This window comes from Janthinobacterium fluminis (assembly GCF_028595325.1).
Classification (GTDB): Bacteria; Pseudomonadota; Gammaproteobacteria; order Burkholderiales; family Burkholderiaceae_D; genus Janthinobacterium; species Janthinobacterium fluminis.
Genome location: NZ_JAQQXR010000009.1, coordinates 57,672 through 114,857, shown reverse-complemented (window position 1 = coordinate 114,857; position 57,186 = coordinate 57,672). Strand labels below are relative to the sequence as shown.

General features: G+C 67.5%; 50 protein-coding genes (2 of these 50 running past the window's edge). 35 read left to right on the top strand and 15 right to left on the bottom strand.

What is annotated here, in order from left to right:
- The 4 genes in view from OIK44_RS20445 to def are tightly spaced (at most 12 nt apart) and all read left to right on the top strand, a layout consistent with a single transcriptional unit that may run on beyond the window.
- On the top strand, window positions 1–269 hold the 3' end of the coding sequence (locus OIK44_RS20445) for a cell division protein ZipA C-terminal FtsZ-binding domain-containing protein (RefSeq protein ID WP_273673463.1). 838 nt of this gene lie to the left of the window's left edge; only the last 269 of its 1,107 coding nucleotides appear in the window; the start codon falls outside the window, past its left edge; it ends in the stop codon at window positions 267–269.
- 12 nt (window positions 270–281) lie between these two features.
- Window positions 282–2,651, top strand: coding sequence for an NAD-dependent DNA ligase LigA (ligA, locus tag OIK44_RS20440; RefSeq protein WP_273673461.1), 2,370 nt, complete (start codon window positions 282–284; stop codon window positions 2,649–2,651).
- The gene (gene galU, locus OIK44_RS20435; protein ID WP_273673459.1) at window positions 2,638–3,531 is read left to right on the top strand and encodes a UTP--glucose-1-phosphate uridylyltransferase GalU; all 894 of its coding nucleotides are present in this window, start codon (window positions 2,638–2,640) and stop codon (window positions 3,529–3,531) included. The genes ligA and galU overlap by 14 nt, the downstream gene beginning before the upstream one ends.
- Entirely contained in the window at window positions 3,528–4,064 is a 537-nt protein-coding gene (gene def, locus OIK44_RS20430; RefSeq protein ID WP_273673457.1) for a peptide deformylase, read from the top strand. Before galU ends, def begins: the two co-directional genes overlap by 4 nt.
- 27 nt (window positions 4,065–4,091) lie before the next feature.
- Here def and OIK44_RS20425 read toward each other — a convergent pair whose 3' ends face one another.
- The 4 genes from OIK44_RS20425 to map all read right to left on the bottom strand — a co-directional run bounded on the left by OIK44_RS20425 (window position 4,092) and on the right by map (window position 9,193).
- The gene (locus tag OIK44_RS20425) at window positions 4,092–4,859 is read right to left on the bottom strand and encodes a flagellar brake protein (protein ID WP_273673455.1); all 768 of its coding nucleotides are present in this window, start codon (window positions 4,857–4,859) and stop codon (window positions 4,092–4,094) included.
- A gap of 155 nt (window positions 4,860–5,014) precedes the next feature.
- Window positions 5,015–5,764, bottom strand: coding sequence for a pseudouridine synthase (locus tag OIK44_RS20420; protein WP_273673454.1), 750 nt, complete (start codon window positions 5,762–5,764; stop codon window positions 5,015–5,017).
- A gap of 26 nt (window positions 5,765–5,790) precedes the next feature.
- The gene (locus OIK44_RS20415) at window positions 5,791–8,358 is read right to left on the bottom strand and encodes a [protein-PII] uridylyltransferase (RefSeq protein ID WP_273673453.1); all 2,568 of its coding nucleotides are present in this window, start codon (window positions 8,356–8,358) and stop codon (window positions 5,791–5,793) included.
- 22 nt (window positions 8,359–8,380) lie between these two features.
- Window positions 8,381–9,193 carry a type I methionyl aminopeptidase gene (gene map / locus OIK44_RS20410; RefSeq protein WP_273673450.1) on the bottom strand — a complete coding sequence of 271 codons (813 nt, stop codon included), beginning with the start codon at window positions 9,191–9,193 and terminating at the stop codon, window positions 8,381–8,383.
- Window positions 9,194–9,576: 383 nt separating this feature from the next.
- Here map and gntA point away from each other — a divergent pair, with 383 nt between their 5' ends.
- The 20 genes from gntA (at window position 9,577) to OIK44_RS20310 (ending at window position 29,303) form a co-directional block, all read left to right on the top strand.
- Window positions 9,577–10,425 carry a guanitoxin biosynthesis heme-dependent pre-guanitoxin N-hydroxylase GntA gene (gene gntA, locus OIK44_RS20405; protein ID WP_273673448.1) on the top strand — a complete coding sequence of 283 codons (849 nt, stop codon included), beginning with the start codon at window positions 9,577–9,579 and terminating at the stop codon, window positions 10,423–10,425.
- A complete protein-coding gene (locus OIK44_RS20400; protein ID WP_273673447.1) occupies window positions 10,422–11,015 on the top strand; it encodes an urea carboxylase-associated family protein in 594 nt (197 codons plus the stop codon). Before gntA ends, OIK44_RS20400 begins: the two co-directional genes overlap by 4 nt.
- A gap of 8 nt (window positions 11,016–11,023) precedes the next feature.
- Entirely contained in the window at window positions 11,024–12,349 is a 1,326-nt protein-coding gene (locus tag OIK44_RS20395) for a phenylacetate--CoA ligase family protein (RefSeq protein ID WP_273673445.1), read from the top strand.
- A 212-nt stretch (window positions 12,350–12,561) separates the two neighbouring features.
- Window positions 12,562–13,314 carry a 30S ribosomal protein S2 gene (gene rpsB / locus OIK44_RS20390; RefSeq protein WP_273673443.1) on the top strand — a complete coding sequence of 251 codons (753 nt, stop codon included), beginning with the start codon at window positions 12,562–12,564 and terminating at the stop codon, window positions 13,312–13,314.
- 149 nt (window positions 13,315–13,463) lie between these two features.
- Window positions 13,464–14,375 carry a translation elongation factor Ts gene (tsf, locus tag OIK44_RS20385; protein ID WP_273673441.1) on the top strand — a complete coding sequence of 304 codons (912 nt, stop codon included), beginning with the start codon at window positions 13,464–13,466 and terminating at the stop codon, window positions 14,373–14,375.
- A 181-nt stretch (window positions 14,376–14,556) separates the two neighbouring features.
- Entirely contained in the window at window positions 14,557–15,273 is a 717-nt protein-coding gene (gene pyrH, locus OIK44_RS20380) for a UMP kinase (RefSeq protein WP_273673439.1), read from the top strand.
- Between the two features lie 36 nt (window positions 15,274–15,309).
- On the top strand, window positions 15,310–15,870 hold the full coding sequence (frr, locus tag OIK44_RS20375) for a ribosome recycling factor (RefSeq protein WP_273673437.1): 561 nt from the start codon (window positions 15,310–15,312) through the stop codon (window positions 15,868–15,870).
- 87 nt (window positions 15,871–15,957) lie between these two features.
- Window positions 15,958–16,713, top strand: coding sequence for a polyprenyl diphosphate synthase (uppS, locus tag OIK44_RS20370; RefSeq protein ID WP_273673435.1), 756 nt, complete (start codon window positions 15,958–15,960; stop codon window positions 16,711–16,713).
- On the top strand, window positions 16,713–17,546 hold the full coding sequence (locus OIK44_RS20365) for a phosphatidate cytidylyltransferase (protein WP_273673434.1): 834 nt from the start codon (window positions 16,713–16,715) through the stop codon (window positions 17,544–17,546). The genes uppS and OIK44_RS20365 overlap by 1 nt, the downstream gene beginning before the upstream one ends.
- Before the next feature lie 11 nt (window positions 17,547–17,557).
- Window positions 17,558–18,742, top strand: coding sequence for a 1-deoxy-D-xylulose-5-phosphate reductoisomerase (gene ispC, locus OIK44_RS20360; protein ID WP_273673432.1), 1,185 nt, complete (start codon window positions 17,558–17,560; stop codon window positions 18,740–18,742).
- Complete coding sequence (gene rseP, locus OIK44_RS20355; protein WP_273673430.1) at window positions 18,739–20,088, top strand: RIP metalloprotease RseP; 1,350 nt, start codon at window positions 18,739–18,741, stop codon at window positions 20,086–20,088. Before ispC ends, rseP begins: the two co-directional genes overlap by 4 nt.
- A gap of 70 nt (window positions 20,089–20,158) precedes the next feature.
- On the top strand, window positions 20,159–22,495 hold the full coding sequence (gene bamA / locus OIK44_RS20350; RefSeq protein WP_273673428.1) for an outer membrane protein assembly factor BamA: 2,337 nt from the start codon (window positions 20,159–20,161) through the stop codon (window positions 22,493–22,495).
- Between the two features lie 44 nt (window positions 22,496–22,539).
- Window positions 22,540–23,058, top strand: a complete 519-nt coding sequence (locus OIK44_RS20345) for an OmpH/Skp family outer membrane protein (protein WP_273673426.1) — start codon at window positions 22,540–22,542, stop codon at window positions 23,056–23,058.
- Window positions 23,059–23,134: 76 nt separating this feature from the next.
- Window positions 23,135–24,190 carry a UDP-3-O-(3-hydroxymyristoyl)glucosamine N-acyltransferase gene (lpxD, locus tag OIK44_RS20340; protein WP_273673578.1) on the top strand — a complete coding sequence of 352 codons (1,056 nt, stop codon included), beginning with the start codon at window positions 23,135–23,137 and terminating at the stop codon, window positions 24,188–24,190.
- Window positions 24,187–24,678 (top strand): 3-hydroxyacyl-ACP dehydratase FabZ, encoded by a 492-nt coding sequence (fabZ, locus tag OIK44_RS20335; RefSeq protein WP_273673424.1) that lies wholly within the window; start codon window positions 24,187–24,189, stop codon window positions 24,676–24,678. Before lpxD ends, fabZ begins: the two co-directional genes overlap by 4 nt.
- A gap of 1 nt (window position 24,679) precedes the next feature.
- Window positions 24,680–25,468, top strand: coding sequence for an acyl-ACP--UDP-N-acetylglucosamine O-acyltransferase (gene lpxA, locus OIK44_RS20330; protein WP_273673423.1), 789 nt, complete (start codon window positions 24,680–24,682; stop codon window positions 25,466–25,468).
- On the top strand, window positions 25,452–26,621 hold the full coding sequence (gene lpxB, locus OIK44_RS20325) for a lipid-A-disaccharide synthase (RefSeq protein WP_273673421.1): 1,170 nt from the start codon (window positions 25,452–25,454) through the stop codon (window positions 26,619–26,621). The genes lpxA and lpxB overlap by 17 nt, the downstream gene beginning before the upstream one ends.
- A 29-nt stretch (window positions 26,622–26,650) precedes the next feature.
- Window positions 26,651–27,271: a ribonuclease HII gene (gene rnhB / locus OIK44_RS20320; protein WP_273673419.1), complete on the top strand. Its 621-nt coding sequence runs from the start codon at window positions 26,651–26,653 to the stop codon at window positions 27,269–27,271.
- A complete protein-coding gene (locus OIK44_RS20315) occupies window positions 27,268–28,053 on the top strand; it encodes a TrmH family RNA methyltransferase (RefSeq protein WP_273673417.1) in 786 nt (261 codons plus the stop codon). The genes rnhB and OIK44_RS20315 overlap by 4 nt, the downstream gene beginning before the upstream one ends.
- A 50-nt stretch (window positions 28,054–28,103) precedes the next feature.
- The gene (locus OIK44_RS20310; RefSeq protein ID WP_273673415.1) at window positions 28,104–29,303 is read left to right on the top strand and encodes an EAL domain-containing response regulator; all 1,200 of its coding nucleotides are present in this window, start codon (window positions 28,104–28,106) and stop codon (window positions 29,301–29,303) included.
- A 163-nt stretch (window positions 29,304–29,466) separates the two neighbouring features.
- On the opposite strand, the gene OIK44_RS20305 is transcribed toward OIK44_RS20310, so the two are convergent.
- The 8 genes from OIK44_RS20305 to OIK44_RS20270 all read right to left on the bottom strand — a co-directional run bounded on the left by OIK44_RS20305 (window position 29,467) and on the right by OIK44_RS20270 (window position 38,704).
- Window positions 29,467–30,927 (bottom strand): FHA domain-containing protein, encoded by a 1,461-nt coding sequence (locus OIK44_RS20305; RefSeq protein WP_273673413.1) that lies wholly within the window; start codon window positions 30,925–30,927, stop codon window positions 29,467–29,469.
- Window positions 30,928–31,122: 195 nt separating this feature from the next.
- Window positions 31,123–32,103 (bottom strand): PP2C family protein-serine/threonine phosphatase, encoded by a 981-nt coding sequence (locus OIK44_RS20300; protein WP_273673410.1) that lies wholly within the window; start codon window positions 32,101–32,103, stop codon window positions 31,123–31,125.
- Window positions 32,104–32,187: 84 nt separating this feature from the next.
- A complete protein-coding gene (locus OIK44_RS20295; RefSeq protein ID WP_273673408.1) occupies window positions 32,188–32,643 on the bottom strand; it encodes an SH3 domain-containing protein in 456 nt (151 codons plus the stop codon).
- Between the two features lie 20 nt (window positions 32,644–32,663).
- Complete coding sequence (locus OIK44_RS20290; protein ID WP_273673406.1) at window positions 32,664–34,184, bottom strand: hypothetical protein; 1,521 nt, start codon at window positions 34,182–34,184, stop codon at window positions 32,664–32,666.
- The gene (locus tag OIK44_RS20285) at window positions 34,154–36,508 is read right to left on the bottom strand and encodes an FtsW/RodA/SpoVE family cell cycle protein (RefSeq protein WP_273673404.1); all 2,355 of its coding nucleotides are present in this window, start codon (window positions 36,506–36,508) and stop codon (window positions 34,154–34,156) included. Before OIK44_RS20285 ends, OIK44_RS20290 begins: the two co-directional genes overlap by 31 nt.
- Window positions 36,505–37,473: a protein kinase domain-containing protein gene (locus OIK44_RS20280; protein ID WP_273673402.1), complete on the bottom strand. Its 969-nt coding sequence runs from the start codon at window positions 37,471–37,473 to the stop codon at window positions 36,505–36,507. The genes OIK44_RS20285 and OIK44_RS20280 overlap by 4 nt, the downstream gene beginning before the upstream one ends.
- Window positions 37,474–37,580: 107 nt before the next feature.
- Window positions 37,581–38,048, bottom strand: coding sequence for a glycine zipper domain-containing protein (locus OIK44_RS20275; RefSeq protein WP_273673399.1), 468 nt, complete (start codon window positions 38,046–38,048; stop codon window positions 37,581–37,583).
- 113 nt (window positions 38,049–38,161) lie between these two features.
- Window positions 38,162–38,704, bottom strand: coding sequence for a GNAT family N-acetyltransferase (locus OIK44_RS20270; protein WP_273673397.1), 543 nt, complete (start codon window positions 38,702–38,704; stop codon window positions 38,162–38,164).
- Window positions 38,705–38,868: 164 nt separating this feature from the next.
- Between OIK44_RS20270 and OIK44_RS20265 the strand changes: the two genes are divergently transcribed.
- Window positions 38,869–40,314, top strand: a complete 1,446-nt coding sequence (locus tag OIK44_RS20265; protein WP_273673395.1) for a M20/M25/M40 family metallo-hydrolase — start codon at window positions 38,869–38,871, stop codon at window positions 40,312–40,314.
- Window positions 40,315–40,346: 32 nt separating this feature from the next.
- On the opposite strand, the gene OIK44_RS20260 is transcribed toward OIK44_RS20265, so the two are convergent.
- The gene (locus OIK44_RS20260; RefSeq protein WP_273673393.1) at window positions 40,347–41,204 is read right to left on the bottom strand and encodes an MBL fold metallo-hydrolase; all 858 of its coding nucleotides are present in this window, start codon (window positions 41,202–41,204) and stop codon (window positions 40,347–40,349) included.
- 263 nt (window positions 41,205–41,467) lie between these two features.
- On the opposite strand from OIK44_RS20260, the gene OIK44_RS20255 reads away from it, so the two are divergent.
- A complete protein-coding gene (locus OIK44_RS20255) occupies window positions 41,468–41,716 on the top strand; it encodes a hypothetical protein (protein ID WP_273673391.1) in 249 nt (82 codons plus the stop codon).
- A gap of 26 nt (window positions 41,717–41,742) precedes the next feature.
- Here the strand turns inward: OIK44_RS20255 and OIK44_RS20250 are convergent, their stop codons facing one another.
- Window positions 41,743–43,794 carry a C1 family peptidase gene (locus OIK44_RS20250; RefSeq protein WP_273673389.1) on the bottom strand — a complete coding sequence of 684 codons (2,052 nt, stop codon included), beginning with the start codon at window positions 43,792–43,794 and terminating at the stop codon, window positions 41,743–41,745.
- A 218-nt stretch (window positions 43,795–44,012) separates the two neighbouring features.
- Here OIK44_RS20250 and OIK44_RS20245 point away from each other — a divergent pair, with 218 nt between their 5' ends.
- Window positions 44,013–45,965, top strand: coding sequence for a TOL_0244 family TonB-dependent receptor (locus tag OIK44_RS20245; protein ID WP_273673387.1), 1,953 nt, complete (start codon window positions 44,013–44,015; stop codon window positions 45,963–45,965).
- A gap of 108 nt (window positions 45,966–46,073) precedes the next feature.
- On the top strand, window positions 46,074–46,658 hold the full coding sequence (locus tag OIK44_RS20240; protein ID WP_273673386.1) for a hypothetical protein: 585 nt from the start codon (window positions 46,074–46,076) through the stop codon (window positions 46,656–46,658).
- 12 nt (window positions 46,659–46,670) lie between these two features.
- Here OIK44_RS20240 and OIK44_RS20235 read toward each other — a convergent pair whose 3' ends face one another.
- Window positions 46,671–47,567 carry a DUF72 domain-containing protein gene (locus tag OIK44_RS20235; protein WP_273673577.1) on the bottom strand — a complete coding sequence of 299 codons (897 nt, stop codon included), beginning with the start codon at window positions 47,565–47,567 and terminating at the stop codon, window positions 46,671–46,673.
- Between the two features lie 251 nt (window positions 47,568–47,818).
- On the opposite strand from OIK44_RS20235, the gene prpB reads away from it, so the two are divergent.
- The 7 genes from prpB to OIK44_RS20200 form a co-directional block, all read left to right on the top strand.
- Entirely contained in the window at window positions 47,819–48,706 is an 888-nt protein-coding gene (prpB, locus tag OIK44_RS20230; protein ID WP_273673385.1) for a methylisocitrate lyase, read from the top strand.
- Between the two features lie 26 nt (window positions 48,707–48,732).
- Complete coding sequence (prpC, locus tag OIK44_RS20225; RefSeq protein ID WP_273673384.1) at window positions 48,733–49,887, top strand: bifunctional 2-methylcitrate synthase/citrate synthase; 1,155 nt, start codon at window positions 48,733–48,735, stop codon at window positions 49,885–49,887.
- A 37-nt stretch (window positions 49,888–49,924) separates the two neighbouring features.
- Window positions 49,925–52,525, top strand: a complete 2,601-nt coding sequence (gene acnD, locus OIK44_RS20220; protein WP_273673382.1) for a Fe/S-dependent 2-methylisocitrate dehydratase AcnD — start codon at window positions 49,925–49,927, stop codon at window positions 52,523–52,525.
- Between the two features lie 69 nt (window positions 52,526–52,594).
- Window positions 52,595–53,785, top strand: coding sequence for a 2-methylaconitate cis-trans isomerase PrpF (prpF, locus tag OIK44_RS20215; protein ID WP_273673381.1), 1,191 nt, complete (start codon window positions 52,595–52,597; stop codon window positions 53,783–53,785).
- Between the two features lie 133 nt (window positions 53,786–53,918).
- Window positions 53,919–55,808 carry a propionate--CoA ligase gene (locus tag OIK44_RS20210; RefSeq protein ID WP_273673379.1) on the top strand — a complete coding sequence of 630 codons (1,890 nt, stop codon included), beginning with the start codon at window positions 53,919–53,921 and terminating at the stop codon, window positions 55,806–55,808.
- Window positions 55,809–55,964: 156 nt separating this feature from the next.
- Entirely contained in the window at window positions 55,965–56,273 is a 309-nt protein-coding gene (locus OIK44_RS20205) for a DUF485 domain-containing protein (protein WP_273673377.1), read from the top strand.
- Window positions 56,270–57,186 carry the 5' portion of a cation acetate symporter gene (locus OIK44_RS20200; protein WP_273673376.1) on the top strand. 748 nt of this gene lie beyond the right edge of the window, so 917 of the gene's 1,665 nt are visible here — the first part of the coding sequence; it begins with the start codon at window positions 56,270–56,272; its stop codon lies off the right edge, out of view. The genes OIK44_RS20205 and OIK44_RS20200 overlap by 4 nt, the downstream gene beginning before the upstream one ends.

The window sequence follows — 57,186 nt, the reverse complement described above, 5'->3', positions numbered from 1 at the left end:
TCACGCTGGCCGAGGAAACCACGGCGCGTCTGACGCTGCTGCTCGACGTGCCCTGCGTGGCTTCGGCGCGCGACGGCTTCGGCGCGATGGTGGCCTGCGCCAAGTCGCTGGTGGCGCGTTTGGACGCCACCATCGTCGACGACAGCAACCAGGCCCTGTCCGACGCCGCGCTGGCGGAAATCGCCGGCCAGGTGCGCGAGTTTTACCAGGAAATGGAAGGCGCCGACATTCCGGCCGGCTCCCCCCGCGCATTGCGTTTATTTAGCTGATTTGTGTAACACATGGACCATTTGACTGAGCCGGCGCGCATCGCCGAGCTGACCCGGGAATTGAACCGGCACCTGCACGCCTACCACGTGCTGGACGCGCCCCTGATTCCCGACGCCGAGTACGACAAGCTGTTCCTCGAACTGCAGGCGCTGGAGGCGGCCCACCCGGAACTGGTGGCGCCCGATTCGCCCACCTTCCGCGTCGGCGCGGCGCCGCTGCCGCAGTTCGAGCAAGTCAGCCACACGGTGCCGATGCTGTCGCTGAACAACGGCTTTTCCGACGAGGACATCGACAATTTCGACCGCCGCGTGCGCGAGGGCCTGGACGCGCCCTATGTCGACTACGCCGTCGAGGTCAAGTTCGACGGCCTGGCCGTCAATCTGCGCTACGAGCACGGCCTGTTCGTCCAGGCCGCCACGCGCGGCGACGGCGCCACCGGCGAGGACGTCACGGCCAACATCCGCACCATCGCCGGCATTCCGCTGCGCCTGCACGGCGAGGCGCTGCCGGTGCTGCTCGACGTGCGCGGCGAGGTGATGATGTTCAAGGCCGATTTCGCGCGCCTGAACGCGCGCCAGCGCGAGGCCGGCCACAAGGAGTTCGCCAATCCGCGCAACGCCGCCGCCGGCAGCCTGCGCCAGCTCGACTCGCGCATCACGGCGCAGCGCACGCTGCGCTTCTACGCCTACGGCATCGGCGCCCTGGAAGGCGCGCCCATGCCGGCCTCGCACTCGGCCCTGCTCGACTGGTATCAGCAACTGGGCGTGCCCGTGTCGAAGGAGCGCGCCGTGGTGCGCGACGCCGCCGGCCTGTTCGACTATTTCCGCCGCATCGGCGCCAGCCGGCCCGCGCTGCCCTACGAAATCGACGGCGTCGTGTATAAGGTCAACCGCCTCGAAGACCAGCAGCAGCTGGGCTTCGTGTCGCGCGCGCCGCGCTTCGCGCTGGCGCACAAATTCCCCGCCGAAGAGGCGCTGACGGTGGTGCTCGACATCGAGATCCAGGTCGGCCGCACCGGCGCGCTGACGCCGGTGGCGCGGTTGGCGCCCGTCTCGGTCGGCGGCGTCACCGTCACCAACGCCACGCTGCACAACGAGGACGAGGTGCGGCGCAAGGACATCCGCATCGGCGACACGGTCGTCGTGCGCCGCGCCGGCGACGTCATCCCCGAGGTGCTCTCGGCCGTGCTGGAGAAGCGCCCCTCGCCGGAGCCGGCGCAGTTCGTCATGCTCGGCAACTGCCCCGTGTGCGGCTCGCACGTGGCGCGCGAGGAGGGCGAGGTCATCGCCCGCTGCTCCGGCGGCCTGTTCTGCTCGGCCCAGCGCAAGGAGGCGATCCGCCACTTCGCCGGCCGGCGCACCATGGACATCGAGGGATTGGGCGAGCGCTACGTCGACACGCTGGTGGAACTCGACTATGTGCACGGCATCGCCGACCTGTACAAGCTGACGCTGGACGACCTGCTGGCGATGAAGCTGCGCGCCGACGAGCGCGACGGCAGCACGCCGGAGACTGTCCAGCAGGGGAAAATCCCGACGAAATGGGCGGAAAACCTGCTCGCCGGCATCGCCGCCAGCAAGGCGCCGCCGCTGGAGCGCCTGCTGTTCGCGCTGGGCATACGCCACGTCGGCGAATCGACGGCGAAGACGCTGGCCGAATGGCTGGGCCGGCTGGAACTGGTGCGGCGCGCGCCGGCGGCGCTGCTGCGCGTGCTGCCCGACATCGGCGGCACGGTGGCCGAGTCGATCGCCGACTTCTTCGCCGAGCCGAAGAACCAGCAGGCGCTCGACGCCTTGCTGGCGGCCGGCGTCGCGCCGCGCGACGAGCACGCGCCCAGCGCCAAGCTGCGCGGGCAGCTGGAGCAGGTCAAGCTGCTGGCCGCGCTGGGCATCCCGAAACTGACCGAGCCGCGCAGCAAGCAGCTGGTCGACCGCGGCGTCACCCTGCAGGCGCTGGCCGGGCAGGGCGCGGCCTACCACGCCGGCTTGCCGGCGGCGGTGGCCGAGGCGCTGGCCGAGTGGCTGGCGCAGCCGGCCCACCGCGAGCGCCTGGCGCAGTTGCACGCGCTGCGCGAGGAATTGCTGGCGCAGTTGCCGGAGGCGGCCGCGCCGGCCGAGGGCGGCCTGGGCGGCAAGACCTTCGTGCTGACGGGCACGCTGCCGACGCTGAGCCGCGACCAGGCGGCCGCGCTGATCGAGGCGGCCGGCGGCAAGGTGGCCGGCTCGGTGTCGAAGAAAACCGGCTATGTGGTGGCCGGCGCGGACGCCGGCAGCAAGTTGCTGAAGGCGCAGGAGCTGGGCGTGGCCGTGCTCGACGAGGTGCAGCTGCTGGAGCTGCTGGCATCCATGACAAGTGAAGAAGAACAACATGAAGAGAATTAAGAAGGCGGTCTTCCCCGTGGCGGGCCTGGGCAGCCGGTTTTTGCCCGCAACCAAGGCGCAGCCGAAGGAAATGCTGCCCATCGTCGACAAGCCGCTGATCCAGTATGCCGTCGAAGAGGCCGTCGCGGCCGGCATCACGGAAATGATCTTCATCACCGGCCGCAACAAGCGCGCCATCGAAGACCATTTCGACAAGGCTTATGAGCTGGAGTCGGAGCTGGAGGCGGCCGGCAAGAAGCAGTTGCTGGAAATCGTGCAGAACGTGATCCCGAAACATATCAGCTGCATCTACATCCGCCAGTCGGCGCCGCTGGGGCTAGGCCACGCCGTGCTGTGCGCCCGCCCGGTGGTCGGCAACGAGCCCTTCGCCGTGCTGCTGGCCGACGACTTCATGGACACCGACGAGGGCGTGCTGCCGGTGCTGTCGCAGATGACCGAGGTGTTCCAGCGCGAGCAGTGCAGCGTGCTGGCCGTGCAGAACGTGGCGCGCGCCGACACCAGGCAGTACGGCATCGTCAGCGCCAGCAGCTACCGGCCCGACCTGGAGCTGGTCTCGGGCATCGTCGAAAAACCGCTGCCGGAGCTGGCGCCGTCGACGCTGGCCGTGGTCGGCCGCTACGTGCTGTCGAACACCATCTTCGACTACCTGGAGAACCTGGGCACCGGCACCGGCGGGGAAATCCAGCTGACCGACGGCATCGCCGCGCTGATGCAGGCCGAACGCGTGCTGGCCTACCGCTACGCCGGCCAGCGCTACGACTGCGGCTCCAAGCTCGGTTATCTGAAGGCGATGACGGCGATAGGCCTGAAACACCCGGAAACGGCCGCCGCCTACCGCAGTTTCCTGCACCAGACGCACACAGATTTGGGAGGCATATGACAGTACGCGAGATTTTGAAGATGGGCGATCCGCGCTTGCTGCGGGTGGCCGAGCCGGTGCGCGAATTCGGCGGCGCCGAACTGGACGCGCTGATCGTCGACATGTTCGACACCATGCACGCGGCCAACGGCGCCGGGCTGGCCGCGCCGCAGATCGGCGTCAACCTGCAACTGGTGATCTACGGCTTCAAGCAGAACGCCCGCTACCCGGACGCGCCGCAGGTGCCGGAAACGGTGCTGATCAACCCGGTGCTGACGCCGCTGTCGCAGCGCCAGGAAAGCGCCTTCGAGGGCTGCCTGTCGGTGCCCGGCCTGCGCGGCAGCGTGCCGCGCTGGACCGACTTGCACTACGAAGGCGTGGACCAGTTCGGCAACGCCATCAGCCGCGACGTCGACGGTTTTCACGCCCGCGTCGTGCAGCACGAGGTGGACCACCTGAACGGCATCCTGTACCCGATGCGCATCACCGATTTCACGCAATTTGGCTACACCGAGGTGATGTTCCCCGAGCTGGACCCGGACGACGACGATTGAGGCGCGCCCGGCCTGCCCGGGCAGCCGTCAGGCGCCGCGCTTGCGGCCGCTGCTCATGCCGGCCAGCAGCTGCTTGAGTTCTTCCTGCAGGGCCGGCGACAGGTTCAGGAAACGGCAGCCGATCTGCACCTGCTCGCCCAGCAGGAAGGAGCGGAAGGAGCGCGACAGGCGGATTTCCAGGTCGGCGATCATGACCTTCTCCGGCCCCAGCTCAAGGCGCACGCGCGACAGCTTGCGTCCCACGTACAGGCCGACGGTGTCGCGCGGATGGGCGCGCATGCCGACGCCGCCTATCGAGAAATCATACAGCTGCAGTTCGTAGGGGCGCCCCTCCAGCACGAAGGCGGCGACGTGGTAGACCCCCAGCGGCGCCTCCAGGCGGGCCGACTCGCGCCGCTCCAGCACCAGGCATTCGGCGGGGAAGTCGGCCGGCAGCAGGGTCGGCTGGCCGTCCTGGGCGACCCAGCCGGAACTGAGCGTGAACTGCAGCTTGGCGCTGTGCACCCAGGCGACGAAGGTGGCCGAGCCGGGCGGCAAAAAGCTGCCATCGTTCAGCTCCACCACGAAATGCGGCAATTCCTCGTCGACCGAGAGGATGCGCGCCATCACCGGCGCAACGCCGTCGGCCGGGTAGATGGTGACGGCGTCGCCGCCCTCGGCCAGCCGCGCCAGCGCTTCGCCGATGTCCCACGGATCGCTCATGTGGTGCGGTTTGGCGCCCGGCGGGATGGGATCGGTGGCTTCCGCCAGGCTGGGCGGACCTTTGCGCAGGGGATTCGGAATAGGATCGTTCACGACAGCTTATCTCTTTAATAATTACAGACTTCGGTGCGGGCGGTGTTCCTGGACTTGCTAAGCAGCAAGATTGGAATTCCACGACACTATGCTTCAGAATTGCCAGATTGTACAGCGGCAAAAACAAGCATGGCCGCGTTGCCGCCCGCCAGGGTTCAAAATTGCTCGTCCGGCCCCAGATAGCGCCACTGGCCGGTCGGCAGATCGCCCAGCTTGACGCGGCCGATGCGCACCCGCTTCAGCCCGAGCACACTCAGCCCGACGGCCTCGCACATGCGGCGGATCTGGCGTTTCTTGCCTTCGCGCAGGGTGAAACTGAGCTGGTCGTCGTTTTGCCAGCGCACTTTCGCCGGCAGCAGCGGCTTGCCGTCCAGCCAGAGGCCGTGGTTCAGGCGCTTCAGGTCGGCGTCCGGCAGCCGCCCGCCCTTCGTGTAGGCGACCCGCACCAGGTATTCCTTGTCGATGTCGGTGTCGTGGCCGATCAACTGCTTGGCCACGCGCCCGTCCTGGGTCAGCACCAGCAGGCCGACAGAGTCGATGTCGAGGCGGCCGGCGGCCACCAGGCTGCGCAACTGGGTCGGGTGGAACTGCTCGCTGGCCTTGCACTCGGCCCAGCGGTTTTCCGCGTTGATCAGGGCGATGGCCGGCGTGTAGCCGTCCTCGGCCTGGCCGCTGACGTAGCCGACCGGCTTGTTGATCAGCACCGTCACGCGCTTCGACTGCTCGGCGGCGGCCTGGCGCTCGACGGTGACGCGCTGGCTCGGGTAGACCTTGCTGCCCAGCTCGGAGACGACCTTGCCGTCGACGCGCACCCAGCCGCGGGCGATCCATTCATCGGCTTCGCGGCGCGAGCACAGGCCCAGCTCGGACATGCGTTTGGAGAGGCGTAATAATTCTTCAGTCATGGTTCTATTTCAAATGGTGGGACGGCTCACACCTTGAGCGCGTCGAGTAAATCGGTTTCCAGCAAAATCTGGTTGCGGGCGTTGTTGAGCGTGGCGCCGTCGACGAGGAAGACGTCTTCGACCCGTTCGCCCAGGGTCATGATCTTCGCCGTGTGCAGGTTGACGCGGTACTTGGTCAGCACGGTGGCGATGGCGTACAGCAGGCCGGTGCGGTCGTTGGCGGCGATCGACAGCAGGTAGTACTGGCCGCGCTCGTCCGGGCGCAGGTCCACCGTCGGCTGGAAGGGGAAAGTGCGCGACAGCCGCGACAGCCGGCCTTTGCCGGGCGGCGGCAGCGGCGCCTGCGACAGCAGCAGCTCGCCCAGCTCGTGCTCGATCAGGCTGATGATGTCGCGGTAGCTCTTGGCGAAGTTCTGTTCGGTGACGAGGAAGGTGTCGAGGGCGTAGCCGTGCCGCGTCGTGTGGATCTTGGCGTCGAGGATGCTGAAGTTCTTGCGGTCGAAATAACTGCAGATGCGGGCGAACAGGTCGGGCTGGTCGGGCGTGTAGACGGCCACCTGTAAACCCTCGCCGATCGGCGCCAGACGGCATTTGACCACCGGCTTGTCGCTGTTCAGGCGGTCGCACAGCGAGCGCGTCTGCCAGGCGATGTCGGAGGCGTCGTGGCGCAGGAAGTAGGCGACGTCGAGCTGCTGCCAGAGCGCCTCGTGGGCGTCCGGCGGCAGGCCGTACAGGCGCAGCGTGGCCAGCGCCTCCTGCTGGCGGTTCTTCAGCTCGCGGTCGGCCGAGTGCGGCTCGCCGCCCAGCACGCGCAGCGTGATGCGGTACAGGTCTTCCAGCAGCTTGCCCTTCCAGGCGTTCCACACCTTCGGGCTGGTGCCGCGGATGTCGGCCACCGTCAGCAGGTACAGGGCCGTCAGGTGGCGCTCGTCGCGCACCACCTTGGCGAAGGCCTGGATCACGTCCGGGTCCGACAAGTCCTGCTTTTGCGCGACCTGCGACATCGTCAAGTGGTTCTCGACGAGGAAGACGACCAGCGCGCTGTCCTCGGCGGCCATGCCGTGCTCGTGGCAGAACTGGGCGGCGTCGACGGTGCCCAGCTTCGAGTGGTCGCCGCCGCGGCCCTTGGCGATGTCGTGGAACAGCGCGCCCACGTAGAGCAGCCAGGGCTGGGCGAAATTGGCCATCAGCTGGCTGCAGAACGGGTATTCGTGGGCGTGCTCGGGCATCGTGAAGCGGCGCATATTGCGCACCACCATCAGGATGTGCTGGTCGACCGTGTACACATGGAACAGGTCGTGCTGCATCTGGCCGACGATGCGGCGGAAATTCGGCAGATAGCGCCCCAGTATGCTCAAATCGTTCATGCGCCGCAGCGCGTGGATGACGCCCACCGGCGCCTGCAGGATGCGCAGGAACAGCGCGCGGTTGGCCGGGTCCTGGCGGAACGCGGCGTCGATCTTGAAGCGCTCGTGCCACAGCGCGCGGGTGGCGCGCGCCGTCATGCCCTTCAGCTCCGGGTGCGCCGTCATCAGCAGGAAAATCTCCAGCATCGCCGAGGGGTTCTGCGCGAAGGTGTTGTCGGCGCTGATGTCGATCAGGCCGTTGACCTCGTTGAAGCGGGGATTGATGGCCACCGCCTCGCTGGCCTGGGCGAACAGGCGGTTCTCTATGTTCTGCAGCAAAATCGTGTTCAACTGGGTCACCGTCTTGGCGGCCCAGTAGTAGCGCTGCATCAGGTACTCGCTGGCGCGGCGCATGTGCACGCCGCTGCCGGTGGCCTGCAGGCCGACCGACTCGGCGATCGCCGTCTGCACGTCGAACACCAGGCGGTCCTCGCGCCGCCCCGCGTGCAGGTGCAGGCGCACGCGGATGTCCTTAAAGGCGCGCTCCTTCTCCATCAACTGGCGCGCCTCGGTCTGGGTAATCAGGCCGCCGGTGGCCAGCGTGCGCCAGGAGCTGGCCAGGCCGGCCGCCTTGGCCACCCACAGGATCACCTGCAGGTCGCGCAGGCCGCCCGGGCTCTCCTTGCAGTTCGGCTCCAGGCTGAAGGCCGTGTCCTCGTACTTCGCGTGGCGCTGGCGCATCTCGGCCGTCTTGGCGTGGAAAAACGCCTGCGGGTCGAGCGCCTCGCGGTAGCGCCGCTGCAGCTCGGCGAACAGGGCGGCGTCGCCGCAGACCAGGCGGGCCTCCAGCAAGCTCGTTTGTACGGTGATGTCGGCGCGCGACTCGCTCATGCACTCGTCGACGGTGCGGATGCTGTGGCCGATCTCCAGGCCCAGATCCCAGAGCAGTTGCACCAGCCCCTCCAGCTTTTCGCGGGTGGCCGCGTCGGGGGCGTGCGAGAGCAGGATCAGCAGGTCGACGTCGGAATAGGGGAACAGCTCGCCGCGGCCGTAGCCGCCGACGCCGACCAGCGCCGTGTCCGCCGGCAGCGCGGCCGCCTGCCAGGCGCCGGCCAGCACCGCGTCGACGCTGTGGCGCAGGCTGCGCAACAGCTTCTCCGGCTTGCCGTCGGCCTCGAAGGCGGCGATGACCACCTGGCGGTCGGCCTTCAACTGGCGCTTCAACTGCTCGCGCAGTTGCTGTTTCATCGCGGCGGCGGGCATTGCGGTCTTAGGCGGCGTTGGCGATGCAGGCGGGCGGCGGCGGCGTCAGGGCCGACACCGTCAGCACTTCGTAGCCCGTTTCGGTGACCAGCACCGTATGCTCCCACTGCGCCGACAGGCTGCGGTCCTTGGTTTTGATGGTCCAGCCGTCGCCCATTTCGCGGATGTCGCGGCGGCCGGCGTTGATCATCGGCTCGACCGTGAAGATCATGCCGGCCTCCAGGCGCTCCAGCGTGCCGGGGCGGCCGTAATGCAAGACCTGCGGCTCCTCGTGGAAGACCTTGCCGATGCCGTGGCCGCAAAACTCCCGCACCACCGAATAGCCGGCCTTCTCGGCGTGCTGCTGGATGACGTGGCCGATATCGCCGAGGTGGGCGCCCGGCTTGATCTTGGCGATGCCCAGCCACATGCACTCGAAGGTGATGTCGGACAGGCGCTTGGCCAGGATGGACGGCGCGCCGATGAAAAACATGCGGCTGTTGTCGCCGTGGTAACCATCCTTGATGACGGTGATGTCGAGGTTGACGACGTCGCCGTTCTTCAGGACCTTGTCGCCCGGGATGCCGTGGCAGATGACGTCGTTGACGGAGGTGCAGATCGCCTTCGGATACGGGGTGTAGCCGGGCGGGCAGTAGTTCAGCGGCGCCGGGATGGTGCCCTGGACGTTGACCATGTACTCGTGGCACAGGCGGTCCAGTTCGCCGGTGGTGACGCCAGCCTTGACGAAGGGGGTGATGTAGTCGAGCACCTCGGCGCCGAGCTTGCCGGCAACGCGCATGCCGGCGATGTCTTCTGGGGTATTGATACGGATGGTGGACATAGTGGGTCGCAATCAGCAAAAGCGGAATGAATCGGTGGGCAGGGCGGCGCGCGGGGTGCGGCGGCCGACTGCAATATGCCGAAATTATAAACGACTGGTGGCTGAATTGCCCCATCCGCCGCCCTTGGCCGGGGGCGGGCGCCGGCCGGGCCGCCGGCGGCCGCTGCGGCGGCGCAGCAACAGATGTAAAAAATATATCTGAATTGCGATTTTGCAATCTAAATTGCTGTTAATATTACAGCGCCTTAACATTGCTCAGACCGGCAGGCTGGTGCTGCCGGTTTGTCGCGTGCGCGTCGCCCTACAGGCAGGGATGGTATGTCTGCAACCAGTAGTGCCTGCGTCTCCGTTGGAGCGGGGGCATTTGATCGGCGAGAATACTGATGTCCAGCGAAATGCTTTGCCGCCGCGCCGGCGCGGCGCCTGAGGCGCAGCCCGCGGCGGCCAATCCGCGGCCTTGGAACCCGTTGGCGACGGCGGCGCGCGCGCCCGGTTTGTCCAGCTATGCCGCCTGCCGGGAGGCGGTGCTGCGGCCCTTGGCCGATGCCGGTGTCGATCCTGCCGTCGTCGTCGCGCACCGGCAGTTGCGCGAGTTGGTGACCGGCGCGGGCTTCCCCTGCGTCGGCGCGCGCTCGGCCTTCAATCGGCGCGATTACCGCTTCGGCCTGTATCCCGCGCTTGCCAGCGACGCCGCGGTGGCCGCCCTGTGCCACGACTTGTACGAGTTTTGCCACGAGTTCGCCGTGCTGGACGACCGTTTCGTCACCTATGTCGCGCTGTTTCGCGGCGGTGCGGGCAATTCCGAGTTGCAGTTCGAGCAAGCGCTGTGGCGCCAGTTGCAGGCCATGCACGCGCTCGACGCCGGGCACTTCGATTGGGATGCGCGCGTCGCCTGCGACCCCCGCGCCGACCAATTCTCCTTCAGCATGGGCGGGCACGGCATGTTCATCGTCGGCCTGCACCCGGCGGCGTCGCGGCGGGCGCGGGTGTTTCCCTACCCGGCCCTGGCCTTCAACCTGCACGAGCAGTTCGAGCTCCTGCGCCAGCGGGGCAAATTTGAAATGCTGAAACAGATCATACGCGCCCGCGACATGGCCCTGCAGGGTTCGCACAACCCGATGCTCAGCACCTTCGGCAGCGGCTCGGAGGCGCGGCAGTACTCCGGTCGGGCCGTTCCCGATAACTGGCAATGCCCCTTCCACCCTCAACCGAAAAGCGACACAACACCATGAGTCATCCAGAGTACCAGCGCATTCCACCGCAGAGCGGCACTTCCTTCACCATCCGGCGCGGCCAGGTGCTGCGCGTGGTCGACCCGATGGGCGAGCAAGTCTCGGACCTGTTTGCGTTCGCCGAGGGCGAGCATGGCTGCGCGCTGTCGTCGGGGCGCTCGCTCGACTACGCCGGCCACATCTACCTGACGACCGGCGACATCTTGTACTCGAACAACAGCAAGCCGATGTTTACCATCGTCGCCGACAGCGTCGGCCTGCACGATTTCCTGCTGACGCCGTGTAGCCAGGAAATGTTCGAGATTTTATACAAGCACGAGGGGCACCATCCCAGTTGCTTCGAGAACTTGCTCAAGGGCTTGCAGCGCTACGGCATTGAGGCGCCGCAGATCGGCACCACCTTCAACATTTTCATGAACGTCAAAATGGACCCGGCCGGCGTGGTGACGGTCGGCGTGCCGACCTCGAAGGCGGGCGACTACATCGAACTGCGCGCCGAAATGGACATGGTCTGCGGCCTGACGGCGTGCTCGGCGGAGGGGTCGAACAATGGCTGCTTCAAGCCTATCGATTTTGCCGTGCTCGGCTGAGGCGCGCCATGTCCACGGCCTTTAAGCGCTTGCGCGGCTTGCTCAGGCAAAACGAGGGCGTCGACCGCCTGCTGCGCCACAATCCGCTGTATTACCGGCCGCTGCGCGCGCTGCTGCGCAGCCTCGACACCCTGGACCGCGACGGCAGGCGCGCGCTGTCGGAGCGGCTGACCGCGCGCACGCTGTCCTGGGCGGCGCGGCTGCCGGACGGGCTGCCGGCCGGCGTGCCGCTGGAGCAGCGCCCGCTGCTCGACAAGGCCACGCTGCGCGACCACCCCGAGCGCTTCCGCACGCCCGGGCTGCTGCGCGTGAAGGCGGCCACCAGCGGCACCACCGGCATCCCGCTGCGGCTGCTGCGCTCGCTGCGCTGCGTCGCCAGCGAGCAGGCCTTTGCCGACGACCTGATGGCGCGCTGGGGCACCAGCTTCGGCGGCGCCCGGCTGGCGCGGCTGCGCGCCGACCACGTCAAGCCGCCCAGCGAGGCGGCGCCGCCCTACGGCGTGTACCGGGGCGCGGGGCGCCGTCTGCTGCTGTCGTCGAACCACCTGAGCCCGGCCACGGCCGGCTGGTTTGTCGACGAGCTCAAGTCTTTCCGGCCCGAGCTGCTGTTCACCCATCCCAGCTCGGCCGAGGCGCTGGCCCGCTTCATGCGGGAGCAGGGCGTGACGCTGAACATTCCGCTGCTGTTCTCCTCGTCCGAAATGCTGCAGCCGAACGCGCGCGCGCTGCTGGCGTCGACCTTCAACGCCACCGTCATCGACTATTACGGCATGGCCGAGCGGGTCGCGCTGGCGGTCGCCGTGGCGCCCGAGGCCTATTTTTTCAACCCCGCCTACGGCCGCGTCGAGCTGCTGCCGCTCGACGACGCCGAGGCGCCGCCCGGCTGCCGCGCCGTCGAGATCGTCGCGACCGGCTTCTGGAACGAGGCCATGCCGCTGGTGCGCTACCGCTCCGGCGACCGCGCCATCGTGCCCGGCAGCTACACGCGCGCCGACCTCGACGACGTCGAGCTCGGCCTCAAGCCGGTGCTGGCGATCCAGGGGCGCGACAAGGAGCACCTGATCTCGCCGCGCGGCGAGGTGCTGGTCGGGCTGACGCACGCGGCCCACGGCGTGCGCGGCCTGATCCGCATGCAGGTGGTGCAGCGGGTGCGCGAGGCGATCGAGGTGCGCGTGGTGGCCGACCCGCGCGGCGGCCCGCTCGACCGCGCGCGGCTGCTGAGCAATCTGCGCGACTTCGTGCCGCAGGACATGCACATCGAGATCTGCGTCGTCGACGACATCGAGCGCCTGGTCTCGGGCAAGACACCGTTCGTCATCCGCCAGCTCAGCTAGGCCGGCCCGGCCCGGTGCGGCCTGGCCCGGTGCGGCGCACGCCGCACTTGATCTCTCATGGCATTTTGGGGTAGAATCTTGGGTTGCTTGGATTATCATTTTCCGGGCAATGTTGTAAATAAAACCTAAAGTTAGTTTATAAACGCGAATCCGGTCGACAAGGGTGCCTCTATGGTGACTGATCGGATTCCAGACCCAACCCTGGAGTTAATATGTCCGTAACAATGCGTGAAATGCTGGAAGCCGGTGTCCATTTCGGTCACCAAACCCGTTTTTGGAACCCAAAAATGGCTCCATTCATCTTCGGTCACCGCAACAAGATCCATATCATCAACTTGGAAAAGACGATGGCTATGTATCAAGAAGCGATGACGCATGTGCGTCAACTGGCATCGAACCGCGGCACCATCCTGATGGTCGGCACCAAGCGTCAAGCGCGTGAAATCATCGCCGCTGAAGCGCAACGCGCTGGCGTTCCTTTCGTCGATCAACGTTGGTTGGGCGGTATGCTGACTAACTTCAAAACGATCAAGACTTCGATCAAGCGTCTGAAAGACATGGAAGCGCAAATCGAAGACGGTTCCGTCGAGAAGCTGTCGAAAAAAGAAGCGCTGATGTTCTCGCGCGAAATGATCAAGCTGCAAAAATCCATCGGCGGTATCAAGGATATGGGCGGCGTGCCTGACGCGATTTTCGTCGTCGACGTTGGCTACCACAAAGGTGCCATCACCGAAGCGGCAAAACTGGGCATCCCGGTCATCGGCGTGGTCGATACCAACCACTCCCCGGAAGGCGTGAACTTCGTTATCCCTGGTAACGATGACTCGTCGAAAGCGATCATGTTGTACGCCCGCGGTGTGGCTGACGCCATCATCGAAGGCCGTGCCAACGCAAGCAACGAAGTCGTTGAAATGATCAAGGCTGGCGCTGGCGACGAGTTCGTGGAAGTCAACGAGCAAGCGTAATCGCAAGTCTGTCGTTCGATAGCTTGACAATGTAGTGGAAGAAGGGGTGGCAGCAGCTCCCCCTTTTTTTTAAGCAAATCCGTATGGGGCGCGGCGGGTCCGATAGTTTTGATCCCCCCTCATCACACCCACCGAATCAGGAGAAACACATGGCAGCGATTACAGCAGCGATGGTAGGCGAATTGCGCGGCAAGACCGACGCACCAATGATGGAATGCAAAAAAGCACTGACCGAAGCCGACGGCGACATGGCCCGCGCGGAAGAGATCCTGCGCGTCAAACTGGGCGGCAAGGCATCGAAAGCGTCGGCGCGCATCACCGCTGAAGGCGTGGTGGCATCCTTCATTTCCGGCGGCGTGGGCGCGCTGGTCGAAGTCAACAGCGAAACCGACTTCGTCGCGAAAAACGACGACTTCCTGGCGCTGGCGAACAACGCCGCCCGCCTGGTCGCCGAGCACAACCCGGCCGACGTCGCCGCCCTGCTGGCCTTGCCGCTGGACGGCCGGACGCTGGACGAGGTGCGCGCCGCGCTGATCGGCAAGATCGGTGAAAACATGACGATCCGCCGCTTCCAGCGTTTCGACACCAGCGCCAAGCTGGCCACCTACCTGCACGGTTCGCGCATCGGCGTGGTCGTCGAATTCGACGGCGCCGACGAGCAAGTCGGCAAAGACGTGGCGATGCACATCGCCGCGATGAAGCCGGTGTCGCTGTCGTCCGACGAAGTGCCGGCCGAGCTGATCGAAAAAGAGCGTTCGGTGGCAAAACTGAAGGCGGAAGAAGACGCCGCCAAAGCGGCCGCCGAAGGCAAGCCTGCGCAATCGGCCGAGATCCTGGCGAAACGCCTGGAAGGTTCCGTGCAGAAGTACCTGAAGGAAGTGTCGCTGCTGAACCAGGCTTTCGTGAAAAACGACAAGCTGTCCGTTGAGCAGATGCTGAAAGCGGCAAACACCTCGGTGAAATCGTTCGCGATGTATGTCGTCGGCGAAGGCATCGAGAAGAAGCAAGACGATTTCGCTGCGGAAGTGGCGGCGCAAATGGCTGCCTCCCAGGGAGCGTAATAAAAGCGGGCCGAGAGGCCCGTTTTTTTGGCGCGGCGCGATGGCGGGCAGCTTGCCGCCGGCGCCGCCGCCAGGCCGGACCGCCTGCCGCCCCCGGGCGCAGGCGCAGATGCCGCGGCCGCCATTGTGCGGCGGGCGCGGCATGTCATACTCGAATAACCTTATTTAGGAGCCCCAGCTCATGTCAAAACCAGCCTACAAGCGCGTCCTCCTCAAACTGTCCGGCGAAGCCCTGATGGGCGACGACCCGTACGGCATCAACCGCGCCACGATCGAGCGCATGGTGGCCGACGTGGCCGAGGTGGCGAAGTTGGGCGTGGAACTGGCGATCGTCATCGGCGGCGGCAACATCTTCCGCGGCGTCGCGCCCGGCGCCCAGGGCATGGACCGCGCCACCGCCGACTACATGGGCATGCTGGCGACGGTGATGAACGCGCTGGCGCTGGCCGACGCCATGCGTCATGTCGGCATCACCGCCCGCGTCATGTCGGCGATCGGCATCGAACAGGTGGTCGAGCCGTATGTGCGCCCGAAAGCCCTGCAGTATCTGGAAGAGGGCAAGGTCGTCGTGTTCGCCGCCGGCACCGGCAATCCCTTCTTCACGACCGACACGGCCGCCGCCTTGCGCGGTTCGGAAATCAGCGCCGAGATCGTGTTGAAGGCGACCAAGGTCGACGGCGTCTACACGGCCGACCCGAAGAAGGATCCGCACGCGACGCGCTTCGAAACGATTACTTTCGACGAGGCCATCGCCAAACACTTGCAAGTCATGGATGCGACCGCATTTGCCCTGTGCCGTGACCAGAAATTGCCGATCAAGGTGTTTTCCATCGTCAAGCCGGGCGCGCTGATGCGCGTCGTCATGGGCGAGGACGAAGGCACGCTGGTTCACGTTTAATATTCACCCATTTTTTTCAAGACACTGGAGAGCAGCATGTCCTTAGCTGACGTCAAAAAGAACACGCAGGAACGTATGAGCAAGTCGCTCGATACTTTGAAGGCCGATCTGGCCAAGGTCCGCACGGGCCGCGCCCACACCGGCATTCTCGACCACGTGATGGTCGAGTACTACGGTTGCCCAACCGCGCTGAGCCAGGTGGCCAACGTGACGCTGATGGACGCCCGCACGATCGGCGTGCAGCCGTTCGAAAAGAAGATGGCCAACACCATCGAAAAAGCCATCCGCGACGCCGATCTGGGCCTGAACCCCTCGGCCCAGGGCGACATCATCCGCGTGCCGACCCCGCCGCTGACGGAAGAGCGCCGCAAGGAGATGGTCAAGCTGGTCAAGACCGAGGCGGAAGACGCCAAGATCGCCGTGCGCAACATCCGCCGCGACGCCAACGAATCGCTGAAGAAGCTGGTCAAGGACAAGGCTTGTTCGGAAGACGACGAGCGCCGCTCGTCCGACGAAGTGCAGAAGCTGACCGACAAGTTCATCGCCGACATCGACAAGATGGTCGTCGAAAAAGAGAAGGAAGTGCTGACCGTCTAGTGGCAATGGGCGGGCCCGCCGCGCCTGGCGTGGCGGGCCCGCCGCGTATTTAATGCGATACTTTCATTATTTGGCTTTAGCGTTTTCATGAAACATACGAGTTCCACCTCTGCAGTACCGGACGCCCCGCGCGTGCCGCGCCATGTCGCCGTCATCATGGATGGCAACGGCCGTTGGGCCACCAAGCGTTTCCTGCCCCGCGTGGCCGGCCATGTCAAGGGCGCCGAGGCGGTGCGCGGCGTCGTCGAGGCCTGCGTCGAGCGCGGCGTCGAGTACCTGACCCTGTTCGCCTTCAGCTCGGAAAACTGGCGCCGCCCCGAGGAGGAGGTGTCTTTGCTGATGCGCCTGTTCGTGACGATGCTGGAGCGGGAAGTGGCGAAGATGCACGCCAATGACATCCGCCTGAAGGTGGTCGGCGACCTGTCGCGCTTCAACGAGCAGCTGCAGGCGATGATCGCCAGCGCCGAGCGCAAGACGGCCGACAACACGCGTTTGACGGTGACGATCTGCGCCAATTACGGCGGACGCTGGGACATCATGCAGGCCGTCAACAGCATGACGGCGCAGGGCGGCCAGCCGGCCGGCGGCTACACCGAGGAACAGTTGGCGCCGCACTTGGCGATGGCTTACGCCCCCGAGCCCGACCTGTTCATCCGCACCGGCGGCGAAGAACGCATTTCCAATTTCCTGCTCTGGCAGCTGGCCTACACGGAGCTGTATTTCACCGACACGTACTGGCCCGACTTCGGCGCGGCCAGCCTCGACGAGGCCATCGCCTCCTACCAGCAGCGCGAGCGGCGCTTCGGCCGCACGGGCGCCCAATTGGCGGAGAAGGCTAGCTGATGCTGAAAACTCGGATGATCACCGCCGTGGTCTTGTTGGCGGTCTTGCTGCCGGTTCTGTTCTTCAAGCACTTCCCCGCCTTCGCGGCGGTGGCGACGGCGTTTTTCGCCGCCGCCATCTGGGAAAGCCTGCGCCTGTTTAAGAACCCGCGCGCGCTGCCGATCGCCGCCGTGTGCGCGGCCGCCTTCGTCTACGTCTTCCTGTCCGGCGCCGTCGACCCGCAGCCGCGTTTCTGGTTCACGCTCGGCGTGGCCATCTGGGCGCTGCGCTTCGCGCCGGCCCTGGGCACCGGCCTGCCGCCGCCGGCCGGCCTGGGCAACACGCTGCTCAGCATGGTGTACGCCGTCGCCATCGTCGCCTGCTTCGCCGCCATCGTCGCGCTGTTCCGCCATTCGCCCGCCTACCTGCTGTCGGTGATGGCGCTGGTGTGGATCGCCGACATCGGCGCCTATTTCTCCGGCAAGGCCTTCGGCAAGCGCAAGCTGGCGCCCTCCATTTCCCCCGGCAAGTCGTGGGAGGGCGCGTTCGGCGGCGGCGTCGCCGTGCTGGCCCTGGCCGCGCTCAGCGTCGCGCTGGCGCCGTCCGTGCCGGCCCTGGCCGACACCTTCGCCGTGCGCCTGCAGGGCGCGCTGGGCTGGGCCGCCGCGCTGGCCATCCTCGTGCTCGTCGCCGCCGCCAGCGTCGTCGGCGACCTGTTTGAATCCATGCTCAAGCGCCGCGCCGGCATCAAGGACAGCAGCAATCTGCTGCCCGGCCACGGTGGCGTGCTCGACCGTATCGACGCGCTGCTCCCGGTGCTGCCGCTGGCCGCGCTGATCGGCACCTGGCTCTGAAGGAAGTTTCTATGCAACGCATCACCATTCTCGGCGCCACCGGCTCGATCGGCGTGTCCACGCTGGACGTGCTGGCGCGCCACCCGGAGCGCTACAGCGTGTTCGCGCTGAGCGCCCACAGCAAGGTCGAGGCGCTGGCCGCCCAGTGCGAGCGCTTCCGCCCGGCCCGCGCCGTGGTCGGCAGCGCCGCCGCCGCCGCGCAATTGACGGCCTTGCTGCGCGCCAAGGGCCTGCGCACCGAGGTCGATTACGGCGAGGCGGCCCTGTGCGCCATCGCCGCCGACGCCCAGGTCGACGCCGTGATGGCCGCCATCGTCGGCGCCGCCGGCCTGGCGCCGACGCTGGCCGCGGCCCGCGCCGGCAAGAAGGTTTTGCTGGCGAACAAGGAGGCGCTGGTGATGTCGGGCCAGCTCTTCATCGACGCGGCCCAGGCCAGCGGCGCCGTGCTGCTGCCGATCGACAGCGAGCACAATGCGATTTTCCAGTGCCTGCCGCGGGGCTACGGCAGGGCGCCGGCCGACGCCGGCGTGGCGAAGATCGTGCTGACGGCCTCGGGCGGCCCCTTCCTCACGCGCGCCGTCGACAGCCTCGACGCCGTCACGCCCGAACAAGCCTGCAAGCACCCGAACTGGGTGATGGGGCGCAAGATTTCCGTCGATTCCGCGACGATGATGAACAAGGGCCTGGAAGTGATCGAGGCGCACTGGCTGTTCGGCACGCCGGCGGCGCAGATCGAGGTGCTGATCCATCCGCAAAGCGTGATCCATTCGATGGTGTCCTACGTCGACGGCTCCGTGCTGGCCCAGTTGGGCAACCCGGACATGCGCACGCCGATCGCCCACGCGCTGGCCTACCCGGAGCGCATCGACTCCGGCGTGGCCCAGCTCGACCTGGCGCAGATCGCCACGCTGCAGTTCGAGCGCGCCGATTTCGCCCGTTTCCCCTGCCTTGCCCTGGCCTTCGACGCGCTGCGCGCCGGCGGCACCGCGCCGGCGCTGCTGAACGCGGCCAACGAGGTGGCCGTGCAAGCCTTCCTCGACCTGAGAATCGGCTTCCGCCAGATCGACCGCGTGGTGCGCCACGTGATCGAGACGGTCGCCGGCGGCGCCGCCTCCAGCATCGAGGCCGTGATGGCCCAGGACGGGCTGGCGCGCGCCGCCGCCGAACGCTATATCGCCGGCGGACCGGCGCGATGAACCTGCTGCAGACACTGCTGGCGTTTTTCGTCGCCCTCGGCTCGCTGATTGTCATCCATGAGCTGGGCCACTACTGGGTGGCGCGCTGGTGCGGCGTCAAGGTGCTGCGCTTTTCCGTCGGCATGGGCAAGGTCGTCTGGTCGCGCCGCTTCGGCCCTGACCAGACCGAGTGGGCCGTGTCGGCGCTGCCGCTGGGCGGCTATGTGAAGATGCTGGACGGCCGCGAGCAAGACCTGGGCGCGCTGTCGCCGGACGACTTGCGGCGCGAGTTCACGCGCCAGAGCGTGTGGCGGCGCATCGCCATCGTCGCCGCCGGCCCGCTCGCCAACTTCCTGCTGGCCATCGGCGTGTTCGCCGGCCTGTACATGTACGGCATCGAGGAACCCGTCAGCCGGCTCGGCGCCGCCACCGCGCACAGCGCCGCCGACATCGCCGGGCTGCGTTCCGGCGACCGCGTCGTCGCCGTCAACGGCGAGCCCGTCGCCGTCTGGTCCGAGCTGCGCTGGCAGATTATCCAGGCGGCGCTCGACAAGCAGGGCGCGCGCCTGGAAGTCGAGCGTCCCGGCAGCGGCCGCGTCGGCGCGGCCCTGCCGGCGGCGGCGCTGGCCGGCCTCGACCTCGAAGGCGACGTGCTGGGCCAGGCCGGCATCACGCTGGCCCGCCCCGCGCCCGTGCTGGGCAAGGTGCAGGACGGCGGCGCGGCCCAGCGCGCCGGCCTGCGCGCCGGCGATCTGCTGGTCAGCGTGGACGGACGGCCCCTGGCCAACGGCCCGGCGCTGGTCGACCTGGTGCGCGCCGCCCCCGGGCGCACGCTGCGCGTGGCGCTGCGCCGCGCCGGCGTGCCGATGGAGCTCGACGTCACGCCCGATGCCGAGGTCGAGGCAGCTGTAACAGTTGGTAAGATCAAGGCCGAGGTCGCGCAGCGGCCGGATATGATGGTCGTGGCAGCGGCGCCGCTGGCGGCCACCGGGAAGGCCGTCGTCAAGGTCTGGGACACCAGCGTGCTGACCTTGAAAATGATGGGCAAGATGATCACCGGCCAGGCCTCGTGGAAGAATGTGACGGGGCCGATCACGATCGCCGACTACGCCGGGCAGACGGCGCGCATCGGCGCCGTCAGCTACCTGAGCTTCATCGCCTTCATCAGTATCAGTCTGGGTGTGATGAATTTGCTACCCATTCCGGTTTTAGATGGGGGGCTTTTGCTGTATTATTCGCTGGAAGTTTTGACCGGACGCCCGATTCCGGAGCGTGTCGGCGAGATCGCCCAGCGTCTGGGCGTGGGATTGTTGCTGACCCTGATGGCGCTTGCCGTTTTCAACGACGTTGCGCGGCTGCTGACCTGAACGTCGGCGCCGTTCGTACAGGCATTCATTTTGTGCGTGTTGTCCAATGATTTATCCATTGATTTAGCCAATGAAATTACACTCTGACCGTTTTGCCTTGCCTTCCTTTCGTCTCAGCCTGATCGGCGCCGCCGTACTGGCTTTCTGCTCCGGCCAGGCGCTGGCCGTGGCGCCATTTGTCGTCAAGGACATCCGCGTCGAGGGTATCCAGCGCACCGAGGCTGGTACTGTGTTCAGCTACCTGCCGGTGCGCGTCGGCGAAACCTTCAGCGACGACAAGAGCGTCGCCATCATCAAAGCCCTGTACGCGACCAACATCTTCAAGGACGTGCGCCTGGAGGTCGACGGCGACGTGCTCGTCGTGCTGGTCGAGGAACGCCCGGCCATCGCCAGCGTCGAGTTCACCGGCGCCAAGGAATTCGAAAAGGATATCCTGGTCAAGGCGCTCAAGGAGATCGGCGTCGGCGAGGCGAAGTTCTTCGAGAAGGCTTCGGTCGACCGCGCCGAGCAGGAGCTCAAGCGCCAGTACCTGTCGCACGGCCTGTACGGCGTGAAGATCACCACCACCGTCACGCCGATCGAGCGCAACCGCGTCAACGTCGTCTTCGCCGTCGACGAGGGCGAGGTGGCCCGCATCAAGCAGATCAACATCGTCGGCAACAGGGCATTTGCCGACAAGGAGCTGCGCGAGCAACTGGCCCTGAACACCAGCGGCCTGTTCAGCTGGTACACCAAGGCCGACCAGTATTCCAAGACCAAGCTGACCGGCGACATCGAGGCGCTCAAGTCCTTCTATCTGAACCGCGGCTACATCGAGATGCAGGTCGATTCGACCCAGGTGTCGATCACGCCGGACAAGAAGGACATCTACATCACGATCAACCTGACCGAGGGCGAGAAGTACACGGTCGGCGACAGCAAGCTGGAAGGCGAGATGTTCGGCCGCGAGGACGAGCTGAAGTCGCTGCTGCTGATGAAGAAGGGCGCCGTCTATTCGGGCGAGCTGCTCACCGCCAGCAACAAGCGCATCTCCGACCGCCTCGGCACCTTCGGCTACGCCTTCGCCAACGTCAACGCCAATCCGGAGATCAACCGCGAGAAGCGCGAGGTGTCGTTCACCTTCCTGGTCGACCCGGGCAAGCGCGTCTACGTGCGCCGCATGAACATCGCCGGCAACACGACCACCCGCGACGAGGTGATCCGCCGCGAATTCCGCCAGTTCGAATCGTCGTGGTACGACGCCAACAAGATCAAGCTGTCGCGCGACCGCGTCGACCGCCTCGGCTACTTCAAGGACGTCACCATCGACACGCCGGAAGCCCAGGGCACCAACGACCAGGTCGACGTCAACCTGACCGTCGTGGAAAAACCGACCGGCAACTTCATGATAGGCGGCGCGTTTTCCCAGGCCGAGAAGTTCACCTTCTCGGCGGCGATTTCGCAGGCCAACTTCGCCGGCAGCGGCAACACCGTCGGCCTGGAGCTGAACACCAGCCACTACAGCCGCACCATCGCGTTTTCGCACACCAACCCCTACTTCACCGACGACGGCGTGTCGCGCCGCTTCGAGCTGTACCTGCGCACGACGATTCCGCCGGCCCTCAACATCGGCAGCTACAAGGTCAAGCAGCAGGGCGGCAAGATCGAGTTCGGCGTGCCGTTCTCCGAGAGCGACACGGTGTTCTTCGGCGCCGGCCTGGAGCGCACCAAGATCGAGACGGACGCCACCAGCCCGCTGCGCTTCCGCAACTACGTGCGCGACAACGGCGGCCCGGCCGACGGCATCGGCAGCGCCACCACCAACGCCGTGCCGCTGACGGCCTCGTGGCAGCGCGACAGCCGCGACAGCGCGCTGACGCCGTCCATCGGCCGCTACCAGCGCGCCAACCTGGAAGTGGACTTGATCGGCAACCAGAAATACTACCGCGCCATCTACGAGCAGCAGTATTACCGTCCGCTGTTCCGCAGCGTCACGCTGGCCCTGCGCGGCGAGATCGACTACGGCCACGGCATCGGCAAGAACGCCTATCCGGTCTTCAAGAACTTCTACGGCGGCGGCATCGGCTCGGTGCGCGGCTACCAGAGTTCCTCGCTGGGCGCCGCCGACCCGAGCACCAACGATGCGCTGGGCGGCGCTTCGCGGCTGATGGGCAGCGTCGAATTGCAACTGCCTTTCCCCGGCTCGGGCAGCGACCGCAGCCTGCGCTGGTTCGGCTTCGTCGACGGCGGCCAGGTCTACCAGGAAGGGCAAAAACTGCGCGCCTCGGAATTGCGCTATTCTGCAGGCTTGGGGATCAGCTGGATTTCCCCGGTCGGCCCGCTGAAGTTGAGCTACAGCAAGGCGCTGAACAAGAAGCCGGGCGACCGCACGGAACCGTTCCAGTTCCAGATGGGCACCGGCTTCTAAGCGCCGTGCGCGGCCCCTTATTTTTTTGACCACGGAGAATTACGTTGAAGACTGCAACCGCAACCCTGCCCAAGTATCTTGCCGCGCTTGCATTGTGCTGGTGTTCGCTGGCGCCGGTGCAGGCCCAGGCCCAGGAGTCGAAGATCGCCTGGTTGAGCTCCGAGCGTCTGTATCACGAGTCGAAGCTGGCCAAGCTGGCCAGCGAGAAGCTGGCCGAGGAGTTCAAGGCGCGCGAAAAGGCCGTGCAGGAGCTGGGCGCGCGCTTCAAGGTGGCCAGCGACAAGCTGGAAAAGGAATTGCCCGGCCTGAACGAAAGCGAGCGCGCCAAGCGCCAGCGCGAGTACTTCGAGCTGGACAAGGAATTGCAGCGCCGCCAGCGCGAGTTCCGCGAGGACTTGAGCCAGCGCACCAACGAGGAGCGCGCCGCCATCGCCGAGAAGGCCAACGCGATCGTCCAGAAGATGGCGCTGGCCGAGGGCTATGACGTGGTGCTGCAGGATGCGCTGTGGTTCAACCCGCGCATCGACATCACCGACAGGGTGCTGAAGGCGCTCGACAAGTAAGACACCGCGACGGGCGGGCGGGGCGCGTTGCGCCGTCCGCCCCGGACGGGCAACAAACAAGATTGGACATATTATGATGGGCACTCGACTGGGTGAATTGGTCGAACGCTTCGGCGGACAGTTGCAGGGCGACCCCAACCTGCAGGTCAGCGGCATCGCGCCGCTGGCCGACGCCGACGCTTCGCACATCAGCTTCCTGAGCAACAGCAAGTTCCGCGGCCAGGCCGCCGCCAGCCAGGCGGCCGCGCTGATCCTCTCGGCCGCCGACGACGCCGTCGTCGCGCCGGACTACGCCGGCGCGCGCATCGTCACGCCGAACCCCTACGCGTATTTCGCCCGCGCCGCGCAGTTTTTCGCCGCGCAGCGCGAGGTCGCGCCGGCGCCCGGCGTCGACGCCAGCGCCAGCATCGGCGCCGGCGCCGTCATCGCCGCCAGCGCCCACATCGGCGCGCACGTGACGATAGGCGAGGGCGCCGTCATCGGCGAGGGCGCCGTCATCGACGCCGGCTGCTTCGTCGGCCGCGAGGCCGTCATCGGCGCCGCCACCCACCTGTTCGCCAACGTGACCTTCCACGCCCGCTGCCAAATCGGCGCGCGCGGCATCATCCACTCCGGCGCCGTCATCGGCACCGACGGTTTCGGCTTCGCCAACGAGGGCGGGGTCTACATCAAGATCCCGCAGACCGGCCGCGTCATCATCGGCGACGACGTCGACATCGGCGCCAACACCACCATCGACCGCGGCGCGCTGGCCGACACCGTCATCGAGGACGGCGTCAAGCTGGACAACCAGATCCAGATCGGCCACAACTGCCGCATCGGCGCGCACACGGCGATGGCCGGCTGCGTCGGCGTGGCCGGCAGCGCCGTCATCGGCAAGTACTGCACCTTCGGCGGCGCCGCGATGGTGCTGGGCCACCTGAGCATCGCCGACCGCGTCCATGTGTCCTCGGGCAGCATGGTGTCGCGCTCGATCCTCGAAGCGGGCCAGTACACGGGCTTCTATCCGCTGGCGAAAAACGCCGACTGGGAAAAAAGCGCGGCGATCGTGCGCAATCTGTCGACGCTGCGCGATAAAATCCGGGCGCTGGAAAAAACAATTAAAACACTGACAAATCAAGAGCAAACATGACCACTACCACAGAACAAAAGAAGACCCTCGACATCCACCAGATCAAGCAGTATCTGCCGCACCGCTATCCGCTGCTGCTGGTCGACCGCGTGCTGGACTGGGAGTCGGGCAAGACGATTTCGGCGATCAAGAACGTCACCGTCAACGAGGAGTTCTTCAACGGCCACTTCCCGCACAAGCCGGTGATGCCGGGCGTCTTGATGATCGAGGCGATGGCGCAGACCGCCGCCATCCTGTCCTTCCTGACGATGGACATCAAGCCGGACGAGAACTCGGTGGTCTACTTCGTCGGCATCGACAACGCCCGCTTCAAGCGGCCGGTCGAGCCGGGCGACCAGTTGCGGATGGACGTGGAGATCGTGCGCGTGTCGCGCGGCATCTGGAAATACAAGGCCGTCGGCAGCGTCGACGGCAAAGTCGCGGTGGAAGCGGACCTGATGTGCACCATCCGCAGCGCCAACGACGCGAGCCAGCCAGCGGGGCAGTAAGATGACAGCGATCCATCCCAGCGCCATAGTCGACCCCAAGGCGCAGCTGGACAGCTCGGTGCAGGTCGGCCCGTATTCGGTGATCGGCCCGCACGTGCGCATCGGCGCCGGCACCCGGGTCGGCCCGCATGTCGTCATCGAGGGCCATACGAGCATCGGCTGCGACAACCAGTTTTTCCAGTTCTCGTCCATCGGCGCCGCGCCGCAGGACAAGAAGTGGTCGGGCGAGCCGACCCGCCTGGAAATCGGCGACCGCAACACCATCCGCGAGTTCTGCACCTTCAACACCGGCACCGTGCAGGACGCCGGCGTGACGCGGCTCGGCAACGACAACTGGATTTCCGCGTATGTGCACCTGGCGCACGACTGCCAGGTGGGCAGCAACACGATCTTCTCGAACAACGCGCAACTGGCCGGCCACGTGCATATCGGCGACTGGGTGATCCTGTCCGGCTTCGCCAATGTGCACCAGTTCTGCCAGATCGGCGCGCACGCCTTCGTCGGCATGAGCACCAGCCTGACCCAGGATGTGCCGCCCTTCGTTCTGCTGTCGGGCAATCCGGCGGCGGCGCACGGCGTCAACATCGAGGGCTTGAAGCGGCGCGGCTTCAGCCGCGCGCAGATCGACGGCATCCGCAGCGCCTACAAGTTGATCTACCGCTCCAACCTGACCTTGGAAGAGGCCAAGGCCGCGCTGTTCGAGGAGGAGATGGCCTCCCCCGAGGCGGCTGAACAGATCCGCGCGATGCGCGAGTTCCTCAACGGCGCGACCCGTGGCATCGTCCGCTGAACTGTCTGTCGCAGTGGTCGCCGGCGAGGTGTCCGGCGACCTGCTGGCCGGACGTCTGCTGGGCGGGCTGCGGGCGCAGCTGCCCGGGGCGCGCTTCCACGGCATCGGCGGCCCCAACATGGCGCGCCACGGCTTCGTCTCCGACTGGCCGCTGGAGCGCCTGACGGTGCGCGGCCTGTTCGAGATCATTCCCCGCTACCGCGACATCAAGGGCATCCAGAACCAGTTGCGCGAGCAGTTGCTGGCCGAGCGGCCGGCCGTCTTCATCGGCGCCGATTACCCCGGCTTCAACCTGGGCCTGGAGATGCAGCTGAAGGCGGCCGGCATCCCCACCGTGCATTACATCGGGCCGCAGATCTGGGCCTGGCGCGGCGGGCGCATCAAGAAAATCATCAAGGCGGTGTCGCACATGCTGGTGATCTTCCCCTTCGAGGAGGAGATCTACCGGCGCGCCGGCGTGCCCGTCACCTACGTCGGCCACCCGCTGGCGGAGATGATCCCGCTGCAGCCGGACGAGGCGGCGGCGCGGCGCCAGCTCGGCCTGCCCGAGGACGCCAATGTCGTCACGCTGATGCCGGGCAGCCGCATGGGCGAGCTGAAACACAATGTCGCCGCCTTCGTCGGCGCCGCCAAGCTGCTGCGCCAGCGCGACCATTCGCTGCGTTTCGTCGCGCCGATGGCCGGCGAGAAGCAGCGCCAGTACTTCCTCGAACTGGTGGCCCAGGCCGGCCTGCGCGACGTCGAGATCATGCTCACGGACGGCCAGTCGCACACGGCCATCGCCGCCGCCGACGCCGTGCTGGTGGCCTCCGGCACGGCCTCGCTGGAGGTGGCGCTGTTCAAGAAACCGATGGTGATCGCCTATAAAATGATGCGCGCCTCGTGGGAAATCATGCGCCACATGGGTTACCAGCCGTGGATCGGCCTGCCCAACATCCTGGCGCGCGAATTCCTCGTGCCGGAACTGCTGCAGAACGCCGCCAGCCCGGAAGCGCTGGCCGAGGCCATGTGGCGCCAGTTGAGCGACGTGCCGGGCCGCCTGCGCCTGGTGCAGCGCTTCACCGATATGCACCACAGCCTGTTGCGCGACAGCGCGCAGGAGAGCGCCGCGGCGGTCATGCAAGTGATCGCCGCATCTTCCACCCGCCTGTAGTTGTACGGCATGACGCAATAAAGGCGTAAGTGAAAAATCTCTATCCCGGCTTGTTTGACGACCTGCCATTCTCCCTCGATGAAATCATCTGCGGCGTCGACGAGGCCGGCCGCGGCCCGCTGGCCGGCCCGGTCTTCGCCGCCGCCGTGATCCTCGACCCGGCGCGGCCGATAGACGGCTTGCGCGACTCGAAAAAACTCAGCGAGGCGCGCCGCGACGCGCTGGTGCCGCTGATCAAGCAGAACGCGCTGGCCTGGGCCATCGCCGAATGCTCGGAAGCGGAAATCGACGAGCTCAACATCCTGCAGGCGACCATGCTGGCGATGCGCCGCGCCGTCGAGGCGCTGGCGACGGTGCCGACGCTGGCCCTGATCGACGGCAACCGCTGTCCGGTGATGTCGATCCGGGCCATCGCCATCGTCGAGGGCGACGACAAGGTCGACTCGATCTCGGCCGCCTCCATCCTCGCCAAGACGGCGCGCGACGCCGCGCTGCAGGTGCTGCACGCCAGCTATCCGCAGTACGGCTTCGACCAGCACAAGGGCTATCCGACCGCGCTGCACCTGGCGCGCCTGCGCGAGCACGGCGTCTCGCCGGTGCATAGGCGCTCCTACGCGCCGGTGCGCAAACTGCTGGAGGCAAACTCATGAAACTGATTTCCTCGCGCGACAACGCGCTCTACAAAGAATTGAAACACCTGGCCGGCAGCTCGCAGGCGCGCCGCAAGGCCGGCCGCACCCTGCTCGACGGCGTGCATCTGTGCCAGACCTATCTGAGCCTGCGCGGCGCGCCGCCGCAGTGCGTCGTCAGCGAAAGTGCGCTGCGCAACGCCGAGGTGGCCGAGCTGATTGCCCAGTGCGAGGCCCGCCAGGTCCACTGCATCACCATGCCGGACGCGCTGTACGCCGCCCTCAGCCAGGTCGAGCACGGCGTCGGCATCCTGTTCGTCATCGAGACGCCGGAGCGCGCGGTGACGCAGGCGCTGTCGGCCTCGGCCGTCTTGCTCGACAACCTGCAAGACCCCGGCAACGTCGGCTCCATCCTGCGCAGCGCGGCGGCGGCCGGCATCGGCCAGGTGTACTGCAGCGCCGGCACGGCTTTCTGCTGGTCGCCGAAGGTGCTGCGGGCGGCGATGGGCGCGCACTTCGTGCTCGACATCTACGAGGGCGTCGACCTGGCCGCGCTGGTGTCGGACTCCGCCATCGCCGTGCTGGCCACCAGCGGTTACGCCGAGCAGCGCCTGTACGACGTCGACCTGCGCCAGCCGGTCGGCTGGCTGCTGGGCCACGAAGGGCAGGGCGTGGCCGACGATTTGCTGGCCCTGGCGACGCACCGCGTCGTCATCCCGCACCTGGGGCAGGTCGAGTCGCTGAACGTGGCCGCCTGCGCCGCCGTGTGTTTTTTTGAGCAAGTCAGGCAAAATCAGGTATAGGGCGCGGCCGATCTGAGGTAAGGTGGCGGTAACACCGAACCGGAGATGCCATGGACATCGCGCAGTTGCACTTTCTTGTGGCCGAGGGCGAGCAGGGACAGCGCCAGGCGCTGCTGGATATGCTGGCCCGGTTGGGCGCCGTCCGCGTCACCGACGTCGCCGACGGCCACACGGCGCTGCGCAGCTTCTCGGGCGGCATCGCGCCGGCCGTCGATATCGGCGTGATCGATCTGGCGCTGCCCGGCATGGACGGGCTGGAGCTGATCCGCCGCCTGGCCGAGGCGAACTGCCGCTCCGGCATCATCGTCGTCGGCGCGCAGAGCAGCGCCGTGCTGTTTTCCGTCGAGACGATGGCGCAGGCTTACGGCGTCGACATGCTGGGCACGATCGCCAAGCCGGTCGGCGCGGCCGCGCTGGCGGCCCTCATCGCCAACTACCAGGGGGCGGGGCAGGCCGCCGCCGCGCATCCGCCCGAGCCGGCGTTCAGCTTCGCCCAGGTCGGCCTGGGGCTGCAGGCGCGCCAGTTCGAACCGTTTTTCCAGCCCAAGATCGAACTGGCGACCGGCCAGGTGAAGGGCCTGGAAATGTTCGCCCGCTGGCTGCACCCGGAGCACGGCACGCTGGAGCCGGCCGCCTTCATCGACGCGCTGGTCGAGCACAAGCGCGTCGACTTCCTCGACTGGAGCATGATCGACAAATCGGTGGCGGCCTGCCGCCTGCTGCACGACCAGGGCATCCCGATCTCGATCGCCGTCAACGTGGCGCCGCAGACGCTGGCGCAGCCGGCCTTCATGGCGCAGATGGACGCCTGCCTGGCGCGCCACCGCATCCTGGCCGACTACCTCACCTTCGAGATCACCGAGTCGGCCGTGCTCAGCTCCGAAGCGCATTTCCTTGAACGCCTGCTGCGGCTGCGCATCCGCGGCTTCGGCCTGGCCATCGACGACTACGGCACGGCGCGCTCCAACCTGCAACTGCTGGCGCGCATCCCCTTCACCGAGCTGAAGATAGACCGCAGCTTCGTCGACGGCGCCTCGAAGCGGCGCGCGCTGGGCACGGTGCTGAGCTCCTGCCTGGGACTGGCGCGCAGCCTGGAGCGGCGCTCGGTGGCCGTCGGCGTGGAAACGCGGGAAGACTGGGATTTCCTGCAGGGGCTCGGTTGCACCTATGCCCAGGGCTATTACATCGCCAAGCCGATGCCGGTGCAGGATTTCCCCGCGTGGCTGGCCGACTGGCGCCATTATTTCTAGTGCGGGCGAACTTTTTTCGCCGTGGCGTACACTAACGGGAATATTCTCCCCAGGTGAGTGCCATGAAAATCCCGCAAGAGTTGCGCATCCCCGCGCTGGTGTTCACGCTGGAGGCCATCATGCTGATCGGCCTGGCGCTGATCTTCCAGGTGCTGGCGCCGCCTTAGGCCGTTTGCAGGGCCGGCGCGGCGACGGTGCTGTGCAGCTCGCTGGCGCCGGTGCGGATGATCCAGCATTCCGGATACGGCTCGCTGGCGTAGCGGTTGTGGCGGGCGATGCCGCTCAGCTTGTCGAGGGCCGTGGCCGGCCCCAGCGGCGTTTCCTTGCCGGTCAACTGGTCCAGGTGCCAGAAGCCGCCGTCGTGGTGGAACAGCAGCGGCAGCGCGGCCGCGTTCGGCGCGGCGGCCCAGGCCGGCAGCGGGTAGCCGGGGTGGCGGTCCGGCGCCAGCAGGTAGAAGCACTCGGCTTGCGCGCCCTGGTCGATGCGGTGCAGGATGACGCCGTGCGGCAGGATGGCGCTGACCGACAGCACGACGATACCCTTGATGCTGGCGCTCAGTTCGATGCGCATGCCCAGGCGCAGCGGCGTCGGCTTGTGCTTGCCGGGCCAGACGCCGTCGAGCAGCACGCCATAGCGCGACACATCCTCGATTTCGAAGCCGTTGTGGCCGCGGCGTATCACGGCGTGGCGGCCGGACAGGCGCCGCGTCAGTCCATTGTTGTCGCGGCCGCCGTCGCCGAAATGGCTGAGCAGCACGTCCGACTCGGGGTCGACCAGCTCAAAGCGGCCCAGCACGCATTCGTCCAGCGCGAACAGGCGGATCTGGCGTTGCGCGCCGGCTTCCGGCGCGGCGTTGACGAGGCAGGCGGCGCGGCTCGGGTGCGGGTGGGCGCGGCTGGCGCCCGGCACGTCGATTTCGATCAATTCCTCGTCCCAGGCGATGGTGGTGAAGCCCATGTCGATCTTGCCCTGGGGCGCGGCCAGGTCGACGTGGGCGATGCCGGCGTTGCGGGCCGTGACGTCGAGGTCGTAGCCGGCGCCGGCCGGCGCGCTGACGCGGGCGATCGAGGCGTCGTCGACCATGACGCGGACGTTTTTGTGCGTGCTGAGGAAAATCCGGTGGATTTCCGTCAGCGTGGCGTCGCGGCGCGGCACCAGGATGACGAAGGTGCAGACCCATTTTTGCGCCGCGACGGCGCCGACGGACGGGCTGAGCACCTCGACATCGATCTGGTACTGGCCGTGTTCCTTGTTGCGCGAGGAAAATTCGACGAAGACGGGGCGCCAGTCGCCGCGCGTGGTGCGGACGAATTGCTGGCGCGCGGCGCCGTGCGGAATCAAGTCCGATTGCAACTGCATCGTGATCTGCGGCGCGCAGTGCGCCGGCATGCCGCGCAATGCCATTTTCAGGGTCTGGCGGCCGCCGGCGGCGCGCGGGTCGAAGCCGCTGATGTGCAGGTGGGCGTGGTTGAGCTCGCGGAACGGGGCCGGCGCGGCGGCGGCGGCCGGTGCCGTGGCCGGCGGCGCGGCGCGGGCGGCGCGTATTCTGCTCAATAGTTCGAAGCTGCTGGGCGGCGCCGCGGCCTGGACGTGGCCGCTCGCGCAGGCGTTTTCCCCAGGCATGACCCAGAACGTACAGTGCGGGTGATCCGGGTTACTGCATTTTTTCATGGCGGGTGTTGACGAGGGGCCGGCGGCGTAGGGGGATTGAGCACAGCTTACGCGCTTTTGGTGGTCCTTGGCAACTTTTGCGTCGATTCAAACGGATATTTTTTGCGCCAGATCGTCGCCGCGCCAACAACGCAACAGCGGCCTTGCTCAGGCGTGGGTGCGGGCATGGCTTGGCAGTGCCGTTTCGTCAACATTGGCCGGACGCAGGCGCAGGACGACGGCGCTCAGGTTGTCGATGTGCAGGCCGGGCGGCGGCGCGGCGAGGAAGTGGCTAAACAGGGCGTCGAGCGCGCCGCCGGCGTCGCGGCCGCCTAGCAGCGCGGGCCAGCGCGCCACCCAGCGCTCGGGCCGGGCGCAGGCCCAGAAGCCGTCGCTGGCCAGCAGGTAGAGGGCGTCGGGGCGCAGGGCCAGCTCGCGCCGGTCGGCCATCTGGCGCAGGAAGGGCGGCAGGCGCGCCGCTTCCAGCGCGAACAGCGGGCCGGCCAGCACATGCGGGTCGCTGATGGCGTTGCCAAGGATGAAAGCCTGGGAGATTTGCGGCCGGTGCTCGCCGTGCACCTGCTGCCACCATTCGGCCTCGTCGAGCAGGCCGTGCAGGGCGAAGGTGGTGGCCGGCACGTGGTCGATGGTCAGCGGGCGCGCCTGGCTGGCGGTGATTTCGTACAGGCGCGAATCGCCGACGTGGTAGAGCAGCGGTGCCAGGCCGGGGCGCAGTTCCAGCAGCGTCAGGGTGGTGCCGGGGCGTTTTTCCTCGTTGCCGCCGGTCAGCGCGGCGAAGCGTTCCTGCAGCGTCGCGTGCAGCGCGTCGAGGCGCGCGCCCAGTTCGTCCAGCGTGGCGCAGGCCGGTATCTGCAGCAAGCCTTGCACCACGGCCTCGGCCGCCTGGCGTCCGTGGCCGTGGCCGCCCATGCCGTCGAGCACGGCGATGCGCGCGTGGCCGGCCGGCCAGCCCGCCACTTGCTGGGTCTGGGCGCGCTGCCCGCGCAAGAAGGCGGCGCGGCCGGCGCCGTCGATCAGCAGGATATTGTCCTGGTTTTCCGGCAGCGGCCCGCGGCCGGCCCCGGCCATGCTGTGCGCGGCCACGTCCAGGCGCGGCGCGAAATTGAGGCTGTCGGTCAGTGGCGGCATGGGGGCGGCTTGAATGTTGTCGCGGCGATCATCATATGCAGCAGCTTAGCCGAAAAACGGCCGGCGCCCGCGGGAATTTTCCGTTCATGGCGGCGCCGCTTCGCCGCTTTGGCGCAGCCACAGGCTGCTGGCCCAGCCGACGCGGTCGCGCCCGTCGATGTCGGCGCGCACCTGCCACCAGTCGCCGTCGCGCCGGCCGGTCGGTGTCAGTGCCGCGCCGCCGCGCACGACGCCGATGCGCGCCGAGTTCACGCCGGCGCCGGCGCGCAGGTTCAGGTCGTGGTGGGCGCGGAAAGCCTGGCCGGCGATGCCCGCCGGCACGGGCGCCGGCGCGGCCGCGAGCGGCGGCGGCGCCGGCGGGGCCGGCAGCAGCGTCGTCATCAGGGCGCCCAGCGCCCAGGTGCCGCCGGCCAGGATCAGCAGCGCGCGCGCGGTCGGGCGGCGCCACCAGCGCCGCGGCGTCAGCCAGGCGGCCAGCGCCAGCGTCAACAGCAGGCCGGCGGCGTAGCCGGCCAGCGGGTAGAGGGAAGGTGCTTGCATATGGGCTTCCGGCGCGTCGTTCAGACGTCAAAGCGCAGCACGTAGTGGCCGGCCACCAGGTGGTGGCCGGGCGGCAGCAGGTAGGGCGCGGCGGCGCCGGCCTCGTCTATCCTGGCGACGAAGCGCAGCGCCTCGTCGAGGTGGTAGAGCGCTTGCGCCGGGGCGATGCGGCCGATGTGGAAGCCCTGCGGCGTCGCCTCGAAGCTGAAGGCGTTGCGCGACAGGCCGATGCGGTCGGCGCTGGCGCCGCCGCCGCCGCATTGCAGAAAACCCGGTCCGTCGAGCAGGCGCAGCGCCGCCAGCGCGGCGGCGTTGCGGCCGAAGACGAAGCGCGCGCCGCTCGCCACCGGCACGCCGACCGGCTGCGCCAGGCACAGCGTGGCGCAGTAGCGGTCGGCCATCTCGGGGGCGACGGCGAGCAGGCGCAGCGCGCGCGCATCGAGCGGGGCGAAGCTGGCCGGCGCGCTGACGCGCTCGCGCCCGGCCTCGGTGCAGGCGTGCAGCTCGTCGTTGGCGTCGACGCTGAAGCTGATGGCCTTGCCGCCGCCGGCGCCCACGGCCAGCGCGCGGTCGAAGGGGATCTCCAGCGCCGTCGCGCCGCTGTCGCGGTAGCGGCTCAGGCGCGGCAGCGCCAGCGCCACCACGCTGACGCGCTGCTGCGCCAGCGGCGCGTAGGTGGCGTCGCTCTCGGCGGCGCGCGGCGGCGGGCGGTGGCTCAGCGGCAGCGCCGTCGGCTCCTGGCCGGGCGCGTCCGCGTGGCTGGCCGGGCGCGCCTGCCAGACGGCGGCCTTGGCGGGGGCCGGCGGCGCCGCCGCGGCGGCTGCGCCGGCCCGGCCGACCTTCAGCAGCAGGCGGGCGCCGGCGTCGTGCCGGGAGGTGATCGTGTGATAGCCGTTGCGCGCGTCGAAGCGGCAGTCGAAGCCGTCGCGCGGGCGCATCTGCACCTGCGGCGGCGCGTCCGGGCCGTCGTTGATGAGCAGGATGGCGGCGTCGGCGCCGAACGGCCAGCCGCTGGCGGCGAAGCTGGCGTGGCCGTCGTCGCCGCCTATCAGCGCCAGGCGCTGGTTCGGGTAGATCGGGCAAACCGGCTTCCAGACGGCGCTGTCGCGCGAGACGCTGACGTTGTAGAGGATTTTTTCGCCGGGTGCCGGCAGATACACGGCGTGGCCGAAGCGCACCTCGATCTGGCCCGGCGGCAGCGCCTGCGCGCCGACGACGTCGTAGCGCACCTGGTCGGCGCCGAGCAGGTCGCCGAAATCCTTCTGGTGCAGCGCGGTGAGGGTTTGCGCCAGTTCGCGCGCCTTGGCGCCGCGGGTCAGGTGGTAGTCGTCCTCGACCTCCTCCTGCGGCAGCATCAGCGTCACGTGCGAGAAACAGCGCGTGGCGGCGCGGCCCTTGTGTTCGCGCGGGCTGCGTTCGAGCAGGTCGCGCAGCAGCGGGCGGCGGGCGAACAGCGCCAGGCCCGGCGCCTGCCAGATCGCCTCGCCGTTGAAGACGTCGGGGACTTTGCCTATGACTTCGTGCTGGACATAGATCGGCATGATGGATTCTCCTCTAAAGATAAAGCGCTGGCCGCGCAGAAGGTAAGCAGGGGGCAGAGGAAAAGCAGCAGGTGGCTGCCGCCGGCCGACAGAAAACTCATCGGCTGCCCCATGATCGGCAGGATCGCCAGGTTGGTGCCCCATGACAGCAGCAGATGGCCCAGCACGAAGGCGGCGCCGCCGCACAGCGCGAAATAGCGGAAGCGGCCCTGCCAGGCCAGGCGGTGGTCGCGCGCGGCGGCGCCGGCTGCGTGGCCGCGCCGCGCCGTTTGCAGCAGGCCGACGACGAAGGCCGCCTGCAGGCCCCACAGCAGCAGCGCGCCGGCCAGGCCGTGGCGGTTGAGGAAGAAGGCCGGCGCGAAATCGTCCTGCACGGCTGGGATCAGCACGGCGCTGCCGGCGTTCTGGCCCAGGCCGGCCAGGCCCAGAAAGTGGTCGGCGCCCCACCAGCCGCCGTCGCCGATGGCGCGTGCGCCAAGCAGCAGTTGCTGGCCCGTGTGCGGATGCCGCGCCGGCTCCAGCCAGACCAGGAAGCGGTCGGCGTAAAAGCCGCCCGCCAGCGGCAGGCGGGCCGGGTCGGCGCCGTGCAGGCAAGCGACGGCGCCGGCCGCGCCCAGGGCCAGCGCGGCCACGGCGACGGCGAGGCGGCCGTTGCGCGCCGCCAGCGCGTAGGCGAAGGCCATCGCCGTGCACCAGACCAGCAGCAGGATCAGCGGCGAATAATCGTCGACCTCGACCAGGGCCATGCCGAGCAGGGCCAGGAACAGCAGGACCGGCGCGATCAGCCGCAGCCAGCGCGCGCGGCGGCTGGCGCGGTGCCGGTCGACGCTGTGCCAGCCCAGGCGCAGGGCCAGGCAGTGGGCCGTCAGCGCCGTCAGCGCCAGCTTGGCCAGTTCCACCGGCTGTACGTCGAAGACGCCCGTTTCGTCGCCCCACAGCACCTGCATGGCCAGCGCCGCCAGCGCCGCCAGCGCCAGCGCCGCCAACGCCCATTCGACGCCGCGCTGGCCGGCCACGCCGGGGTGGCGCAAATTCCATAGCCGCCACAGGCCGCCCAGGCCGGCGCCGATGGCCAGCAGGGCGGCGCTTTTTTGGTAGTAGCGCAGCCACGAGGACTCCATGCCGCCCAGGCCCAGCTCCAGCTGCGCCAGCAGGCCGGCGGCCAGCAGCAGGACGGCGGCGGCGCCGGCCAGCGGCAGGCGTCCCGGCAGCGCCAGCCACAGCCACAGCGCGGCGCCGCCCAGCGCCATCGAGCAGGCCGGCGCCGGCGCATGGCCGGCGCGCTGCAGCGCCAGCGCCGCGATCCCGGCCAGCAGCACCAGGGTGGCGGCGGCCGCCGCGCCGCGCCATTGCCACGCGGCGCCGCGCCGCGCGGTCAGGGCGGCAGCCAGCGCGGCCAGCGCCAGCGCGCTCCACAGCGGCCCCTGCGCGGCGCCGTCCCATAGCGGACGCTGGCGCCACTGCCAGCGCAGCGCCGGCGCCAGCTTCTGTTCGGGCGCGCTGAACAGCGCGACGCGCCGGCTTGGCAGCAGATGCAATTGCCCGTCCTGCTGGCGCAGCTGGAAGCGGGTGTGGCCGACGACGATGGCCTGCACGCCGGACAGCGGCTGTTCCTGGCGGCGCAGTTCGACGTCGACGCCGTCGGCCGACAGCGCGAGCGCGGCGCGCGCGCCGTCGGGATTGCCGGCGCTCAGTTGCCACTGGCCGTCGCGCCGCGCCAGCACGGCCGCGCCGGGCGTGACGTCGGCCAGCCCGAGCCGGTTGCCGCAGTGGAGGTTGCCGCCGAAGGTCAGTGCGCGGCCGCTTGTCAGCGCGGCCGGCACGGCGCGGTTCCACAGCGCCAGCGCGCGCGCGGCGACGCCGGCGTCCGGGCAGGGCGCCTGCGCGTCGCCGTCGCGGTACAGCACCGCGCCGTCGTAGCGCCAGTGTCGGCCGGCGCCGGCGAAGGCGAGGGCGTCCGCGCCGGCCGTTTCGACCTCGAAGCGCGCGGCGCCGAGCCGGAAGCTGTGGCGCGCGCGCAAGGCGGCGCTGCCCATGCGCCGCTCGCCGTCCGCCGTTTGCAGCAGCAGGTGTTTGCCGGCGCTGAGGTTGCGCAACCACCAGGCGCCGGCGGCGTCGCGGCGCAGGCCGACATGGCTGCGTTCGGCCTGCGCCGCGGCCAGCTCGTGGCGGCCCAGCGCGATGCTGTCGCCGGCGGCCAGGCTGACCGTGATCTCGGCCGGATACCAGGCGGCGGGCGCGCGCCACAGGCTCCACGCCTGCAGCAGCATCAGCAGGGCCAGCGCGGCGGCGCTGGCGGCGCGCCGGCCCGGACGCGCCGTCATGCCGGCACCTGCGGGCCGGCGCGCACCTGCGCCAGCATGCGGCTGATCTGCAGCGCGTTGGCCGGCCGCGCGGCGGGGGCGGCGGCGAGCAGCGCGCGCAGCAGGGCCAGCGCGGCGCCGGCGTCGCCTCCCGCAAGCGCGATGCGGCGCGCGAACAGCGCCTCCTCGGCGGCCTCCAGCGTGGCCGGCATCGCGCCGCCGCCGCGCCGCAGCAGCATGGCGGCGCCGCCGGTGTGGTGTTCGCGGTAAGCCTGGCCGCAGGCGCTGCAAAAGCGCAGCGGCACGCCGCCGGCGGCGACAAAATAGAACAGCGCGCCCAGCGCGAAGTAGTCGCTGCGGATGCCGGTCGCGTAGGCGGTGCCGCCAGCCTGCGGAAAGAACTGTTCCGGCGCCTGCCAGCTGGCCGTGCCCGTATAGGTGTGGGCTTCGCCGGCGGCGGCCGCGCGGTTGGTGCCGAAGTCGGCCAGTTTGACGGTGTTGTGGCGGGCGTCGAGCAGCACATTGGCCGGCTTCAGGTCGAGGTAGCGCCAGCCGTACTGGTGCACCTTGGCCAGCGCCTGGTTGAGCTGGCCGATCCAGTCGAGCAGCCGCGCCAGCGGCACGCTGCGGCCGGCGCCGTGCAGGGCGGCGACATGCTTGCCGAGGTCGCCGTCGAGCAGTTCCAGCGCCAGCACCGGCAAACCCTGGTGCCGGCCGCTGTCGAGCAGGCGCACGATGTGCCGCTCGTCCCACGGCTGCAGCGACTGCAGGAAGGCGATTTCGTTGGCGGCGCTGGCCGCCCAGCGGGCGCGCTGGCGCGGCATGGCCAGCGCCATCTGCGGCTCGTTGACCAGTTTCAGCGCGACGTCGCCGAACCCGTGCGCGGCGCTGGCGCGCCACAGCAGGCCGTAGGCGGAGCCGGCGATCTGCTCGCGCAGCCTGTAATGGCCGCGTTCCAGTGTGATGATTGCGCCCGCAGTGAGCATGCTTTCCCCCGTTTCGCGAAGACGGCGGCGCCGTCGTGCGAATCTAGCCGGGGGAGGGGGAAATGGGGCGCGAGGATGGCGGCAGGGACGTGCCGCCTGTGGCTTGCTTAGCGGTAGTGGCCGTGATGGCGGTCGTGGCGGTCTTCGTAATAGTCGCGGCGCTCCTCCCAGTGGCGGTGGTGGCCGCGGTGGCCGCGCGCCGGTTCGACGTAGATGACGGCGGGCGGGCCGTAATAGCGCGGCGGCGGCGCGTAGTACACCGGCGCCGGGCGTTCGTAATACACCGGCGCCGGGCGCTGGTAGTAGACTTGCGCGGGCTCCTGGTACACGCGGGTTTCGTAGTAGCGGCCGCGGTTGCTGCTGTACGAACGCTCGTTGGTGCTGATGCTGTTGCCGACGGCGGCGCCGAGCACGCCGCCGACGATGGCGCCGTCGCGTCCGCCGGTGCTGTGGCCGATGGCCGCGCCGACGACGGCGCCGGCCACGGTATTGAATTCACGGTCACCGGCGACGGCCGCCGACGAGGCGGCAACCGCAGCGAACATCACCGCACCCAGAATTTTTTTGCTCAACATGGCGTTTCCTTCCCCTTCGGCGGGATCACCATGATCCCTTCATGGAGTCACTATATCGCCGCGGCGGAAAACTGCCATGTCATATACAACTTCTTACAAGTGAAACGCGGCCGCTAAGCTGCCGGCAGCGCGGACAGCGCCTCCCACTCCGGGCGCAGCAGGCTGTACATCTTGGTGTCGCGGATTGCCCCGTTGACGAAAAACGCCTGGCGCAGCGTGCCCTCTTCGGTGAAGCCGCATTTTTGCGCGATCCGCTCCGAGCCGATATTGAGCGGGTCCATCAGCAGTTCCAGCCGGTGATACTGGTGGGCCATGAACAGGTAGTTGACCAGCAGGCGGGTGGCCTCGCTGACGTAGCCGCGCCCGGCCAGGCCCGGCTCGAACAGGCGGTAGCCGATTTCGCGGCACAGCGGCGTGCGGCTCTTGAAGTGCGTGATGTGGCCGACGACGTGGTGGAAGCTATCCTCGATGACGAACATTTCGCTGTCTTCCGTGACGAAACCCGTCTGCATGAAGTCGCGCCGCATCGCCTCGGGCGACTTGAACAGCGTCGAATAGTAGTCGCCGCGCGAGGGCAGGTCGTTGCTCAGCGCAATGAACTGGTTCAGGTCGGCGCTCGTCAGGTGGCGCAGGGTGCACAGCTGTCCTTTTATCATGGAGGCTTTCGGGCGGTGGGTGGAACAGGCATGGTAATCGAATCAAAATGACAATGCAAACCATCGCAGGCCAGCGCAATATTGGCAAATGCGTTATCGTTGCCGTTCCCTTGCCCCGCGCCGGGGCGACCGCCATATCGTTTAACTCTTTTTCGAGGATCCGCATGCCCGCCGCTTTCCCCCATTTTCCCCGCCGCCGCCTGGCCGGCGCCCTTGCCGCCTGCCTGTTCAGCGCCACCGCCGCGGCCGCCGCGCCCGGCAACGACGTGGCCGCGCTGGAGCAGATCCGCGACAGCGCCATGCGCAGCGACTGGGCCTATGAGCGCCTGGCCGACATGACGGATTTGATCGGGCCGCGCCTGTCCGGCTCGGCCGGCGCCGCCGCCGCCGTCGAGCAGGTCGCCGCGACGATGCGCAAGCTGGGCGCGAAGGTGACGCTGCAGGCGGTCAAGGTGCCGCACTGGGTGCGCGGCGTGGAAACGGCCGAGCTGGTCGACTACAGCGGCCGGCCGGCCGGCGTCAGCCAGCGCGTCGTGCTGACGGCGCTGGGCGGCTCCGGCGCGACGCCGGCCGCCGGCCTGACGGCGCCGCTGCTGCTGGTGCGCAGTTTCGAGGAGTTGAAGGCGCGCGCGGCCGAGGTCAAGGGCAGCATCGTGCTGTTCGACGTGCCGTTCGACCAGCAGATGGCCGACCGCGGCCTGGCCGGCGTCACCTATGGGCAGGGCGCCAAGTTCCGCTTCGCCGGCCCGAAAGCGGCGGCGCAGCTGGGCGCCGTGGCCGCGCTGGTGCGCTCCGTCGGCGGCGCCGACTACCGGCTCGCCCACACCGGCGCCACCAGCCTGAGCGAGGAGACGCGGATACCGGCGGCCGCCGTGACGGTCGAGGACGCGCTGCTGATCGGCCGCCTGGCGGCGCGCGGACCGGTGAAGATGCATTTGACGCTGACGCCGCAGAACCTGCCGGAGGCGGACAGCTACAACGTCATCGCCGACCTGCCGGGCAGCGACAAGGCCGACGAGGTGGTGATCGTCTCCGGCCACCTCGATTCCTGGGATCTGGCCACCGGCGCCCATGACGACGCCGCCGGCGTGGCCAGCGCGATGGCGGTGATCGAAACGCTGAAGCGCCTGAACCTGCAGCCGCGCCGCACGATCCGCGTGATCGCCTGGATGAACGAGGAAAACGGCGGCCGCGGCGGCCGTGCCTACTACGACGCCAACAAGGGCGCGCTGGACAAGCAGATCGCGGCCATCGAAAGCGATTCCGGCGCCGGCCGGCCGTTCGGCATCTTGGCCAGTGTCGGCGCGCAGGCGGAGAAGCTGTTCGCGCCGCTGCGGCAAGCCCTGCTGCCGATCGGCGCGCATGCGTTCACGCGGCGCGACCAGCTCGGCACCGGCGACCTGCACGCGCTCGAAAGCGGCGGCGTGCCCAGCTTCGAGCCGCTGGTCGACAGTCACAGCTACTTCGACTACCACCACACGGCCGCCGACACGCTCGACAAGGTGGTGCCGGACCATCTGCGCCGCCACGTCGCGGTGATGGCGTCGCTGAGCTGGTTCCTGGCGAATATGGAGCAGCCGATCGGACGCGCCCCGGCGCAGGTCGAGTAAAGCGTGGGGGGCGGCGCCGGCGCGCGCCGCGCCTACATCGCGTTCAGCGGAATCTTCAGGTAGCGCACGCCGTTGTCCTCGGCCGCCGGCAACTGGCCGGCGTTGAGGTTGACCTGGATCGCCGGCAGGATCAGCGTCGGCATGCCCAGCATGGCGTCGCGCCGGCTGCGCATGTCGACGAACTGCTGCTCGCTGACGCCGTCGCGGATGTGGATGTTGGCGGCGCGCTGTTCCGCCACCGTCACCTCCCAGCGCGGCGCGCGCCCGGCCGGCGGATAGTCGTGGCACATGAACAGGCGCGTTTCCGGCGCCATGCTGAGCAGGGTCTGCACCGAACGGTACAGCATGCTGGCGCAGCCGCCGGGGAAGTCGCAGCGGGCCGTGCCGACGTCGGGCATGAACAGGGTGTCGCCGACGAAGACCGCGTCGCCGATCTGGTAGGCCATGTCGGCCGGGGTGTGGCCGGGCACATGCAGCGCGCGCGCCTTCAGGGCGCCGATGAGGAACTCCTCGTCGGCTTCGAACAAATGGTCGAACTGCGAGCCGTCCAGCATCGCCGGCTTGTGGTTGAAGACGGCGGCGAAGGCGTGCTGCACGGTGCGGATCGCCGCGCCGATGCCGATCCGTCCGCCGATCTGTTGCTGCAGGTAGGGCGCGGCCGACAGGTGGTCGGCGTGCGCGTGCGTTTCCAGCAGCCAGCGGCAGCGCAGCGCGTGGGCGCGCACGAAGGCGACCACCTGGTCGGCCGACGTCGTCGCGGTGCGGCCCGATTTCGGCTCGTAATCCAGAACGGAGTCGATGACGGCGCAATCGCGGCCGTCGGCCTCGTACACGACATAACTCACGGTGGAGGTGGCGGGATCGAAAAACGCTTGGATTTGTGGCTTCATGTTGGCGAGTGGCGCTCGGGCTTTGGTTGGCTTGTCATAATGATAGGTCGCTCGGTATTATAGATGTAAATTCACCTCTGTCATGCCCGATCATGCGGAAAGCGCATATGTGGCGGGCTCAGGTGTATGCCTGGCAAGCATACGCCGGTTCGCGGTCTGCCGCCCCATGGGGGAAACTAAATTGTTTAGCTCTTTTTCGCAGAATCGAATCGTCGTGCGCAAGGCTTCGTGCTAGGATTTCCGTTATTGACTGGGAGGTGTCTATGGATGGCGGTTCAAAGATTCATTACAAAGGCTGGGAAATTGTGCCGCTGGCGGTGCCGACCAGCGACGCGCGCTGGACGGCCAGTTGCGACATCGAGCGCGCCGGCGCCGACGGCGTCGAGGTGTTCGAGGGCGCGACGATGCAGTTTGTGCGCGACCAGGAGGACGACGCCATCGCCGCCGCCTGCGACGAGGCGATCCGCCAGATCGACAACATCATCGCCAACCCGCTGGTGCGCCTGGCTTAGTGTCCTGAGCCGGGCGCAGCACGACGTCAGCGCGCCGGTTTGGTGGCCTGCTCGATCTGCCTGCGCAGGCGCGCGCACTCGCTTTGCGTCGGCTTTGCCAGCGCCGCCGGCGCCGCGTCCAGCGTGCTGCCGGTGATGCGGGCGATGGTGGCGCGCAGCGTCGCGCTGTCGTCGTCGAAGTCGCCGTGGCGGACCGCCTGCGCCGCGTTTTCCTGCCCTGGCGGCGCGGTGTTCGGCGACCTGACCCAGTCAGCCGCGCCGCTGGCGAACAACTGTTCCAGCGCGGCGTCCCGGCGGATGAATTTTTCCATGCCCAGCAGCGGCTCGCCATCCGGGCGCTCCAGAGGTTTGCGGTAGATGCGCTCAAACGCGTTCGACACCAGATAGAGCAAGGACTTGTTGTAGATCCCGGCGCAGTTGTCGTCCTGCTCGGCGCGGTCGGTCAGCGTGAACAGGGCGAGTTTTTTCAGGCCCTGGTCCTGTAGCGCCGGCAAATACGTGTGCCGGAACAGCTCCATGCTGCAGGCCGGCGCCCACAGGGTGCAGCTGGCCACGTCCAGCCCCAGTCCCTTGGCCCGGGTTTTCGCCAGCGGCCCGGCCTTGAAGCGGCCCTTGGTGCACAGGTATTGCAGCAGCGCGGCCTGCAGGACGGCGCCGGCGCTGTGGCTGACCAGGTGGATTTCGACGTCGGCATCGGCGCCGACCAGGCGGGCGATTTCATCGGCCGCAATGCGCGCGCCGCCGCTGGCCGAGCTGGTCGCCATCAGCGCGTTTTCCTTGATTTCGCTCCACACGGCCTTGCCGGTGAAGATGCGCCCGATCGGTTCGAGCAAATCGTCGAGGCGGTCCAGCATGAAATCCTGGCTGGCGTCGAGCATGCCCTCGGGGCGGCGCCGGCGCAGGGCGTCGCTGAGGATGTTGGCCAGCGTGGTCCAGTAGTCGGTGCGCCAGATAAAGGCGAGCGGATAGCATTCGGCCTTGAGCATCGTGCTGCGGTATTCGGCGATGCGTTGCAGGGCCTCGTCCTGTCCCGTCAGGCCGCCGTGCGCATACAGCACCAGGCGCTTCTTGCGCCAGCCGGCGCTGATGCGGGGGAAGTCCTCGCGCAGGATTTGCCGCAGCATCGCGGCCGAGGTGGCGATTTCGCCGTGTTCGTTGAGCTGGCCGTCGTTCTTGAGGGCGATGACGTGGGGCCGGATTTCGCTGTACAGATAGGGTTTGGCGCGCACCGCGCCGACGCCGGCGACGGCCGGTTCTCCGGGGCCGGCCGGCAGCAGCACCGGCGCGCCGAGCCGCGCGACCCAGACGTCGCTGCCGTTGCGCAGCCAGTCGGCATAGGCGATGCGGCCAAAGCCCTGCATGCCCCACGCGGCGCCCCAGGAGTTCTGCACCCAGAAGCCATGTTCGTCGTAGGCGACGATGGCGAAGGCGTGGCCGCCGATGATCGTCGTATCGGCGACGATGACGCCGTCGCCGGCCACCTGCTGCCAGCCTTTGTGCACGCTGGCGCTGGCGTACAGCACGCCGGCTTCGCTGATGGCCGCGTGCATGTCCACCAGGCTCTTGTGGTTGACGCGCAGGTAGGCGCCCAGCGGGCGGGCGGCGGCGTCGCGCACGACGGCATCGCCGAGCACGCCGGCTTTGCCGTCGGCGCGCGCCCACAGCGGCGCCGCGCAGACGCCGTGTTTGTACCAGCCTTTGATGGCGCCACGGCAGCTCGACCCCTCATAGTCGGCGCCGGCCCACTCGTCGTAGCGGCGCGCCATGTCGTAGAGCATGTAGGGGCTGACGTTATCGGCGTTGGCGTCGACGCGGCGCGTGCGCAGCAGATAGTGCGCCACCGTCGCCAGGCCGAAGCCGGTGCAGGCGCCTTCCGTGCCCTGGTCGAGAACAGGCACGCCGGCCTGCCGATACCCTGCCAGCTCGCGCCGCGGCGGTACTTCGACCAGCGTGGCGACATACATGCTGTCGCGGAAGTCGATCGAGTCGGCGCGGGTGGCCAGCTGGCGCGCCTTGCCGGCGGCGTGGATGCGCGGCGCGGCGCCGGTGGGGCGCGCTGTCGGGCGGGGCGTACTCATGTGGTTTCCTTTCGCTCGCTGCATGTTTTGTCAATATTATTATATTGGAAATGTGTCCGGGCCAGACTGTTTCGCCTGCATGATAATTGTTGGTTCGCTGACACTCAGCCGTGGCCCGGCACCCGTTCCCCATCGGTTTTTCTTGCAAATTGTCAAAGACTGACTCATTCTTAAGCGACAGAAAATCCGCTTACCATTTCGAGGCCGCCATCATCGACATGCACCGCAGCGCGCAGCATTTTCCCGCCTGGCGTCCGGCACTGGCCGGCGCCGCGCTCGGTTTGAGCGCGCTGTCGGCGGCGGCCATGGATGCCGACAACTTTGCCGGCATGTCGCTCGAAGAGTTGGGCAACGTCAAAATCACCTCGGTGTCGAAACGGGCCGAACGGCTGGCCGACGCGCCCGCCGCCGTGTTTGTCATCGACGCCGCCGATATCCGCCGCAGCGGCGCGGCCAGCCTGCGCGAAGCCCTGCGCCTGGCGCCCAATCTGCAGGTGAACCAGGTCAGCGCCAGCGGCTACACGGTGAGCGCGCGCGGCTTCGCCGGCAGCGACGGCAACAAGCTGCTGGTGCTGATCGACGGCCGCTCGGTCTACACGCCGCTGTTCGCGGGCGTGTTCTGGGACGCCCAGGACCTTGCGCTGGACGACATCGAGCGCATCGAGGTCATCAGCGGGCCGGGCGGCACGCTGTGGGGCACCAATGCCGTCAACGGCGTCATCAACGTCATCACCCGGCCGGCCCAGGCCACGCAGGGCGGTTTGCTGTCGGCCGGGGCCGGCACGCGCTTGCGCGACGCCAGCGTGCGCTACGGCGGCAGTTTCGGCGGCGACGGCGCCTACCGCGTGTACGCCAAGGCTTTCGACGAGCGCCGCACCGAGAACGCCAGCGGCGCGCCGGTGGACGATGCCTGGCACAAGGCGCAGTTGGGTTTTCGCGCCGACTGGGGGCGCGGCGCCGACCGCTTCAATGTCCAGGGCGACGTCTATCGCGGACTGGAGGGGCAGCCCAAGCCGGGCAGCATCGCGCTGAACGGCCTCAAGCTCGATCTGGGCCGCATCGAGATTGCCGGCGCCAACCTGATGGCGCACTGGAGCCGCGCGCTGGACGGCGGCGCCACCCTCAGCGCGCAGGCGTATTACGACCGCAGCGAACGCACCGTGCCGCCGACCTTCGCCGAAAAGCTCGACATCGTCGATGTGCAGGCGCAGTATCAGTTCGCGCCGCTGGGCCGGCACCAGCTGGTGCTGGGCGGCCAGTACCGCCATGCGCAGGACCACCTGACGAACAGCGTCTATTTTGCTTTTCTGCCCGCCGACGACAGGCAAAGCTGGTCCAGCCTGTTTGTACAGGACGAGGTGCGCTTGACGCCGGCGTTGCGCCTGACGCTGGGGCTGCGCCTGGAACGCAACGGCTACACGGGCATGGAACGGCTGCCCAACGCCCGCCTGGCCTGGAAGCTCGCGCCCGACACGCTGTTGTGGGGCGCCGTCTCGCGCACGGTGCGCGCGCCGTCGCGACTGGACCGCGAGACCTTCGTGCCGGGCAAGCCGCCGTTCCTGCTCAACGGCGGCGCCAATTTCGAGTCGGAGCTGGCCGACGTGTTTGAGCTTGGCTACCGCAGCCAGGTGTCGTCGCGCTTGTCTTTCTCCGTCAATACCTATCGCGCGCTGTACGACCAGTTGCACACGCAGGAGCTGGTGCCGAACCGCCGGCCGATTCAAGTGTATTTCGGCAATGGCATGAAAGGGGCGACCAGTGGCATCGAACTGTGGGGCAGTTTCCAGGCCGCCGCCGACTGGCGCCTCAGCGCCGCCTATACGGCGCTGAAGGAAACGCTGGCGCTGAAACCGGGCAGCATCGATACCGCCGCTTCCGTGAAGAAGGTCGGCCGCGATCCGGCCCACACCTGGTCCTTGCGCTCGTCCTGGCAAATGTCGCGGCACACTGAACTGGACGTGGCGCTGCGCCGCGTGGCCGCCTTGACCGTGCCGGATGTGCCGGCCTACACGGCGCTCGACATGCACTTCGGCTGGACGCCGCGGCCTGATCTGGAACTGTCGATCAGCGGCCAAAACCTGTTCGGACCCGGCCACGGGGAATTCACGGACATCGCCAATCGCAGCCAGCTGGGCCGCACCTTTTTCGTCAAACTGAACAGCCGGTTTTAAGCCTGCAGCCATTTTCGGCGGCAGAAAACGGTATTGCTTGCGCTATGTATAGTCGGCGTCGGACGGGGCGAATTGACAAAGGCCGCCGAGCGGACAATCATAAACGCTATGGAATCGCGCCTATTCGTGCTGGAAGAGGAGCTCACTGCCATCAGGACTGATGTTGCCGTGATTAAGTCGAACTATGCGACAAAAACCGATTTGGCCGAGCTGAAGCATGAGCTGATGCAGGAATTGGACCAACTGCGATTGGCGACAAAAATCGACATGGCAGAGCTGAAGCATGAGCTGCTGCAAAAATTGGACCAACTGCGATTGGCGACGAAGACCGATATGGCCGAGTTGAAGCATGAGCTGATGCGGGAATTGGATCAGTTGCGATTGACGATGAAGACCGATATGGCCGAGTTGCGGCAGGAAATGCATCAAGAGTTACTGAAGACGAACACGGCGTTGGCCGAATTGAGGCAGAGATTTGATGATATCTTGCCGAGTCTGGTAACGAAAGCTGAAATGCACAGTGAGTTCAGCAAGATGCGGACTTGGGTGGTGGGCGTGGCGATTGCCTTGTTTCTGTCGTCGACGAGCACGCAAATCGCCATGTACAACTTGCTCAAGGCGCCATCCGCCGTGGCGCCGCACACGGCCGCCGCGTATCCCGCTTCGCGGCCAACAGTGCCAGTCTTGCGCTAAGCGGGCCTGCGCTCATATGACGAGGGGCGCCAAGCCGTTCGCCAATCCCAGTTTTTCTATCAGGCGCCAGGCGTCGAACGGCGCCTTGACCTTGATGTCGTTATCGAAATAGCAGAATACATCGCGGCTGGCATGCCGCGCCGGCTCGCTGTCGCTGATGCGGCGTGCGTCCGCCGGCTGCGCTCCGGCGTGCCAGAGAGCAATCCGGTCGGCCCAGCGCGCCAACGCCGCGTCGGTATAGCCGCTTGCATACAGTTCCTTGTCGCCGTGCAGGCGCAGATACATGAAGTCCGCCGTCACGTCCGCATAGTCCGGCCATTTTCCCGCCGTGTCCGCCACCACCAGCGCCACATGGTATTTGCGCAGCAGCGCCACGAATGAGGGATCGGCAAAGCTGTCGTGGCGTATCTCCATCGCGTGCCGCAGCGTCCGCTTGCCGTCGATGGCCAGCTCGCTGCGGCCGAGCATGCGTGGATCGCAATGGCGGGCCAGTAGCAGCGCTTGCTCGCTGTCCTGGGGCAGCAGCCGGAAAAAATGTTCGACCAGTTCGGCGTCGTAGCGGAAGCTGGGCGGGAATTGCCACAGGAAAGGCCCAAGCTTTTCGCGCAACTTGAGTACGCCGGACGCAAACACATTGGCCAGCGGCACTTCGACGTTGCGCAGGCGCTGGATGTGGGTGATGAAGCGGTTGCCCTTGTGGCTGAAGATGAAATCGGCCGGCGTCGCCGCGTACCAAGCGGCATAGCTGTGCGGCCGCTGCAGGGCGTAAAACGAGCCGTTGATCTCGATTGTCGGCAGCGCCCGCGAGGCGTATTCCAGTTCGTGCGCCTGCTTCAGCCCCCGCGGATAGAACACGCCCCGCCACGGCGGGTAGCGCCAACCGGAAATGCCGATGTAGATGTTGCCCATGTGTTGCCCGAACTGTTTCATGAAACGTTTTTGTGTTTCAATGTGAAACACACATTGAAACGTTTTTCATGAAACATTTTTTTGATGAAAATTGATCCATCTTGATGATTGTGGAATTAAGTCTTTGATTATGAAGTAAATTCGGCAAGGATCGGCGCACGCCAGCGCGGCGCGGGGCGAGGTGGCACGGTGCTTGCAATATCCTATTCAATTCTCATCCACGCAACACAATGCAACCATAAGGTGAAGACATGAGCCAAACCTCCGCAGGCGCCGCATTTCGCAAGGCCGTGCAAGAAGAATCCCCGCTGCAAGTGGTCGGGGCGATCAACGCGAACCACGCCTTGCTGGCGAAACGGGCCGGTTTCAAGGCCATCTACCTGTCCGGCGGCGGCGTCGCCGCCGGCTCGCTCGGCCTGCCCGACCTGGGTATTTCGAACCTGGACGACGTATTGACCGACGTGCGCCGCATCACCGACGTGTGCGACCTGCCGCTGCTGGTCGACGCCGACACCGGCTTCGGCGCGTCCGCCTTCAATGTCGCCCGCACCGTCAAGTCGATGATCAAGGCTGGCGCCGCCGCGTTGCATATCGAAGACCAGGTCGGCGCCAAGCGCTGCGGCCACCGGCCGGGCAAGGAAATCGTCGGCAAGCAGGAGATGGTCGACCGCATCAAGGCCGCCGTCGACGCCCGCACCGACGCGCAGTTCGTCATCATGGCGCGCACCGATGCGCTCGCCGTCGAGGGCCTCGATGCGGCGCTGGAGCGCGCCATCGCCTGCGTCGAAGCGGGCGCCGACATGATTTTCCCGGAAGCCATCACCGACCTGGCGATGTACGCGCAGTTCGCCAAGGCCGTCAAGGTGCCGGTGCTGGCCAACATCACCGAGTTCGGCGCGACGCCGCTGTTCACCACCGAGGAGTTGCGGGGCGCCGACGTCGGCCTGGTGCTGTATCCGCTGTCGGCCTTCCGCGCGATGAACAAGGCGGCCGAGAACGTCTATACGGCGATCCGCCGCGACGGCACGCAGCAACACGTCGTCGACACCATGCAGACGCGTATGGAACTGTATGAGCGCATCAACTATCACACCTTCGAGCAAAAGCTCGACGCGCTGTTCGCGGCGCAGAAAAAGTAATTTATCTATTTCCTTGGGAGAGCAACATGAGTGTACAAGCAGCCGCAGGCTTCAAACCTAAAAAATCCGTCGCCCTGTCCGGCGTGACCGCCGGTAACACGGCGCTGTGCTCGGTCGGCAAGACCGGCAACGATTTGCACTACCGCGGCTATGACATCCTGGACGTCGCCGACAGCTGCGAGTTCGAGGAAATCGCCTACCTGCTGGTACACGGCAAGCTGCCGAGCGCGGCCGAGTTGAAGGGCTACAAGGCCAAGCTGAAGTCGCTGCGCGGCTTGCCGCTGTCCGTCAAGGCGGCGCTGGAGGCGCTGCCGGCCGCGTCCCACCCGATGGACGTGATGCGCACCGGCGTGTCGGTGCTCGGCTGCGCGCTGCCGGAAAAGGACGACCACAACGCGCCGGGCGCGCGCGACATCGCCGACCGTCTGATGGCCTCGTTCGGCTCGATGCTGCTGTACTGGTATCACTTCAGCCACAACGGCAAGCGCATCGACGTGGAAACGGACGACGACTCGATCGGCGGCCACTTCCTGCACCTGCTGCACGGCGCGAAGCCGCCGGCGTCGTGGGAAAAGGCCATGCACACCTCGCTGATCCTGTACGCCGAGCACGAGTTCAACGCCTCCACCTTCACCAGCCGCGTCATCGCCGGCACCGGCTCCGACATCCACTCGGCCATCACGGGCGCGATCGGCGCGCTGCGCGGTCCGAAGCACGGCGGCGCCAACGAGGCGGCGTTCGAGATCCAGAAACGCTATGAGAACGCCGACGAGGCCGAAGCCGACATCAAGGAGCGCGTCGCCAACAAGGAGGTGGTGATCGGCTTCGGCCATCCCGTCTACACGATCTCCGACCCGCGCAACAAGGTCATCAAGGAGGTGGCGCGCGAACTGTCGCAGGAAGCCGGTTCGATGAAGATGTTCGACATCGCCGAGCGCCTGGAAACGGTGATGTGGGACATCAAGAAGATGTTCCCCAACCTGGACTGGTTCTCGGCCGTGTCCTACCATATGATGGGCGTGCCGACGGCGATGTTCACGCCGCTGTTCGTGATTTCGCGCACCTCCGGCTGGGCCGCCCACATCATCGAGCAACGCATCGACAACAAGATCATCCGTCCGAGCGCCAATTACGTGGGGCCGGAAGATCTGCAGTTCGTGCCCATTTCCGAGCGCAAGTAAAGCCTTCCCCGCACCTCACCCTTTACGTTACGACGCCATGAACCTCTTAAACCGCAAACCCCTGCCGGGCACCCAGCTCGATTACTTCGACGCGCGCGGCGCCGTCGACGCGATCGCGCCAGGCGCCTACGACAAGCTGCCCTACACCTCGCGCGTGCTGGCCGAGAATCTGGTGCGCCGCTGCGACCCGGCCACGCTGGACGCATCGCTGAGCCAGCTCATCGAGCGGCGCCGCGACCTCGACTTCCCCTGGTTCCCGGCCCGCGTCGTCTGCCACGACATCCTCGGCCAGACCGCGCTGGTCGACCTCGCCGGCCTGCGCGACGCCATCGCCGCCCAGGGCGGCGACCCGGCCCTGGTCAACCCGGTCGTGCCGACGCAACTGGTGGTGGACCACTCGCTGGCCGTCGAGTGCGGCGGCTTCGACGCCGACGCCTTCGACAAGAACCGCGCCATCGAAGAGCGCCGCAACGAAGACCGCTTCGACTTCATCAACTGGACCAAGAAGGCGTTCAAGAACGTCGACGTGATCCCGCCGGGCAACGGCATCCTGCACCAGATCAACCTCGAACGCATGTCGCCGGTGGTGCAGACGGCCGGCGGCGTGGCCTTCCCGGACACGCTGGTCGGCACCGACTCGCACACGCCGATGGTGGACGCGCTGGGCGTGATCGCCGTCGGCGTGGGCGGCCTGGAAGCGGAAAGCGTGATGCTGGGCCGCGCCTCCTGGATGCGCCTGCCGGACATCATCGGCGTCGAGCTGAGCGGCAAGCCGCAGCCGGGCATCACGGCCACCGACACGGTGCTGGCGCTGACCGAGTTCCTGCGCAAGCAAAAGGTGGTGTCGTCCTACCTGGAGTTTTACGGCGAGGGCGCGGCCCACCTGACGCTGGGCGACCGCGCCACCATTTCGAATATGGCGCCGGAGTACGGCTCCACCGCCGCGATGTTCTATATCGACGAGCAGACCATCAAGTACCTGAAGCTCACCGGCCGCGATGACGAGCTGGTCAAGCTGGTGGAACTCTACGCCCGCCGCACGGGGCTGTGGGCCGACAGCCTGAAGGGCGCCGAGTACGAGCGCGTGCTGAGCTTCGACTTGTCCACCGTGGTGCGCACCATCGCCGGCCCCTCCAATCCGCACAACCGCGTGCCGACCTCGGAGCTGGCCGCGCGCGGCATCAGCGGCAAGGTCGAGAACGAGCCGGGCCGCATGCCGGACGGCGCCGTCATCATCGCCGCCATCACCAGTTGCACCAACACCAACAACCCGCGCAATATGGTCGCCGCCGGCCTGCTGGCGCGCAACGCCAACCGGCGCGGCCTGAGCCGCAAGCCCTGGGTGAAAAGCTCGCTGGCGCCCGGTTCCAAGACGGTGACGCTGTATCTGGAGGAGGCCGGCCTGCTGCCGGAGTTGGAGCAACTGGGCTTCGGCGTGGTGGCGTATGCCTGCACCTCGTGCAACGGCATGTCCGGCGCGCTCGACCCGGTGATCCAGCAAGAGGTGGTGGCGCGCGACCTGTACGCCACCGCCGTGCTTTCCGGTAACCGCAACTTCGACGGCCGCATCCACCCCTACGCCAAGCAGGCTTTCCTGGCTTCGCCGCCGCTGGTGGTGGCCTACGCGATCGCCGGCACGATCCGCTTCGACATCGAAAAGGACGTGCTCGGCATCGACGCCGACGGCCATCCGGTGACGCTGAAGGACATCTGGCCGTCCGACGCGGAAATCGACGCGATTGTCGCCGCCAGCGTCAAGCCTGAGCAGTTCCGCAAGGTCTACATTCCGATGTTCGCCCGGCAGGAAGACGATGGCGAGAAGGTCAGCCCGCTGTACGACTGGCGCCCGCAAACCACCTATATCCGCCGTCCGCCGTACTGGGAGGGCGCGCTGGCCGGCGCCCGGCCGCTGAAGGGCATGCGGCCGCTGGCCGTGCTGGGCGACAACATCACCACCGACCACCTGTCGCCGTCGAACGCCATCATGCTCGACAGCGCCGCCGGCGAGTACCTGGCGAAGATGGGCCTGCCGGAGGAGGACTTCAACTCCTACGCGACGCACCGGGGCGACCACTTGACGGCCCAGCGCGCCACCTTCGCCAACCCGACGCTGAAAAATGAAATGGTGCGCGAGGACGGCAAGGTCAAGGCCGGCTCGCTGGCCCGCGTCGAACCGGAGGGCAAGGTGACGCGCATGTGGGAAGCCATCGAAACCTATATGGCCCGCAAGCAGCCGCTGATCATCATCGCCGGGGCCGACTACGGCCAGGGTTCCTCGCGCGACTGGGCCGCCAAGGGCGTGCGCCTGGCCGGCGTCGAAGCCATCGCGGCCGAAGGGTTCGAGCGCATCCACCGCACCAATCTGGTCGGCATGGGCGTGCTGCCGCTGGAGTTCATGCCGGGCGTGAACCGCCTCACCCTGCAGATCGACGGCAGTGAAACCTTCGACGTGCTGGGCGAGCGGGCGCCGCGCGCCACGCTGACGCTGGTCATCCACCGCAAGAGCGGCGAACGGCTCGACGTGCCCGTGATCTGCCGCCTCGACACGGCCGAAGAGGTGTCGATCTACGAAGCGGGCGGCGTGCTGCAGCGCTTCGCCCAGGACTTCCTGGCGTCGACCGCGGCCAAGGCCGCCTAACAGCGCCCATCCGGCGCAATGCCGGACGCCGCGGCGACGCGGCGTCCGGCCTTTCCAGGAACTTATTCCATGGCCCATATTCCGCAAATCAAAATTCCCGCCACCTATATGCGCGGCGGCACCAGCAAGGGCGTGTTCTTCCGCCTGCAGGATTTACCGGCGGCCGCGCAGCAGCCGGGCGCGGCGCGCGACGCGCTGCTGTTGCGCGTCATCGGCAGCCCCGACCCCTACGGCAAGCAGATCGACGGCATGGGCGGCGCCACGTCCAGCACCAGCAAGACGGTGATCCTGTCCGCCAGCAAACAGCCCGGCCATGACGTCGACTACCTGTTCGGCCAGGTGGCCATCGACAAGGCCTTCGTCGACTGGAGCGGCAACTGCGGCAACCTGTCCGCCGCCGTCGGCTCCTTCGCCGTCAGCGCCGGCCTCGTCGACGCCGGCCGCGTGCCGCACGACGGCGTGGCCGTGGTGCGCATCTGGCAGGCGAACATCGGCAAGACCATCATCGCGCACGTGCCGATCAGCAATGGCGCCGTGCAGGAAACCGGCGACTTCGAGCTGGACGGCGTGACCTTCCCGGCCGCCGAAGTGAAGCTGGAGTTCATCGACCCGGCGGCCGAGGAGGAGGGCGCGGGCGGCGCCATGTTCCCCACCGGGCGGCTGGTCGACGAGCTGGACGTCCCCGGCATCGGCGTGCTGAAGGTCACCATGATCAATGCCGGCATCCCCACCATCTTCGTCGACGCCGCGGCGATCGGCTACACCGGCACCGAGCTGCAGGACGCCATCAACCTCGATCCCCAGGCGCTGGCGAGGTTCGAGGCCATCCGCGCGCACGGCGCGCTGCGCATGGGCCTGATCGGACACGTCGACGAGGCGGCCAAGCGCCAGCATACGCCGAAGGTCGCCTTCGTCGCCGCGCCGGCCGCCTACATCGCGTCGAGCGGCAAGCCGGTCGCGGCGGGCGACGTCGACCTGCTGGTGCGCGCCATGTCGATGGGCAAGCTGCATCACGCGATGATGGGCACGGCCGCCGTCGCCATCGGCACCGCCGCGGCCATCCCCGGCACCCTGGTGAACCTGGCCGCCGGCGGCGGGCCGCGCCAGGCGGTGCGTTTCGGCCACCCCTCCGGCACCTTGCGGGTCGGCGCCGAGGCCAGCGAGGCCGGCGGCGCATGGCGCGTGACCAAGGCCGTCATGAGCCGCAGCGCCCGGGTGCTGATGGAGGGCTGGGTGCGCGTGCCCGGCGACGCGTTCTGACGTTCCGCATCGGCACAGGCGCGCAAGCGGAAGCCGTTCGCGGCGTTCCGCCGCTGTCCGCACGTGCAGCTTCCGGCGCCGCCATCGGGAGGTGTCGCGCCGGCCCTTGATTTGCAAAAATATCGGAGGAGACATGAATTTCGCTGACTTCCATCGGCATTCGATCGACGCGCCTGAACAGTTCTGGCAAGAAGAATCGAAGCTGATCGACTGGAACACCCCGTTTTCGCAAGTGCTCGACTACTCCCGACCGCCGTTCGCCAAATGGTTCGTCAATGGCAGGACCAATCTGTGCCACAACGCGGTCGACCGCTGGGCCGCCAGCGCCGGCCAGCGCGCCGCGCTGATCGCCATCTCCACCGAAACCAATACCGAAAAAACCTATTCCTTCACCGAGCTGCAGGCCGAAGTCGAGCGCTGCGCCGCCGTCATGCTGGCGCTGGGCGTCGGCCGGGGCGACCGCGTGTTGATCTACATGCCGATGATCGCCGAGGCCGCCTTTGCGATGCTGGCCTGCGCGCGCATCGGCGCCATCCACTCGGTGGTGTTCGGCGGTTTCGCCGCCAACAGCCTGGCCAGCCGTATCGACGACGCCAAGCCGGTGCTGGTGGTCGCGGCCGACGCCGGCTCGCGCAACGGCAAGGCGATCCCCTACAAGCTGCTGCTGGACGAAGCCATCGAGCTGTCCACCGCCAAGCCGGCGAAGGTGCTGCTGGTCGACCGCGGCCTGGCGCCGATGGCCCTGGTGGCCGGGCGCGACGTCGACTACGCGACCCTGCGCGCGCGGCACATGGACGCGCGCGTGCCGGTGACCTGGCTGGAGTCGAACGAGGCCTCGTATATCTTGTACACCTCGGGCACCACCGGCAAGCCGAAGGGCGTGCAGCGCGACGTCGGCGGCTACGCGGTGGCGCTGGCCGCGTCGATGAAGTACAACTTCTGCGGCAAGCCGGGCGAGACTTTTTTCGCCACCTCCGACATCGGCTGGGTGGTCGGCCATTCCTATATTGTCTACGGCCCCTTGATCGCCGGCATGGCGACCATCATGTACGAGGGCTTGCCGACCTGCCCGGACGCCGGCATCTGGTGGAGCATCGTCGAGAAGTACCGCGTCGCGCGCATGTTTTCCGCGCCGACGGCGATTCGCGTGTTGCGCAAGCAGCCGCCCGAGTTCATGCGCAAGTACGAGCTGTCCTCGCTGCAGGCCCTGTACCTGGCCGGCGAGCCGCTCGACGAAACCACGTCGCAGTGGATTGCCGCCGAGCTGGGCGTGCCCGTCATCGACAATTACTGGCAGACGGAAACCGGCTGGCCCATCCTGTCCATCGCCAAGGGCATCGAGGACAAGGCCACCCGGCTGGGCAGCCCCGGCGTGGCCATGTACGGCTACAAGGTGAAGTTGCTGAACGAGTCGAGCGGCGCGGAGTGCGGCGCCAACGAGAAAGGCGTGCTGGTCATCGACGGCCCGCTGCCGCCGGGCTGCATGCAGACCGTGTACGGCGACGATGCCCGCTTCGTCGACACCTACTGGTCCACCTTCAGCGGCATGCAGGTGTATTCGACCTTCGACTGGGGCGTGCGCGACGCCGACGGTTACTACTTCATCCTGGGCCGCACCGACGACGTCATCAACGTCGCCGGCCACCGCCTCGGCACGCGCGAAATCGAGGAGAGTATTTCCAGCCACGCCAATGTGTCCGAGGTGGCCGTGGTCGGCGTCGAGGACAAGCTCAAGGGGCAGGTGGCGGTGGCCTTCGCCATCCTCAAGCATGCGCAGCAGGCCGCCACGCCGGAGGGGCGGCTGGCGCTGGAGCGCGACATCATGGGCGTGGTCGACCACCAACTGGGCGCGGTGGCGCGGCCGGCCCGCGTGTACTTCGTCGCGCAATTGCCGAAGACGCGCTCGGGCAAGTTGCTGCGCCGCTCGATCCAGGCGGTCTGCGAGGGGCGCAGTCCGGGCGACCTGAGCGCCATCGACGATCCGGCGTCGTTGCAGCAGATTAAGAGCGCGCTGGACGCTTGACGGGCATGTAAACAGGCGGGGGCGCGGCCCCTGTCCGTCCCTGCCTGCGTCTTGCAGGTTTTCGCTTTTTTATTGGTCCGCGTAAGGGGCCGGTAAGGCAGCCGCTTTACGCTGACCTTAGCCTCAACGGGGCACTATAAAAAACTGGAGACAAGCATGCACGACGATATGGTTCAAAAAATCAAGGCGGATCACGGCTATCAAAAACTGGTGGCCACGCGCTCCCGCTTCGGCTGGACGCTGACCTGGATGATGATGGCGGTCTACTACGGCTTCATCCTGCTGATCGCCTTCAACAAGGAGTTCCTGAGCACCCGCATCGGTGCCGGCGTGATGACCTGGGGCATGCCCTTGGGCTTGTTCGTCATCATCTTCACGGTTCTGGTCACGGGCTTTTATGTGCGGCGCGCCAACAGCGAGTTCGACGAGCTGACCGCCGCCATCCGCCAGCGGGTGCTGGCATGATTTCCCGGAAAAGCAGTTGCGCCGCGCTGGCGCTGTGGGCCGCGGCCGGCGCCGCGCTGGCCGCCGGCGCCGACCTGGGCCAGGCCGACAAGCAGGCCACCAACTGGACCGCGATCCTGATGTTCGGCGCCTTCGTCGTCTTCACGCTGTTCATCACCAAATGGGCCGCCGCCAAGACCAAGTCGGCGGCCGACTTCTACACGGCCGGCGGCGGCATCACGGGCTTCCAGAACGGCCTGGCCATCGCCGGCGACTATATGTCGGCCGCCTCCTTCCTGGGCATTTCCGCCGCCGTCTTCCTGAACGGTTACGACGGCCTGATCTACGCCATCGGCTTCCTCGTCGGCTGGCCCATCATCACCTTCCTGATGGCCGAGCGCCTGCGCAACCTGGGGCGCTTCACCTTCGCCGACGTGGCCGCCTACCGCTTCAAGCAGGCGCCCATCCGCATCTTCTCGGCCTCCGGCACGCTGGTCGTGGTGGCCTTCTACCTGATCGCTCAGATGGTCGGCGCCGGCCAGTTGATCAAGCTGCTGTTCGGTCTGGAATATTGGATCGCCGTGGTGTTGGTGGGCTCGCTGATGATGATTTATGTGCTGTTCGGCGGCATGACGGCCACCACCTGGGTGCAGATCATCAAGGCCGTGATGCTGCTGGCGGGCGCCTCCTTCATGGCCTTCGTCGTGCTGGCGCAGTACAACTTCAGCCCGGAGGCGCTGTTCGCCAGCTCCGTCGACATCCACGCCAAGAAAGAGGCCATCATGGGGCCGGGTACCTTCATCAAGGACCCGATTTCGGCGATTTCCTTCGGCATGGCGCTGATGTTCGGCACGGCCGGCCTGCCGCACATCCTGATGCGCTTCTTCACCGTGCCCAGCGCGAAAGAGGCGCGCAAGTCGGTGTTCTGGGCCAC

Coding starts and splice junctions, on each gene's coding strand:
- bamA (WP_273673428.1), top strand. CDS start 20,159: ATGAAATTACACTCTGACCGTTTTGCCTTGCCTTCCTTTCGTCTCAGC.
- lpxD (WP_273673578.1), top strand. CDS start 23,135: ATGGGCACTCGACTGGGTGAATTGGTCGAACGCTTCGGCGGACAGTTG.
- OIK44_RS20305 (WP_273673413.1), bottom strand. CDS start 30,927: ATGCCTGGGGAAAACGCCTGCGCGAGCGGCCACGTCCAGGCCGCGGCG.
- lpxA (WP_273673423.1), top strand. CDS start 24,680: ATGACAGCGATCCATCCCAGCGCCATAGTCGACCCCAAGGCGCAGCTG.
- OIK44_RS20300 (WP_273673410.1), bottom strand. CDS start 32,103: ATGCCGCCACTGACCGACAGCCTCAATTTCGCGCCGCGCCTGGACGTG.
- pyrH (WP_273673439.1), top strand. CDS start 14,557: ATGTCAAAACCAGCCTACAAGCGCGTCCTCCTCAAACTGTCCGGCGAA.
- OIK44_RS20275 (WP_273673399.1), bottom strand. CDS start 38,048: ATGTTGAGCAAAAAAATTCTGGGTGCGGTGATGTTCGCTGCGGTTGCC.
- OIK44_RS20240 (WP_273673386.1), top strand. CDS start 46,074: ATGGAATCGCGCCTATTCGTGCTGGAAGAGGAGCTCACTGCCATCAGG.
- tsf (WP_273673441.1), top strand. CDS start 13,464: ATGGCAGCGATTACAGCAGCGATGGTAGGCGAATTGCGCGGCAAGACC.
- ispC (WP_273673432.1), top strand. CDS start 17,558: ATGCAACGCATCACCATTCTCGGCGCCACCGGCTCGATCGGCGTGTCC.
- frr (WP_273673437.1), top strand. CDS start 15,310: ATGTCCTTAGCTGACGTCAAAAAGAACACGCAGGAACGTATGAGCAAG.
- OIK44_RS20255 (WP_273673391.1), top strand. CDS start 41,468: ATGGATGGCGGTTCAAAGATTCATTACAAAGGCTGGGAAATTGTGCCG.
- ligA (WP_273673461.1), top strand. CDS start 282: ATGGACCATTTGACTGAGCCGGCGCGCATCGCCGAGCTGACCCGGGAA.
- OIK44_RS20295 (WP_273673408.1), bottom strand. CDS start 32,643: ATGCAAGCACCTTCCCTCTACCCGCTGGCCGGCTACGCCGCCGGCCTG.
- OIK44_RS20265 (WP_273673395.1), top strand. CDS start 38,869: ATGCCCGCCGCTTTCCCCCATTTTCCCCGCCGCCGCCTGGCCGGCGCC.
- OIK44_RS20395 (WP_273673445.1), top strand. CDS start 11,024: ATGTCCACGGCCTTTAAGCGCTTGCGCGGCTTGCTCAGGCAAAACGAG.
- prpC (WP_273673384.1), top strand. CDS start 48,733: ATGAGTGTACAAGCAGCCGCAGGCTTCAAACCTAAAAAATCCGTCGCC.
- uppS (WP_273673435.1), top strand. CDS start 15,958: ATGAAACATACGAGTTCCACCTCTGCAGTACCGGACGCCCCGCGCGTG.
- galU (WP_273673459.1), top strand. CDS start 2,638: ATGAAGAGAATTAAGAAGGCGGTCTTCCCCGTGGCGGGCCTGGGCAGC.
- OIK44_RS20315 (WP_273673417.1), top strand. CDS start 27,268: ATGAAACTGATTTCCTCGCGCGACAACGCGCTCTACAAAGAATTGAAA.
- OIK44_RS20280 (WP_273673402.1), bottom strand. CDS start 37,473: ATGCTCACTGCGGGCGCAATCATCACACTGGAACGCGGCCATTACAGG.
- rseP (WP_273673430.1), top strand. CDS start 18,739: ATGAACCTGCTGCAGACACTGCTGGCGTTTTTCGTCGCCCTCGGCTCG.
- OIK44_RS20415 (WP_273673453.1), bottom strand. CDS start 8,358: ATGAAACAGCAACTGCGCGAGCAGTTGAAGCGCCAGTTGAAGGCCGAC.
- OIK44_RS20235 (WP_273673577.1), bottom strand. CDS start 47,567: ATGGGCAACATCTACATCGGCATTTCCGGTTGGCGCTACCCGCCGTGG.
- OIK44_RS20270 (WP_273673397.1), bottom strand. CDS start 38,704: ATGATAAAAGGACAGCTGTGCACCCTGCGCCACCTGACGAGCGCCGAC.
- OIK44_RS20205 (WP_273673377.1), top strand. CDS start 55,965: ATGCACGACGATATGGTTCAAAAAATCAAGGCGGATCACGGCTATCAA.
- OIK44_RS20310 (WP_273673415.1), top strand. CDS start 28,104: ATGGACATCGCGCAGTTGCACTTTCTTGTGGCCGAGGGCGAGCAGGGA.
- def (WP_273673457.1), top strand. CDS start 3,528: ATGACAGTACGCGAGATTTTGAAGATGGGCGATCCGCGCTTGCTGCGG.
- rpsB (WP_273673443.1), top strand. CDS start 12,562: ATGTCCGTAACAATGCGTGAAATGCTGGAAGCCGGTGTCCATTTCGGT.
- OIK44_RS20290 (WP_273673406.1), bottom strand. CDS start 34,184: ATGCCGATCTATGTCCAGCACGAAGTCATAGGCAAAGTCCCCGACGTC.
- map (WP_273673450.1), bottom strand. CDS start 9,193: ATGTCCACCATCCGTATCAATACCCCAGAAGACATCGCCGGCATGCGC.
- OIK44_RS20210 (WP_273673379.1), top strand. CDS start 53,919: ATGAATTTCGCTGACTTCCATCGGCATTCGATCGACGCGCCTGAACAG.
- OIK44_RS20400 (WP_273673447.1), top strand. CDS start 10,422: ATGAGTCATCCAGAGTACCAGCGCATTCCACCGCAGAGCGGCACTTCC.
- OIK44_RS20250 (WP_273673389.1), bottom strand. CDS start 43,794: ATGAGTACGCCCCGCCCGACAGCGCGCCCCACCGGCGCCGCGCCGCGC.
- fabZ (WP_273673424.1), top strand. CDS start 24,187: ATGACCACTACCACAGAACAAAAGAAGACCCTCGACATCCACCAGATC.
- prpB (WP_273673385.1), top strand. CDS start 47,819: ATGAGCCAAACCTCCGCAGGCGCCGCATTTCGCAAGGCCGTGCAAGAA.
- acnD (WP_273673382.1), top strand. CDS start 49,925: ATGAACCTCTTAAACCGCAAACCCCTGCCGGGCACCCAGCTCGATTAC.
- gntA (WP_273673448.1), top strand. CDS start 9,577: ATGTCCAGCGAAATGCTTTGCCGCCGCGCCGGCGCGGCGCCTGAGGCG.
- prpF (WP_273673381.1), top strand. CDS start 52,595: ATGGCCCATATTCCGCAAATCAAAATTCCCGCCACCTATATGCGCGGC.
- OIK44_RS20260 (WP_273673393.1), bottom strand. CDS start 41,204: ATGAAGCCACAAATCCAAGCGTTTTTCGATCCCGCCACCTCCACCGTG.
- OIK44_RS20285 (WP_273673404.1), bottom strand. CDS start 36,508: ATGACGGCGCGTCCGGGCCGGCGCGCCGCCAGCGCCGCCGCGCTGGCC.
- OIK44_RS20420 (WP_273673454.1), bottom strand. CDS start 5,764: ATGACTGAAGAATTATTACGCCTCTCCAAACGCATGTCCGAGCTGGGC.
- OIK44_RS20365 (WP_273673434.1), top strand. CDS start 16,713: ATGCTGAAAACTCGGATGATCACCGCCGTGGTCTTGTTGGCGGTCTTG.
- OIK44_RS20245 (WP_273673387.1), top strand. CDS start 44,013: ATGCACCGCAGCGCGCAGCATTTTCCCGCCTGGCGTCCGGCACTGGCC.